General features: G+C 39.9%; 55 protein-coding genes and 1 other RNA gene (2 of these 56 cut by a window edge). 1 reads left to right on the forward strand and 55 read right to left on the reverse strand.

Annotation, left to right across the window (positions count from 1 at the left end):
* The 36 genes from NFR29_RS00285 to NFR29_RS00460 all read right to left on the reverse strand — a co-directional run.
* A protein-coding gene (locus NFR29_RS00285; RefSeq protein WP_251421480.1) for an ABC transporter substrate-binding protein crosses the window boundary here: on the reverse strand, nt 1-289 show its 5' portion. 749 nt of this gene lie to the left of the window's left edge; only the first 289 of its 1038 coding nucleotides appear in the window; its start codon is at nt 287-289; its stop codon lies beyond the left edge, outside the window.
* The gene (locus NFR29_RS00290; protein ID WP_251421483.1) at nt 289-2247 is read right to left on the reverse strand and encodes a YgiQ family radical SAM protein; all 1959 of its coding nucleotides are present in this window, start codon (nt 2245-2247) and stop codon (nt 289-291) included. The genes NFR29_RS00285 and NFR29_RS00290 overlap by 1 nt, the downstream gene beginning before the upstream one ends.
* Before the next feature lie 88 nt (nt 2248-2335).
* Nucleotides 2336-2788: a helix-turn-helix domain-containing protein gene (locus NFR29_RS00295; RefSeq protein ID WP_251421485.1), complete on the reverse strand. Its 453-nt coding sequence runs from the start codon at nt 2786-2788 to the stop codon at nt 2336-2338.
* Nucleotides 2789-2800: 12 nt separating this feature from the next.
* The gene (locus NFR29_RS00300; RefSeq protein WP_251421488.1) at nt 2801-5485 is read right to left on the reverse strand and encodes an FtsK/SpoIIIE family DNA translocase; all 2685 of its coding nucleotides are present in this window, start codon (nt 5483-5485) and stop codon (nt 2801-2803) included.
* A gap of 71 nt (nt 5486-5556) precedes the next feature.
* Nucleotides 5557-6861 (reverse strand): replication-associated recombination protein A, encoded by a 1305-nt coding sequence (locus NFR29_RS00305; RefSeq protein ID WP_251421491.1) that lies wholly within the window; start codon nt 6859-6861, stop codon nt 5557-5559.
* 120 nt (nt 6862-6981) lie between these two features.
* Nucleotides 6982-7153: non-coding RNA, 6S RNA (ssrS, locus tag NFR29_RS00310), on the reverse strand.
* A gap of 100 nt (nt 7154-7253) precedes the next feature.
* Nucleotides 7254-9050, reverse strand: a complete 1797-nt coding sequence (aspS, locus tag NFR29_RS00315; RefSeq protein WP_251421494.1) for an aspartate--tRNA ligase — start codon at nt 9048-9050, stop codon at nt 7254-7256.
* A gap of 8 nt (nt 9051-9058) precedes the next feature.
* Entirely contained in the window at nt 9059-10330 is a 1272-nt protein-coding gene (gene hisS / locus NFR29_RS00320; RefSeq protein ID WP_251421497.1) for a histidine--tRNA ligase, read from the reverse strand.
* Complete coding sequence (gene hemZ, locus NFR29_RS00325; protein ID WP_251421500.1) at nt 10330-11757, reverse strand: coproporphyrinogen dehydrogenase HemZ; 1428 nt, start codon at nt 11755-11757, stop codon at nt 10330-10332. Before hemZ ends, hisS begins: the two co-directional genes overlap by 1 nt.
* Nucleotides 11750-12238, reverse strand: coding sequence for a Fur family transcriptional regulator (locus tag NFR29_RS00330; protein WP_251421503.1), 489 nt, complete (start codon nt 12236-12238; stop codon nt 11750-11752). The genes hemZ and NFR29_RS00330 overlap by 8 nt, the downstream gene beginning before the upstream one ends.
* 24 nt (nt 12239-12262) lie before the next feature.
* On the reverse strand, nt 12263-12898 hold the full coding sequence (locus NFR29_RS00335) for an MBL fold metallo-hydrolase (RefSeq protein WP_251421507.1): 636 nt from the start codon (nt 12896-12898) through the stop codon (nt 12263-12265).
* Entirely contained in the window at nt 12898-15138 is a 2241-nt protein-coding gene (locus NFR29_RS00340; protein WP_251421510.1) for a RelA/SpoT family protein, read from the reverse strand. The genes NFR29_RS00335 and NFR29_RS00340 overlap by 1 nt, the downstream gene beginning before the upstream one ends.
* 11 nt (nt 15139-15149) lie before the next feature.
* Complete coding sequence (gene recJ / locus NFR29_RS00345; RefSeq protein ID WP_251421513.1) at nt 15150-17132, reverse strand: single-stranded-DNA-specific exonuclease RecJ; 1983 nt, start codon at nt 17130-17132, stop codon at nt 15150-15152.
* 219 nt (nt 17133-17351) lie between these two features.
* Entirely contained in the window at nt 17352-18770 is a 1419-nt protein-coding gene (gene hydG, locus NFR29_RS00350; RefSeq protein WP_251421516.1) for a [FeFe] hydrogenase H-cluster radical SAM maturase HydG, read from the reverse strand.
* 204 nt (nt 18771-18974) lie between these two features.
* On the reverse strand, nt 18975-20063 hold the full coding sequence (locus NFR29_RS00355; protein WP_251421519.1) for an ABC transporter substrate-binding protein: 1089 nt from the start codon (nt 20061-20063) through the stop codon (nt 18975-18977).
* Between the two features lies 1 nt (nt 20064).
* Nucleotides 20065-20877, reverse strand: coding sequence for an ABC transporter ATP-binding protein (locus NFR29_RS00360; RefSeq protein WP_251421522.1), 813 nt, complete (start codon nt 20875-20877; stop codon nt 20065-20067).
* Between the two features lie 11 nt (nt 20878-20888).
* Entirely contained in the window at nt 20889-21887 is a 999-nt protein-coding gene (locus NFR29_RS00365; RefSeq protein ID WP_251421524.1) for a FecCD family ABC transporter permease, read from the reverse strand.
* 1 nt (nt 21888) lies between these two features.
* Nucleotides 21889-22899 (reverse strand): FecCD family ABC transporter permease, encoded by a 1011-nt coding sequence (locus NFR29_RS00370; protein WP_251421528.1) that lies wholly within the window; start codon nt 22897-22899, stop codon nt 21889-21891.
* Between the two features lie 181 nt (nt 22900-23080).
* Nucleotides 23081-23365: a 50S ribosomal protein L27 gene (gene rpmA, locus NFR29_RS00375; protein ID WP_004696430.1), complete on the reverse strand. Its 285-nt coding sequence runs from the start codon at nt 23363-23365 to the stop codon at nt 23081-23083.
* Between the two features lie 12 nt (nt 23366-23377).
* Nucleotides 23378-23692 carry a ribosomal-processing cysteine protease Prp gene (locus NFR29_RS00380; RefSeq protein WP_251421533.1) on the reverse strand — a complete coding sequence of 105 codons (315 nt, stop codon included), beginning with the start codon at nt 23690-23692 and terminating at the stop codon, nt 23378-23380.
* Nucleotides 23693-23694: 2 nt separating this feature from the next.
* On the reverse strand, nt 23695-24006 hold the full coding sequence (gene rplU, locus NFR29_RS00385; RefSeq protein ID WP_251421535.1) for a 50S ribosomal protein L21: 312 nt from the start codon (nt 24004-24006) through the stop codon (nt 23695-23697).
* 144 nt (nt 24007-24150) lie between these two features.
* Nucleotides 24151-24729, reverse strand: coding sequence for a manganese efflux pump MntP (locus NFR29_RS00390; RefSeq protein WP_251421537.1), 579 nt, complete (start codon nt 24727-24729; stop codon nt 24151-24153).
* 48 nt (nt 24730-24777) lie between these two features.
* Complete coding sequence (locus NFR29_RS00395; protein WP_251421540.1) at nt 24778-26205, reverse strand: Rne/Rng family ribonuclease; 1428 nt, start codon at nt 26203-26205, stop codon at nt 24778-24780.
* An 18-nt stretch (nt 26206-26223) separates the two neighbouring features.
* On the reverse strand, nt 26224-26916 hold the full coding sequence (locus NFR29_RS00400; protein ID WP_338146887.1) for a TIGR03936 family radical SAM-associated protein: 693 nt from the start codon (nt 26914-26916) through the stop codon (nt 26224-26226).
* Nucleotides 26888-28771 carry a TIGR03960 family B12-binding radical SAM protein gene (locus tag NFR29_RS00405; RefSeq protein WP_251421545.1) on the reverse strand — a complete coding sequence of 628 codons (1884 nt, stop codon included), beginning with the start codon at nt 28769-28771 and terminating at the stop codon, nt 26888-26890. The genes NFR29_RS00400 and NFR29_RS00405 overlap by 29 nt, the downstream gene beginning before the upstream one ends.
* Nucleotides 28772-28804: 33 nt before the next feature.
* A complete protein-coding gene (gene rodA, locus NFR29_RS00410) occupies nt 28805-29908 on the reverse strand; it encodes a rod shape-determining protein RodA (RefSeq protein ID WP_251421548.1) in 1104 nt (367 codons plus the stop codon).
* Nucleotides 29909-29915: 7 nt separating this feature from the next.
* On the reverse strand, nt 29916-30809 hold the full coding sequence (locus tag NFR29_RS00415; RefSeq protein WP_251421551.1) for an AAA family ATPase: 894 nt from the start codon (nt 30807-30809) through the stop codon (nt 29916-29918).
* A 12-nt stretch (nt 30810-30821) separates the two neighbouring features.
* A complete protein-coding gene (gene mrdA, locus NFR29_RS00420; protein ID WP_251421554.1) occupies nt 30822-32732 on the reverse strand; it encodes a penicillin-binding protein 2 in 1911 nt (636 codons plus the stop codon).
* A 17-nt stretch (nt 32733-32749) separates the two neighbouring features.
* On the reverse strand, nt 32750-33241 hold the full coding sequence (gene mreD, locus NFR29_RS00425) for a rod shape-determining protein MreD (protein WP_251421556.1): 492 nt from the start codon (nt 33239-33241) through the stop codon (nt 32750-32752).
* Complete coding sequence (gene mreC / locus NFR29_RS00430; RefSeq protein ID WP_251421559.1) at nt 33238-34155, reverse strand: rod shape-determining protein MreC; 918 nt, start codon at nt 34153-34155, stop codon at nt 33238-33240. The genes mreD and mreC overlap by 4 nt, the downstream gene beginning before the upstream one ends.
* On the reverse strand, nt 34152-35189 hold the full coding sequence (gene mreB / locus NFR29_RS00435; protein ID WP_251421562.1) for a rod shape-determining protein: 1038 nt from the start codon (nt 35187-35189) through the stop codon (nt 34152-34154). The genes mreC and mreB overlap by 4 nt, the downstream gene beginning before the upstream one ends.
* Nucleotides 35190-35232: 43 nt before the next feature.
* Nucleotides 35233-35931, reverse strand: coding sequence for a RadC family protein (radC, locus tag NFR29_RS00440; RefSeq protein WP_251421565.1), 699 nt, complete (start codon nt 35929-35931; stop codon nt 35233-35235).
* A gap of 151 nt (nt 35932-36082) precedes the next feature.
* Nucleotides 36083-36646 carry a Maf family protein gene (locus NFR29_RS00445; protein ID WP_251421568.1) on the reverse strand — a complete coding sequence of 188 codons (564 nt, stop codon included), beginning with the start codon at nt 36644-36646 and terminating at the stop codon, nt 36083-36085.
* Nucleotides 36647-36662: 16 nt separating this feature from the next.
* Nucleotides 36663-37298: a hypothetical protein gene (locus NFR29_RS00450; RefSeq protein ID WP_251421571.1), complete on the reverse strand. Its 636-nt coding sequence runs from the start codon at nt 37296-37298 to the stop codon at nt 36663-36665.
* Between the two features lie 188 nt (nt 37299-37486).
* A complete protein-coding gene (locus tag NFR29_RS00455; RefSeq protein ID WP_251421574.1) occupies nt 37487-38692 on the reverse strand; it encodes an acetate/propionate family kinase in 1206 nt (401 codons plus the stop codon).
* Nucleotides 38693-38695: 3 nt separating this feature from the next.
* Nucleotides 38696-39289 (reverse strand): hypothetical protein, encoded by a 594-nt coding sequence (locus tag NFR29_RS00460; protein ID WP_251421576.1) that lies wholly within the window; start codon nt 39287-39289, stop codon nt 38696-38698.
* A 106-nt stretch (nt 39290-39395) separates the two neighbouring features.
* Here NFR29_RS00460 and NFR29_RS00465 point away from each other — a divergent pair, with 106 nt between their 5' ends.
* On the forward strand, nt 39396-40595 hold the full coding sequence (locus NFR29_RS00465) for a tRNA(Met) cytidine acetate ligase (protein WP_251421581.1): 1200 nt from the start codon (nt 39396-39398) through the stop codon (nt 40593-40595).
* Nucleotides 40596-40730: 135 nt separating this feature from the next.
* Here the strand turns inward: NFR29_RS00465 and pyrR are convergent, their stop codons facing one another.
* The 19 genes from pyrR to NFR29_RS00560 form a co-directional block, all read right to left on the reverse strand.
* Nucleotides 40731-41252: a bifunctional pyr operon transcriptional regulator/uracil phosphoribosyltransferase PyrR gene (gene pyrR / locus NFR29_RS00470; RefSeq protein ID WP_251421584.1), complete on the reverse strand. Its 522-nt coding sequence runs from the start codon at nt 41250-41252 to the stop codon at nt 40731-40733.
* Between the two features lie 11 nt (nt 41253-41263).
* Nucleotides 41264-42181, reverse strand: coding sequence for an RluA family pseudouridine synthase (locus NFR29_RS00475; RefSeq protein ID WP_251421587.1), 918 nt, complete (start codon nt 42179-42181; stop codon nt 41264-41266).
* A 2-nt stretch (nt 42182-42183) separates the two neighbouring features.
* The gene (gene lspA, locus NFR29_RS00480; protein ID WP_251421590.1) at nt 42184-42621 is read right to left on the reverse strand and encodes a signal peptidase II; all 438 of its coding nucleotides are present in this window, start codon (nt 42619-42621) and stop codon (nt 42184-42186) included.
* A 122-nt stretch (nt 42622-42743) separates the two neighbouring features.
* Complete coding sequence (locus NFR29_RS00485; RefSeq protein WP_251421593.1) at nt 42744-42908, reverse strand: DUF362 domain-containing protein; 165 nt, start codon at nt 42906-42908, stop codon at nt 42744-42746.
* Between the two features lie 404 nt (nt 42909-43312).
* On the reverse strand, nt 43313-44611 hold the full coding sequence (locus NFR29_RS00490; protein ID WP_251421596.1) for an SLC13 family permease: 1299 nt from the start codon (nt 44609-44611) through the stop codon (nt 43313-43315).
* 48 nt (nt 44612-44659) lie between these two features.
* A complete protein-coding gene (locus NFR29_RS00495) occupies nt 44660-44917 on the reverse strand; it encodes a hypothetical protein (protein ID WP_338146888.1) in 258 nt (85 codons plus the stop codon).
* A 183-nt stretch (nt 44918-45100) separates the two neighbouring features.
* Nucleotides 45101-46219, reverse strand: coding sequence for a methylmalonyl-CoA decarboxylase subunit beta (gene mmdB / locus NFR29_RS00500; RefSeq protein WP_251421602.1), 1119 nt, complete (start codon nt 46217-46219; stop codon nt 45101-45103).
* Between the two features lie 64 nt (nt 46220-46283).
* Nucleotides 46284-46673, reverse strand: coding sequence for a methylmalonyl-CoA decarboxylase subunit gamma (gene mmdC, locus NFR29_RS00505; RefSeq protein WP_251421605.1), 390 nt, complete (start codon nt 46671-46673; stop codon nt 46284-46286).
* Between the two features lie 68 nt (nt 46674-46741).
* A complete protein-coding gene (gene mmdE, locus NFR29_RS00510) occupies nt 46742-46909 on the reverse strand; it encodes a methylmalonyl-CoA decarboxylase subunit epsilon (protein ID WP_251421608.1) in 168 nt (55 codons plus the stop codon).
* Between the two features lie 24 nt (nt 46910-46933).
* On the reverse strand, nt 46934-47266 hold the full coding sequence (mmdD, locus tag NFR29_RS00515; RefSeq protein ID WP_251421611.1) for a methylmalonyl-CoA decarboxylase subunit delta: 333 nt from the start codon (nt 47264-47266) through the stop codon (nt 46934-46936).
* A 75-nt stretch (nt 47267-47341) separates the two neighbouring features.
* Nucleotides 47342-48871, reverse strand: a complete 1530-nt coding sequence (gene mmdA, locus NFR29_RS00520) for a methylmalonyl-CoA decarboxylase subunit alpha (RefSeq protein ID WP_251421614.1) — start codon at nt 48869-48871, stop codon at nt 47342-47344.
* Nucleotides 48872-48909: 38 nt separating this feature from the next.
* Entirely contained in the window at nt 48910-49332 is a 423-nt protein-coding gene (mce, locus tag NFR29_RS00525; protein ID WP_251421617.1) for a methylmalonyl-CoA epimerase, read from the reverse strand.
* 71 nt (nt 49333-49403) lie between these two features.
* Complete coding sequence (gene meaB / locus NFR29_RS00530) at nt 49404-50342, reverse strand: methylmalonyl Co-A mutase-associated GTPase MeaB (RefSeq protein ID WP_251421618.1); 939 nt, start codon at nt 50340-50342, stop codon at nt 49404-49406.
* An 84-nt stretch (nt 50343-50426) separates the two neighbouring features.
* Complete coding sequence (locus NFR29_RS00535) at nt 50427-50822, reverse strand: cobalamin B12-binding domain-containing protein (RefSeq protein ID WP_251421620.1); 396 nt, start codon at nt 50820-50822, stop codon at nt 50427-50429.
* A gap of 28 nt (nt 50823-50850) precedes the next feature.
* Nucleotides 50851-52497, reverse strand: coding sequence for an acyl-CoA mutase large subunit family protein (locus tag NFR29_RS00540; RefSeq protein WP_251421622.1), 1647 nt, complete (start codon nt 52495-52497; stop codon nt 50851-50853).
* 28 nt (nt 52498-52525) lie between these two features.
* Complete coding sequence (locus tag NFR29_RS00545) at nt 52526-54031, reverse strand: acetyl-CoA hydrolase/transferase family protein (RefSeq protein ID WP_251421624.1); 1506 nt, start codon at nt 54029-54031, stop codon at nt 52526-52528.
* A 531-nt stretch (nt 54032-54562) separates the two neighbouring features.
* Nucleotides 54563-55828: an O-antigen ligase family protein gene (locus tag NFR29_RS00550; RefSeq protein ID WP_251421627.1), complete on the reverse strand. Its 1266-nt coding sequence runs from the start codon at nt 55826-55828 to the stop codon at nt 54563-54565.
* 9 nt (nt 55829-55837) lie between these two features.
* The gene (locus tag NFR29_RS00555) at nt 55838-57145 is read right to left on the reverse strand and encodes a bifunctional folylpolyglutamate synthase/dihydrofolate synthase (RefSeq protein ID WP_251421630.1); all 1308 of its coding nucleotides are present in this window, start codon (nt 57143-57145) and stop codon (nt 55838-55840) included.
* Between the two features lie 9 nt (nt 57146-57154).
* Nucleotides 57155-57671, reverse strand: partial view of a valine--tRNA ligase gene (locus tag NFR29_RS00560; protein WP_251421633.1) — the 3' portion only. 2141 nt of this gene lie beyond the right edge of the window; 517 of the gene's 2658 nt are visible here — the last part of the coding sequence; the start codon falls outside the window, past its right edge; its stop codon occupies nt 57155-57157.

The raw sequence follows: 57671 nt of genomic DNA on the forward strand, positions 1-57671 counted from the left end.
CAGAGGTGATCACAATATCGCCATCTGTCATACTTGTACCATCGCTTACCCATTCTGTCATTTGCTCTTCCGTAAGAGGCATAATTGTTACTCTTATATTTTGATCCGCCAAATATTTATCAGCTAATAAGGTAGTGATATTATTCGGCAAGTCTGTATAGAGTGTCAATTCTCCTCTTACTGGTTCTTTAGATCGCTCTTTTTGGTCTGCATAATAGAAAAACATGCCATATCCCAACATAGCTAAAACAAACAAAGATAATATGCTAAATGCTACCCAACGTTTCATTATTTAGATCTCCTTTGTTTAGTACCTGTAGACTTCCCTTTACTGCGTTGTTTAGTCTTATTCAATGCACTGCTATATGTTTGTTGCTGATTTCGACGGCTCTTATTGCCTTTGCTATTTCTATGCGATGCAGCAAAATCAGATGAACTAGTCCCCTGTTGTTTACGAATCGGTCTTGGCGGGATTAAGCATTGCGGCCCAAAACCAATCAAATCACTCCGATTTGCTTCTAACAAAGCTTCTTTTACGAGATCGTAGTTTTCAATATTTTTATATTGCATTAAAGCCCGTTGTTTTGCTTTATCTCTACCTTTTTTGGCAACGTAAACTGGTTTTCCATCTAATGGATTGATACCCGTATAATACATGCACGTAGATAAGCTACCAGGAGTAGGAATAAAATCTTGTACCTGTTCAGGGTAAATATGTTGATCTCGTAAAAACTCGGCCAATTCAATGGCATCCATCAAGGTACATCCAGGGTGAGAGCTCATAAAATAAGGCACTAAGTATTGTTTTTTTCCTAATTTTCGATTAGCTTCTTCAAACCATGATTTGAACTTTAGGAACTCTTCTTTTCCAGCTTTCCCCATAATTGTAGTAACTCTATTAGACACGTGTTCTGGAGCCACTTTTAATTGACCGCTGACATGATGTTCACACAATTCTTTTATAAATTCTTTATTATTGTCTGCTAATACGTAGTCATAGCGCAAACCAGAACGAACAAATACTTTTTTGACACCTTTTAATTTGCGCAATTTACGAAGTAACGATAAATAATCACTATGATCTGTATCTAATTGCTCACAAGGAATGGGTGCTGCACAGGTCTGCCCCTTGCAGGCACCAAATTTAGCTTGTTTTGCACAAGCCAAATGGCGGAAATTCGCTGTTGGTCCCCCTACGTCATGGATATAACCTTTAAATCCATCCATTTGTATCATCGTTTCTGCTTCGCTAATAAGAGATTGATGACTACGATTTTGAATAATTCGGCCTTGATGATTCGTAATAGCACAAAAAGAGCAACTACCAAAACAGCCTCGTTGACTGACGAGACTAAATTGCACTTCACTTAACGCTGGTACGCCCCCTTTATCATCATACACAGGATGCCACGTACGAGTATAAGGCAAATTATAAACCTCATCCATTTCTTCTTGCGTCAATGGCAAGGCAGGTGCATTTTGTATGACATAACGATCCCCATGTTGTTGAACTACGATTTTACCGTAGTACGGGTCTTGTTCATCATATTGAATTTTAAAGGCCTCCGCAAAGGCTTGTTTGTTTTCTTTAATAGCCTCAAAAGAAGGGCAAATAACATGTGGTGCATCAGGTACATCTTTGGCCATGTAGCAGATGCCGCGAATAGTCGGTAAAGCCGAATCAAATCGGCCTGCATCGAGGGCTACGGCCAATTCAGCAACTTGCAATTCCCCCATACCGTAAACAAGAACATCTGCCTTCGCATCTACAAGGATAGAACGGCGCACTGTGTCGGACCAATAATCATAATGGCCAAAACGGCGTAAGGAAGCTTCAATACCGCCAATAATTAATGGCACATCTCGATACGCTTCTTTCATGCGGTTCGCATACACCAATGTAGCTCGATCAGGGCGTTTTCCAGACTCACCGCCTGGTGAATAATCATCTTCACGGCGAATCTTCTTAGCCGCCGTAAACTTATTCAACATAGAGTCCAGGTTACCTGCTGTCACCAACGATGCTAATCGCGGTTTTCCAAGGATTTTGAATGCCTCTACATCATTCCAGTCCGGTTGCGCAATAATGCCTACGCGATAGCCTTTTGCCTCTAAATATCGACCAATAACGGCTGGTGCAAAGGAAGGATGATCTACATAAGCATCCCCACTGATGAGCACAAAATCTAATTCAGCCCATCCTCGCGCCTCCATATCGGCCCTAGAAGTCACTAAAAACGTATTCATTACTGCAACCTTTCTCTATCTATAACATCATTTGCATGTTAGAATTTGTAATTTAAAATTTGGAGTTCTCATACACCTATTGATGCACTTATAAAAAGAATAACCAAATCAAAAATAGACCCATAAGTATAAGAATAATAGTAAGGATTATTCGTTCTTGTACGATTGAACGCTGTCGTTTCACTTGTCTCGTTTCTAAGGACATACGCTTTTTCGCCATTTGATGTTCTACATATTCACTTTGTACATCCCCTACAGTACTTTCACTTTTTTGACGCATAACAGGGCGAACAGTAAATGTATCGACTTCACCAATACTATGTTGATACTCTTTTACTAATCGGTCCCCATCGAGACCTAAATAATTACCATAATTTCGAATAAATCCTTTCGCATATACGTTTCCGGGAATATGATTGAAATTACCGTCCTCGATGGCTTCTAAATATTTCGTCTTAATATGTAAGACTTGTTCTATATCTTTGAAAGTCAGATTTCTACGAACTCGCTCGCGTCGTAATTCTTCGCCTAGTTCAGCCATAGGAACCTCCTTCTATTCTTCTCCGTCAGAGAAGTAACGAGCTTTTACTTGCTCAGGGCTCATGAGGATTTCACGAGGTTTACTCCCCATATTAGGGCCTACGATTTTTAAATCCTCCATCGTATCTACTAGTCGCGCTGCACGCGTATAACCGATACGGAAACGTCGTTGTAACATAGATACAGAAGCTTGCCCTGATTCCATGACTAAGTTAACAGCTCGCTCTAACAATTCATCACGAGGAGCCTCATCACTACCAGCCTCTTGCGATGCTGCTTCTTTTTCAGCTTCTGCTGTTACACTATCATCGTATTCTGGTTCTCGTTGTTTTTTGACAAACTCTACTAAGTTCTCTACTTCACTATCGGAAATAAAGGCACCTTGTACACGAATTGGTTTATTCGACCCAATTGGAGCAAACAACATATCACCTTTACCAAGGAGTTTTTCCGCCCCTGCCATATCAAGGATAGTACGGGAGTCAATTTGAGACCCTACAGCAAAGGAAATACGACTCGGTACATTCGCTTTAATAGAGCCAGTGATAACATTTACAGATGGTCGTTGTGTAGCCAATACCATATGGATACCAGCGGCACGGGCCATTTGTGCTAAGCGGCTAATGGATTCTTCAATATCATCAGGCGCTGTCATCATAAGGTCTGCTAACTCGTCAATAATAAGAACGATAAGAGGCATAGCCTCTTTAGGATGCGCTTCGTTGTAACCCTTTAAGTCACGTTTGCCCGATGCAGCAAAAGCTTGGTACCGCGCTTCCATTTCACGCACAGCCCAGCGCAATACGGCAGCGGCTTTTTTCATATCTGTTACAACTGGCGCCATCAAATGAGGAATACCACCGTATACAGAAAGTTCTACCATTTTCGGGTCAATGAGAATCAATTTTACCTCTTCTGGTTTACGACTGAATAAGATACTGGAAATCAATGTATTAATACATACAGATTTACCAGAACCAGTGGTCCCAGCTACCAATAAATGTGGCATTTTAGCGAGGTCAGTAATGACAGGCTTACCAGCAATATCTTTACCAAGGCCAACTGGTATACCTCCTCTAGCCTCTTTAAAGTCACTACAATCCAATACATCGCGCAAGTGTACGGCTTCCGTTTTCGTATTTGGCACTTCAATCCCGATAGCCGATTTGCCAGGGATTGGCGCTTCCATACGAATACCTTGGGCTGCCAAACTAAGAGCTAAGTCGTCTGTTAAGTTGACGATACGACTTACCTTTACACCTGGAGCTGGCTCAATTTCATAACGCGTTACTGTCGGACCTTGTGTAGCATTAACAACTTTTGCAGAAATACCAAAGCTCGCCAATACTTCTTCAAGGCGCATCGCATTATATGCTACTTCTTCACTATTATTCGTTTTACCCGAACCTTTAGATAATAAATCTAAACTTGGGAATTGATATGGCTTATCATAGGTTCGGTTAATTTTGCCTTCTTTAGATACAGCCACTTGAGCGCGATCTTCTTCTGTACTAGACAAAGATGGTACGGATAGCCCCATACCAGTCAAACCAGTACCAACACTTTCATTGCTAGCAGCGGCTCCCGTTCCAGGCATATCATTGAGGCGAGCCACATGGTTCACTTCTGTTTCTATGGCTGGCGGTTCAGCATAAGTGTAACTAGGCGTATCATTTGCATCGCCAATCGTATCACTTGTGCCATCAGACCCCTCATCTACACCGTCCAAATCAACCGCATCATGAGTCATACTATTATGATCAGACTCCTCTTCATTATGTTGTAACCAACTTGGTACAGGAACGTCTTGATCAGTAGCCCCCTGTATTTCAGAATTATCTACAATATCTTGTTCAGCCGCACGATTGCGAGCCTCTATTTCAGCTAATTCTTTCCAAGAAGAAGGACGTCGCGTATCTATCGGTTCCACTTCGAAATCATCAAAGTTATCGCTAGTTTTACGCTTTTCTAAAGCCGTCAATGCTTCTTCTGCAGCATCGACAAAACGAGTATCTTTTTCTCGATCATAAGCTTTGCGTTGCGCTGCATCCTTCCTTTGCTCCGTCCAATCATCAAAGACTTCTTTTACGACAGCCACTTTTTCTGCTGCCACTTCTTTGGCCACATCTAAACCGACTTGTGTTTTGTCAGCCGCTTTACGCAAACCATTGCGCAATGATAAACGAGTGACGAGAATACCACAACAAAGAAGCAAGACAAGAACCACTAAAATGGCACCTACCTCACCAAATAAAGAACGGAAGAAAGACGCCAATAATCCCCCGACTACACCGCCTTGATTAGCCAATTGTGTAGTCACCAATTCTTCTCCAGCCGGAACACGCCACAATGGTACTAATGTGATGAGCAAGATATAAAAGAAGGTGCTCACTACGCCACGCTTAGTAATAGAAATAAATGTTCCATTATAGAGTAATCGCCAACCAATCCAAAGAATAAGAAGACACGGAATAAATCCGCCAAAACCAAATCCATAACGGAATATACCTGTTAAAATATCACCAGCTACGCCCAAATCAAAGCCAAAATAGCCTAGTAATGATAAAACGGCAAAACCAATGACTATCAAACCTTTTACTTCATTGCGAAGGGAAAATCCTTCACTTTTATTTGTTCCTTTAGTCTGCTTGCTACGCGGCTTACGACTTCGGGATGAAGTTTTTTTCTCTTCTGCCATATAACAAAACCCCTTATAAACGCTAATTATCTACATTAAATCATCATTATATTATACCATATATGTAGATTTTATTTAATATTTCGGCGTTTTTTCCAATCTTCGAGCAATTCTTTTTCCTTCCCCCGTTCTACGCCTTCATAATAAACGGCCCCTAACAAAGCATCTGGCAAATATTGTTGATCTACATAACCATTTGGATAATTATGTGCATATTGATATGTCACACCGTGACCCAATTTACTAGCGCCACTGTAATGACTATCTCGCAAATGATCTGGTACATTACCATAGTCTTTATGTCGCACATCACTAATAGCGGCATCAATACCTAAATAGGCAGAATTACTTTTCGGTGCTAATGCTACATAACAAGCGGCTTCTGACAAAATGATACGCGCTTCTGGAAATCCAACCAAATGAGCTGCTTGTGCCGCTGCATTAGCCAATATAAGTGCTTGTGGATCTGCTAACCCCACATCTTCAGCAGCACAAATAACAATACGGCGAGCAATAAAATTAGGATCTTCCCCAGCCTCAATCATGCGCGCTAAATAATGCAATGTAGCCTGTACGTCAGAGCCTCGCATACTTTTAATGAAAGCCGAAATCGTATCGTAATGACTATCCCCTTTTTTATCATATGTATAGATCCGTCGTCCTACGACCTTCTCCATTATCTCTAAGGTAATATCCCCTTTGTCATGCACCATAGCAGCAGCTTGTTCAAGGATATTTAAAGCCATACGTCCATCGCCATTAACAAAAACACCTAAGTCTCGAAGCACTTCATCAGATATGGTGAGTTCTCGCGTACCAAGACCTTTTTCTCTATCTGTTAAGGCTCGTTTTACCATGTTACCAATTGCTTCTGGTGTTAGCAAAGCTAATGTAATTAACCGCAAGCGCGATAATAATGGACGATTTACTTCAAAAAAAGGATTCTCTGTAGTAGCACCAATTAAAATAATCGTTCCCTCTTCTACTGATGGCAGTAATACGTCTTGCTGCCCTTTGTTAAAGCGATGAATTTCATCTAAAAATAAGATAGTCCGCTGCTGCAACGATCGCACTCGCTTCCGCGCATCTTCGATGACCTTGCGAAGTTCAGCAATACCTGCATTTGTAGCATTAAGATTGACAAAATGACTATGACTTATTTTGGCTATAATGCCGGCCAATGTGGTCTTACCAGTTCCACAAGGTCCATAAAATAGCATAGAAGGAATCGTATCACGGTCGATCATGGCACGTAAAAAGGTGCCTTTTCCTACAGCTTTTTCTTGTCCATAGAAATGATCTAATTCCGTAGGACGCATGCGCACTGCTAATGGTTCATATTGATTTGTCTCTATAGATTCAAATAAGTTCTCCATACTGTATACTTCCTAACTACTTAAGCATAAATATTTATAGTTAGCAGTTCTAATGTATATATCGAAACTGCTATTAGCAGATCATATTTTATGATGATTTATACACAAAATTATACGCAAAAAAGCCCCACCATGCCGTAATGTACCGCGTTTTGATCCTGCATGGGCAGGTGGGTGCCCTCCTCATCCTTCAGTTGTCCCGTTAGGGCAGAACGTTCAGATGAGAGTCCGGGCTCCCAAAGTAAAAGTGTTGGCTCAAAACTGCGATATCACACGCACATGGCAGGGATATCTTTACTTAAATAGTATCAAAAAGATTCGTTCATTACAAGACTTGACATTTCAAAAAATGCAACATCTTGCCTAGCTTTTGTGCTATGCACAAGAGTCGATTAAACGAGTTTTTCTTCTACTACATCTGGTTTAATATGCAATTCTTTTAATTGTTTTGGTTCTACTTCGGATGGAGCTTGGCTCATTACGTCAGAAGCAGATTGTGTTTTAGGGAATGCAATAACATCGCGAATGGATTGACGTTTAGCCATTAACATAACAAGACGATCTAAACCGAATGCACAACCTGCATGTGGTGGCGCACCGTATTTGAAGGCATCAAGCATAAATCCAAATTTAGCTTTTGCTTCTTCTTCGGACAAGCCAATAGCAGCAAATACTTTTTCTTGTACATCGGATTGATAAATACGCAAGGAACCACCGCCAATTTCTACGCCATTTAATACCATGTCGTAAGCAATAGCTTTTACGCTACCTGGATCAGATTGCAATTTATCTAAATCTTCGTGGCGTGGCATAGTGAACGGATGATGCATTGCTACATAGCGTTTTTCATCTTCGTTATATTCGAACATAGGGAAATCTGTCACCCAAGTGAATGCTAATAAGTCTTCGTCAATCATATTCATGCGACGAGCCATTTCAAGACGCAATTCACCAAGAGCACGAGCTACTACAGAAGGTTTATCTGCAATCATCAATACTAAATCGCCCGGTTTTGCACCCATTTTAGCGCCAATATTTTTGATTGTATCTTCCCCTAAGAATTTCATAATTTGAGATTTAATAGAACCATCTTCATTGAAGCAAGCCCAAGCTAAGCCTTTGGCACCATAACGATTTACATATTCTACTAAATCATCTAATTCACGACGTGGAATGCCCGCATCATCAGGTACAACAATACCTTTTACGACGCCGCCATTATCGATAACAGAACGGAATACTTTGAATTCTGTATCTTTTACAAGATCTGTTACATCAGTAAATTCCATACCGAAACGAAGATCTGGTTTATCAGAACCATATTTATCCATCGCTTCATCCCAAGTAATGCGAGGCATAGGCAATGGAATATCTTTTCCCAACGCAGTTTTGAAGACATGGGCAATCATTTGCTCTAACATAGAGTAAATATCTTCTTCATCGACAAAGCTCATTTCCAAGTCTAATTGAGTGAACTCTGGTTGGCGATCAGCGCGCAAATCTTCATCACGGAAACAACGAGCAATTTGAAAATATCTTTCATAGCCAGCAACCATCAAAATTTGTTTAAAAATTTGAGGGGATTGTGGCAAAGCGTAGAATGTACCAGGATTTACACGAGAAGGTACTAAGTAGTCACGAGCCCCTTCTGGTGTCGATTTAGTCAACATTGGTGTTTCAATTTCTAAGAAATCACGAGTATCAAAGAAATCGCGCATTGCTTTCGTCACTTTATGACGCAAAATCAAATTGCGTTGCATTTCTGGACGGCGCAAATCGAGATAACGATATTTTAAACGAATATTTTCGTCTACATCGATATCATCTTGAATGTAGAATGGCGGCGTTTTAGCTGTATTTAAGACGCGCAATTCTTCACAATACATTTCATAAGCCCCTGTTGGTAAATTAGGGTTTACTGCAGATGCATCACGCTCTGTAATTTTACCGCGTACGCAAAGAACATATTCATTACGCACATCTTCTGCTTTGTGGAAAGAGTCTACATTGTGATCTGGAGACGCTACTACTTGTACTACGCCAGAACGATCGCGTAAATCCAAGAAAATCAACCCGCCGTGGTCACGACGACGTTCTACCCAACCACATAATACGACTTCTTTACCTACTTCTGCTTGAGAAATAGTGCCACAACCGTGCGTACGGTGCAAGCCTTGCATTGTTTCCATTCTACTTGTCATCCTTTCACCAATGAAGATATACGATTAACGAGGGTATCTAAGGATACGGTCTCTTGTTCACTTGATTCCATAAAACGAATGATAGCCTCTTTATTGGCTAATTCATCATCACCCAATATAATAACATATTTCGCATTAATTTTGTTAGCATATTTTAATTGAGCTTTCATGCTCTTTCCTTGCCCGTCCATTTCGGCAGTGATGTATTCATTACGCAAGGCTTGGCAAATTTTGAAAGCCTCCACTTTCGCAGCTTCCCCTAATGCGAGAACAAAGACAGATGATTCCACAATAGGTTCTGGCAACAACCCTTGTTTTTCCAAGGCTAATAAAAGACGCTCCATCCCCATAGCAAAACCGATAGCTGGCGTATGTGGACCATCTAATTCTTCTACAAGACCGTCGTAACGACCGCCCCCTGCAACAGCACTTTGTGCACCTAATGGAGTATATTGCACTTCAAAAGCTGTTTTCGTGTAATAATCTAATCCTCGTACGAGACGTGGGTTCAAATTATATTGAATGCCTGCTGCATGGAGAAAAGCTTTTAACTCTTCGAAGTGAGCATGACACTCTTCACATAAATGTTCATGAATCTCCGGTGCTCCTACGGATAAAGCTTTACAAGTTTCATTTTTGCAATCTAAAATGCGCAATGGATTTTTATATAATCGCTCTTGGCATGTAGGACATAATTGGTCTTTTTTAGGTTCAAAGAACTCAATCAGTTTTTGACGATATGCAGGTCGGCAATTCGGACAGCCTACGGAGTTCACTTCTACGTTTAGATCTTGTAAACCAAAATCCTTTAATAGCTGAACCACCATACAAATTACTTCGCTATCTACTACAGGAGATTGAGAACCTAATACTTCTGCGCCAAACTGGTGGAATTCGCGATAACGGCCAGCTTGCGGTTTATCGTGGCGAAACATCGAGCCCATATAATACCACTTGGTCAACGCTTCTTTACCATACACTTTATTTTCTAAATAAGCGCGCACGGCAGATGCTGTATTTTCTGGACGCAATGTAAAGCTTTGTTCTTTATCATCGCTAGTAGAAAATGTGTACATTTCCTTCGATACTACATCGGTCGTTTCACCAATACCACGCAAAAATAATTTTGTATCTTCAAAGACAGGTGTACGAATTTCACTAAAGCCATAAGCCTTGCAAATCTTGCGCATCCGATCTTCAATAAAATGCCAATTTCCAATTTGTTCTGGCAAGAAATCTTGCGTACCTCTCGGTTTTCTAATAGCCATTATGGCACCTCCCAAAACGAATTACACAATGCATGCCGCTTTTCTAATAAGGATTGTATAGTTTCATTATAGACAGTTACATCTTTTGGCATATGTTGCTTCTTCTGTCTAAATAATGGAGCTTTCATCCATTTCGACGAACTCCCTGGTCCTGCAGAGATAATCGTTTGCCGCTCTTCCATCATGTTTATATTGTATATACAAGCCTTTCCAGGCAAAGTATAGCCGATATTTTCAAGTTGTCCTTTCATATATTGTTGGCGATATAAATAATAGGGTACATAACCAGCTTCTTCTAAGCGCTCTTTTGCATACTGTACCATATCTCGCACTACCGATTCATGGGGAATCTGTTCTTGCATTTGCAAATCATATAAAGGGCTTCCCCGTTTAATAGCTAACGTATGAATTGTAACATTTTCAGGCAAATTCTGACAAATATAATCCATATTGTGTACCATATGATGCATCTCTTGATAAGGTAAGCCCGCAATAAAATCCATATTAATGGCTAAATTAGTATGGTTTCTTACATAGCTATACATATCATGGATATCTTGAACGTTATGGCCACGACCGATAATACGTAATATATCATCATCCATAGTTTGAGGATTGATACTAATACGACTGACACGGCACGCCTGGAGAGACTTAAATTTCTCTTTCGTCATCGAATCCGGTCGTCCGGCTTCTACCGTAAACTCTCGCCCTTCTTCAATTAAGTGAGATAAAGACGTCAATACCTTGTGGAAAGACTGTTCGTCTAAAACCGTAGGTGTGCCGCCTCCCATGTATAAAGTGTCCACATTAAGTACATACCGCTGGCGTAGAGACTGAATGTCCTCTATATCGAGGAGTAAACTTTTGATGAAATCATCTCTATACTCATAACTTTGGTATAAACCATAAGGAAAAGAACAATAGACACAACGCGTATCACAGAAAGGAATGCCGCAGTAAATACTAATATCTTTGTCTGTTATCCCTTCTACATACGGTCGTTGATAAGCCCCTATAGCAGCCAGTGTATCAAGCTTTTCTTTAGACACAGAAAACTCGTCCCTAATGTGACGAGTCGCTTCTTCTATCGAACCATATGTATCAATGTATTTGTGAAGTAATTTTGTAGGCCTTACGCCAACCATAGTGCCCCACTCATTATAAGGATCTAACCCTTGTATCTCTCGAAGAAATACTAATAGATCTTGCCCTATTTTACGGCGCCCCAATGATGTTACAGGGCCTTCAAAACGTCGTTCCTGTCCACAAACGGACACAATTAATATATAGCAATCCCCCTCTTCCACAGCTACTAATAGCACATCGGGATTGAGTGGATCCGAAAACAGACCGGCAGCACCACAATTGTGGGCCACTACCGAACCAAGTGGCAGTGGCCCTGTATAATGATATCCATTAAGCATGATGAGTCATTCGATCTAACTTTTCAAGCTCTGCTGGTGTCATATGTTCTTGGCAATTGCTGCAGTAACCATATACTTTCAATTGATGGTCGATGGTACGGAAATTCAATTTTTTTGCAATAATCGATTCCAATGTTTCCAACATATCATCTTCAAATTCAGATACTTTACCGCATTTTACACAAATCAAATGATGGTGGAAATGAGCAAACTCTTCGTCATTTAATTCGTAACGATTACGGCCATCACCAAAATCAAGGCGTTTTAACAAATCTAATTCTGTAAATAAATCCAATGTACGGTAAATTGTGGCTAAACCGATATCTGGAGCCACTTCTTTTACCAATACATATACGTCTTCTGCACTCAAATGATTTTCTTCAGCATTGATGAAAGCTTGCAAAATCGTTTGACGTTGTGTAGTCAATTTGTATTTTTTATCTTTAATGCGTTCTTTTAATTTTTCTAATGTCGTGTTCATGCTTATCTCCTCAAATCTCTATGACTATGCGCCCACAAAAGGATTATGTGCCTTTTCAAAACCGATTTGCGTCTCTGGTCCATGTCCAGGATACGCAACCGTTTCATTAGGCAATGTATATAATTGGGTGCTAATAGATGCAATCAAAGTATTGTAATCGCCATTGACAAAGTCCGTACGGCCAATAGATTGTTGGAACAATGTATCGCCTACAAATACCACCCCTGGCGTATAATAACAAACGCCTCCCGGTGTGTGACCAGGTGTTTCATATACTATCAATTCAATAGAACCACAAGTAATAGTATCACCTGATTTCACCTCTATAATCTCGCCATTCACCGTAATCGGTGTAGGACTGCTATAAGCACTGAGGTTTAACTCAGGATCGCTTAAATAAGGCACATCATTGTGGTGCATATAAATCGGTATGTTATAAGCATCTACAATATCTTGAACACCACCGATATGGTCCCCATGCCCATGCGTGAGTAATATTGCCTTTGGTTTAAGTTGGCGTTTTTCCATTTCTTCTAAGATTTCTGAAGTAGCCGGATCAATGATCAATGCTTCTCCTACGTTTTTATCGCCTATAACATAGCAATTAGTCCCTAACGCTCCTAAAGGCATGCGCATAAGCGCAATCTTTGATGTGTCCATTATGCACCTCCTTTGCTACGTTGCACAGTATAAACTTCTCGAATGCGACGTAATTTAGTCATTACAAAATCAAGTTGTGATATATCTTTAATTTCTACTATCACATTGATGTTGACATTCTTTGACTCTTCAATGACTTTCGCATTCATATTAGTTATGGTAATTTTCAGTTCAGACAGAACGGCCATGACTTCCATCAAAATACCAGAACGATCGTAAGCTTGAATATCAATACCCACATGGAAGGATTCACTAGATGCGCCATCCCAGGATACTTCAATCATGCGCTCTAAATCTTCTGGGCTATGACCGATACTTCTACAATCGCTGCGATGTACGGAGATACCTCGGCCACGCGTAATATAGCCGATAATATCGTCTCCCGGAACTGGATTACAACATTTTGCCATCCGTACCATAAGGCCTGCTTCGCCTTTCACTAAGACACCTGTACCATTTTTAGATTTCTTTGTCCCTTGGTTCCGAAGTTTCTCAATAATCTGCTCTGTTGTCTGTTTCGATTCTTCCAAATCTTTCGACTTTTTGTAAAGATCCACTAAACGCAACAGCACAGTACTAACAGGAATCCCCCCGTAACCACAGGCTGCATATAGCTCTTCTTCGGTGCCACTTTTTAGCATATTCGTAACTTCCGCTATGCGATTTTCAGCACATAATTCTTTGAAATTATAGTTGAGCCGTTTCGCTTCTTTTTCTAGCGTTTCTAAGCCTTTTTCAATATTTTCAGCTTTATTCTCACGTTTAAACCAATTCCGAATTTTGCTCTTTGATTCCGACGAACCTACAATGTTGAGCCAATCTAAAGAAGGTCTACCAGTTTTAGATGTAATAATATCAACAATATCACCATTTTGCAGCGTGTAATCTAAAGGTACAATTTTTCCGTTTACTTTAGCCCCTACACAACGATGACCTACATCGGTATGTACCCGATAAGCAAAATCCAATGGGACAGAACCAATTGGTAATTTTACAACGTCCCCTTTAGGCGTAAAGACAAATACTTCTCCAGAGAATACATCGAGCTTCAAAGCATTCACAAGCTCTGTAGGGTTACTCGTATCTTGCCATTCTAGAACTTGACGAAGCCATGCTACTTTTTGGTCAAATTCCTTGTCTCCCCCTTTAGGGCCTTCTTTATAACGCCAGTGAGCTGCTACACCGTATTCAGAAATACGGTGCATTTCCCAAGTACGGATTTGAATTTCTACTGGTTGCCCCATCGTACCGATAACAGTAGTATGCAAGGATTGATACATGTTCGATTTCGGCATAGAAATATAGTCTTTAAATCGATATGGTAATGGCTTCCATAAACTGTGAGCAATACCGAGAACGGCATAACAGTCTGGCACAGAATCGACAATAACGCGGACCGCTAACAAATCATAGATTTGGGATAAGTCACGATTGTCTTTTTTCATTTTTTTATAAATGCTATAAAAATGTTTCGGACGCCCTTTAATATCTGCTGTAATATGAGCTTCGCCTAAGGCTTTTTTGAGTTGCTCCATCGTATCATTAATGATATCTTCCCGTGCCTGCCGTTTTTGTCTCATTTGATCTACTAAATCATAGTAGCGATCTGGCTCTAAATAACGGAATGAAAGGTCTTCTAATTCCCATTTCACATTGAAAATACCTAACCGATGAGCAAGGGGTGCAAAGATTTCTAACGTTTCTTTGGCAATGCGCTTTTGTTTATCGCTTCGCATATGTTTTAAAGTTCGCATATTGTGCAAACGGTCCCCTAGTTTGATAACTACAACGCGCACGTCTTTCGCCATAGCTAAGATCATTTTGCGGTAGTTTTCCATTTGCCGATCTTCTTTTGTTTCATATTGGAATTGGTTCAATTTAGTCACACCATCAACTAAGAAGGCTACTTCGGAACCAAACATATCTTCCAAATCTTCTTTTGTATATTCTGTATCTTCCACCACATCGTGGAGGAGTGCTGCAATGAGAGTAATGTGATCGATTTGCAAATGCGCTAAAATCTCAGCCACTGCTAAGGGGTGCATAATGTAAGGCTCCCCAGAGGCTCTAAATTGCCCGTCATGAGCTTTTTCAGCAAGGAGGAAGGCTTTCATAACGAGGTTACATTCATCTTCGCTTAGATAAGTCTTAATGTAATCCATAAATTCCGTTAGCGCCTTATCTCTGTCGAATCCGCTAGATTCTACTATAGCTTGGCCTACTTCATTTACAGTACTCATACAATCACCTCCTACTGGCTATATGTTAAAAACGTAATAGACGTAGTTAAGTCGAGTCGGCCATCCACAACGTTCCAACGCAACATATTTTGTCCATTATCGTTCACTTCTTCGCTAATAATACCTAATTCTCTAAATACATCGATAGCCATTAACGCAGAACTACCATTTTGATCAGCTGGCTTCTTCCGCAATATATCTTGCTCTACATAGTACATAGAACGAGATCCGCTTTTCAATGTATGTCTCATAATGCTATAAATAGCCCGTAAACCTTCTGCTGTTAAGGCGATTTTCTCTTCCACAACAGGTTCAATGTCTTGTATCATCAATTGCGGTGATACAGAACCGTGCCATTCATTTTTTTGCAATGTGAAAGCTACTTTCACCATCATTCCTGGGAATATATGACGGAACAATTCCGGCCGATTCCAAGCAATTCCATCAATAGAACCATGGGCACTTTCAAAAATTACCTTACAATGGTTTTTCATTTGCCCCATGAGCATAATATCTTCCACTTTTGCTTCCATTACGGCAAACACAGGTGTACTATTGCCCATGCCATAGGGTTCCAAAGCAGACACTTCATCAATAATATCTACTGTAATGTCCTCAACTGGCACAGTCGCATCGATAGATACAACAGGAATATATTCATCACTACTAATGCGCTCTTTACAATACTCTGTTAAACGGGAGCGCAAGTCGTCAATGCGATCTGCTTCAATACTAAAACCTGCTGCCGCAGCGTGGCCCCCAAATTGAATCAACAAATCTTCGCAATATTTCAACGCATCATAAATATTAAACCCATCAATACTACGACAAGATCCTTTCCCAATACCATCAGAAATACTAATAACTAATGTAGGTTTATAAAACTCTTCTACTAACCGAGATGCTACGATGCCAATAACCCCCGGATGCCACTGTTCTCCAGATACAACAGTTACATAATCTGCTAAATGGCCTTGTGCGGTCACATTAGCACGGGCTTCTTCGTGAATGGATCGCTCAATTTCTTGGCGTTCCATATTAGTTTCTTGCAACTCCATAGCAATGGCTTCTGCTTCATCGCTGCTATCTGTAATCAACAATTCTACAGCTCTCGTTGCATGAGTAACGCGACCCGCCGCATTGAGACGTGGGGCTAAGGTAAAGCCTATGTGACCAGCTGTAATTTGTTTTCCTTTTAAACCTGCTACTTCCATCAATTTATGAATGCCTAAGTTAGGACATTCATTCATCTTTTGCAAGCCTGCTTGGACGATAATCCGATTCTCTCCTACCAAAGGGACTACATCGGCTACCGTACCTAAAGCGACGATATCTAAATCGTCTAAATACCATTCGTTATGTTGACGAAGATAAATTCCTTGGCACAATTTAAAAGCCACCCCTGCACCTGATAAGTGCTCAGCTTTATAGGTACAGTCTTGTTGCTTGTGATTAACAACAGCCTTCGCTGGTGGAATTAAATGTGGTGCTGTATGATGATCCGTAATAATAATATCGACGCGGTCTTTAACGGTATTGACAATATCATAAGAACTAATACCACAGTCTACCGTAATAACTAAATCAGTTCCATCTTCAATCAATTGCTCTAAGGCTTCTAAATTTAAGCCATACCCTTCACTTTGACGCTCTGGAATATAATAAGAAGCATTGGCCCCAACTTTCACTAAAAAGCGATACACTAAAGACGTAGCCGTAATGCCATCTACATCATAATCGCCATAGACGACAATTTTTTTGCCCTCTTCAATAGCTGCCACAATAATGTCTACGGCAATATCCATATCTTTTAAACTAAAAGGATCTAGCAAATCTTGAAGCGAACCGCCTAGGAAATTACGCCCTTCTGCTACATCAATACGGCGATTAGCCATTAATTTCGCAACAATAGGATTGACACCGAGTTCACGGATCAATGTATTCTCTTGTTCTGTTTGGTGAGGGGCAATACGCCATCTCTTTTTCTTGATCATGAAAACTCAGCTCACTTTACTTTATAATCAATATTGTTTATATTAATCACTTATTATCATTATCATTTTAATTTATTATACACCAAAAAGACCTATAAATAAATAAGACATTATAGAAAAATAGAATTGAGAATATTCTTCTTTCTCAAAAAAAAAGCACTTCCTATTATCATTATCAATAATAGAAAGTGCTTTTCTGATATTCAAATACATGACGCGTTAGAAACGGAAATCTCGTTCCCCTGTTTCCATTTGGTCAATGTAATTACGCGCACGGTCTTTTACAAGATCATTTTTAATTAACTCTAATTGTTCTTTAATAACCTCTTTACCGTGAGCTTTCGTTTTTTCATCACCATAATCTAAAATATATTCGTTTAATGTCATCAGCGCATTTGGTTGACAGCAGTTATGAATTTGCCCTGATTTAGCGAGAGCCATAAAACGGTCACCTGTCCGGCCTGCACGATAACAAGCAGTACAAAAACTAGGTACATAGCCTAAGTCTAAGAGCCAATCTACGATTTCCGCTAAGGTTCTCGTATCACTGCGATCAAATTGAGCTGTATTTTCTTCTTCTGGTTCCTCTTCTTTGTAGCCCCCTACGCTTGTACGAGAGCCACCACTAATTTGAGAAATCCCTAATGCCAACCCGCGCTCACGCATTTCCTGACTTTCACGAGTAGACATAATCATCCCCGCATACGGCGCAGATACGCGAATTAAAGCAACAATTTTTTCAAAAATATCATCTGGCACAGCATTACTGAAATCCTCTACATCGATATCGTCGGCAGGACAAATACGAGGCACACTAATCGTATGAGGACCTACACCATAAACAGCTTCCAAGTGTTCTGCGTGCATCAAGAGGCCTACAAAATCGTATTTATAATGCTCTAAACCGTATAGAACGCCGATCCCTACGTCATCAATACCGCCTTGCATAGCTCGATCCATAGCTTCTGTATGATACGCATAGTCGCTTTTGGGACCAGTTGGATGAAGGGCTTCGTAATTTTCTTTATTGTATGTTTCTTGGAATAATGTGTACGTACCGATGCCAGCTTCGTGAAGTTTTTTATAATCTTCTACAGAAGCGGCTGCAATATTGACATTAACACGACGAATTTCGCCATTTTTATTTTTGATGCTATAAATCGTCTTAATAGATTCCAAAATATATTCTAATGGACTATGTAGTGGATCTTCACCAGATTCGATAACGATTCGTTTATGCCCCATCGCTTCTAAAGCGATAACTTCTTCTCTAATTTCGTCTTGTGATAATTTTTTACGTTTAATATCCCTATTTTTAGAGTGATACGGGCAATATACACAACCATTAATACAATAGTTGGATAAATAGAGAGGCGCAAACAAAACGATACGATCCCCGTAAATAGCTTGTTTAATCTCTTTTGCCAAAGTAAAAAGCTTTTCTTTATATTCTGGCAACGGGCATTCCAATAGAACGGCTGCTTCTCTGTGGTTTAATCCTTTAAATGTAGCTGCTTTTGCCAAAATTTGATCTAACAATTCTCTATTTTCTTTATTTGCCTCTGCATAGGCAAGAGTATCTAAAATCTCGTCATGCGAAATAAACTCCTCAGCTTTGAGAGACTTTACATCATACATAGTACTTACCTCAATTCTTTATCTTCCACAATAGTGCAATGAACTATCATAGAATATATATGTGAAATAGCAATGATATATAATACCGAATATGTGATATATGTACACTCTATTTCGAAAAGTATTAATATATCTACTGTTCCTAAGTATATCACTATTCCTACTAAAAGTCATGGGGATTTAAATACTATTATGTAAACTCATCTATTTTCCCCATGCATTATATAAATCCTGCATGGCTAATTCTTTTGCAATAATACCATGCGCCATCCAGAGAGAGCTATCTACAACTAATACATGATTCTCTTTTACTGCTTTTAAATTATTCCATAATACATCTTGCTCCATATCTTTTAGCCGCTCCATCGCTATATTAGAGTTATTAGAAGAAGTTGAACCATAACCGGCAGACACAACGAGATAGCCTGCATCTAGATCTGGTAATCGTTCCAAAGAAATAGCATTATTACTGGTATTTAATTCTGATTCCAGTGCCATCTGAGCCGGTTTAATATTAAGCAAATCCCCCATAAAGCGGTTCAAATCGTTTTTTAAATAAGAATATAATCTAATTTCCTTATTAAGGACCCGCAAAACGGCTGCTGTTTCGCCCTTCATATGGTCTGCCAAGGCGATACGCGTCGTCTTAGCCTTCTCATAATAGGCTTTCAATCTCGCTTCGCCTTTGTCAGGTACGCCCAACGCATAGGCAATAGCCAACAGTGTCTCTTCGCTTTTATTAACATTAAACGCAACGGTAGGAGCAATGTTACTTAACGCATTATAGGCACCTTGTCCATAAGAATCGCGCATAATAATCAAATCCGGTTGTAACGATTGTACTTGTTCATAATTAATGGTTTTCGTTTCGTCATTAATGCTAATGAGTTGTACATTTCGTGCTACTAATTCATCGTATAAGTAGCTTTTATCATTATAACTAGCTGCTATAAAAGGCTCATCAAGAGCTATTAAAGGATCTTCCGCTCTAATCACAACGATGCGCGTATGTTCTTTTGGCATCACTGTCGTACCTAATCTATGATGGACTGTAATAGTCCCATTGTCTTGGACTACCATTTTTTCTGCTGATTTCTTAACAGATACTAAGCGTTTAGCAAATTCTTTATCAATAGCAGTTGGGTCATTAGAACGCTCCAAATAGGCTTGCGTTGTTTCTGGCAAAGCATGAACAACGGCTTCATAGGATTGATGTTGTTCTTCTATGCCACAGCCAGTAATACTGAGCACGGTGAAAGCCCCTACAATCATAGCTTTCCATATACGATTCATATTAGAACACTCCTCTATCAACATGAGACATAGCTTTCATAGAATAAGGAATACAGAAAGGTCTATTCGTTCTAGGATCATTCATTATAGTCGAATCAATACCAAAGACATCCATCAACATATCGTTGTGAAAAATTTCATACGGCGTCCCTTCATATAGAATTCTCCCTTTTTTCATAGCCACCAAATAATCGGCAAAGCGTGCTGCCTCATTAAGCTCGTGGATAACCATGATAATAGTTTTATTATATTTTTTATTTAGCAAATCTACTAAATGCAATACATCCATTTGGTGAGATACATCAAGAAAACTCGTCGGTTCGTCAAGGAATAGAATATCTGTATTTTGCGCAATGGCCATAGCAATCCAAGCCCGTTGTCGCTGACCGCCAGACATATTGTTAATCCCTCGATCTGCGTAGTCTAACAGATCTGTTTCTTTTAAAGCCCACTCTACCATTTCCCGATCTTCTTTTGTAGATCGAGCAAATAAACTGCCTTGATGTGGCGCGCGACCATACATAACAAGTTCTCGTACTGTTAACTCACCTGGAGCACTTGGATTTTGCGGCAAAATAGCCATCCGTTTAGCCAGTTCTCGACTATCATAGGAATCGACTCGTTTCCCATCTAACAAGACATCTCCATCCATAGCGGGAATAATACGGCAAATCGTTTTTAACAGCGTCGATTTGCCACATCCATTGGCTCCAATGAGGGCCGTTATCTTTCCTTCCGGAATAGTAAGATTTAGATTTTCTATAATCTTTGTCTCTCCATAACCAGTCGTTAAATTTTTTACTTCTAACTTCATCTATCGTACCTCTATACTTTCGTCTTTGCCAATATGTATAGGAAATAAGGTGCCCCAATGAGGGATATAATGATGCCTAACAAAATTTCATCAGGCGCAATAATAGCGCGACCAATCCAATCAGCCCCGACTACGAGGATGGCCCCAATGAGAGCAGTTAATGGTAAAAAGTAGCGATGGTCAGCCCCTATCAAACGCCGTGCAATATGAGGAGCAATCAACCCTACAAAACCAATATTACCACCTATAGCTACGCAAAAAGCAGCCAACAGAACGGCTACAATTAAATAGAGAAAGCGCGCCCTATTGATGTTCACTCCTAAACCAATAGCCGTTTCATCAGCTAAGGCCAATAGATTTAACTCCATATACCGAGCATATAAGAAAAGACCGAGAATGAGTACAACCGGCGCTAATAACCACACATGAGGCCAACTGTTGCCAGAAATAGTACCTATCGTCCACGTATTAACGAGGTAAAACTTATTAGGATCCAGACGAGTAACGAGAAGAATTTGTATAGCGTGAAAGCCAGCACTCATAGAAATCCCAGTAAGAATCAATCGATACGGAGAAATAGTGGCACTCCCTCGATAAGAGAGAAAATAAATCAACAATGCCGCCACCGTAGCACCCAATACAGCTACAAAAGGTAATGTCCAAATTCCTAAAGATGTAGTGGAACCAGTAAAAAATACAAGTAATACCACACCCAATCCGGCACCAGCATTAACACCTAACAAACTAGGACTAGCCAATTCATTGCGGGATATAGTTTGAAAAATAGCCCCTGATAAAGCTAATCCTATGCCGATAAAGAGAGCTAATACGGTTCGAACAAGACGAAAATCAAAGACTGTCAGATTTTCTACGTCACTGCCACCGCCTAATATAATTCGAAGTAAATCAGCCCCACTCATATCGCTAAAACCAGTCTGCAAATGACCATATATAGCACCTAGTAAAAATGCTATTAACACTAGGAGGTATATATAAAAACGACGTTTCATCTTATTTGCCTCCTTTGCGATTTGCTAAATATATAAAGAACGGTACCCCTACAATAGCCGTAATAGCCCCTAGGGGCGTTTCAAAAGGAGGATTGATGACCCGTGCCAATATATCCGCAATCATGACGAGGACAGATCCTAATAAGGCGGAAAAAGGAATGACAAAACGATAGTCAATGCCAATCAATTTCCGTGTAATATGAGGTACTACAAGACCTACAAAGCCTATAGGACCTGCTAAAGCTACAGCTGATCCACTTAAGATTAATACGGCAAGACCTGATAAAAGCCTCGTTTTCTGTAATTTACTGCCTAAACCAATAGCCACTTCTTCACCAAAGCTCAATAAGGTGACGCCCTTAGATACATACATAGCAAGTATCAGGCCTACAATAGTCCAAGGCAAAACCAAGAAAATTTGCTCCATTCGAACGCCACTAATACCGCCTGCGGTCCAGAAACTTAGTTCTTGCGCCACTTGGAAAAAGACTACTAGCATATGTGTAATAGCTACAAAGACAGTACTAATGGCAGTGCCAGCTAAGGCTAAGTAAACAGGAGTAGCCCGTCCCCCTACTTGCTTCGCTAAGAGCAATATAAAAAGCGTCGCTAATGCAGCCCCAGAAAAAGCAAATAAAATACTGCCATTTAAAGATAAATCGGGAAATACAATCATTCCCACTGCCAAACCGAAACTAGCTCCAGAAGTAATCCCTAATACAGAGGGGCTAGCCATAGGGTTATTCGTAACGCCTTGCATAAGTGCGCCCGATACAGCAAAACTGATGCCCACTATGAAAGCCGATAACATACGAGGCATACGTAGAGACTGGACCACTAATTGATCTACATTGGTAGAATCATAACGGACTATAGAATTAAGAATTTCATCAATACCAATGGAACGTATCCCTATATATAAAGAAGCTAACATCGATACTACTAAGAGCAGTACCATCCAGATACCTACAGTCATTTTAGGCATAAAGGATTGTCGCTTATCATTTCCCATAATAACTCCTTACAACTACAAACTATCTTTTATATAAAAATGAGTCTCAATTATTTTAACATGTTATCTCTATAATTTATAGATAATTCTATGAATTCAGCCCTATAAATGACATCTTCATAAGAGATTTATAAAACAAAAAATCCCTAGTGGGGATACCACTAGGGATCTTATTATGCTATTACGCCTCTACAGGGTAAACGCTAACTTTACGGTTATAACGACCAGCACGTTCAAATGCTACTTTACCAGGCACAAGTGCGAATAAAGTATCATCTTTACCGATACCTACGTTAGTACCAGGGTGGAAATGAGTACCACGTTGACGAACGATGATATTACCGCTTTTTACGATAGAACCATCATGACATTTAACGCCAAGGCGTTTAGATTCGCTGTCACGACCGTTACGAGTACTAGACACACCTTTTTTATGTGCGAACAATTGCAAATCAAAAGTAAACATGAAGTTCACCTCCTATACTTCCTGTATTTGGACAAACTGTGGATATTGCTTACTAATTTCTTCTAATCCAAGAATCATAGTTTCCAATATATCCTGCCCACTCTGGGTAATCTCCCCAGAAAGGACCATATCACATTGGCCTTCCCCATTGGAGAAGTCACCAACTTGCTCAGCAATATTGGTGAGACCTAATATAGCCGTAGCAGACAATGCAGACACTGCCGCACAGACTATATCGTAACCAAATTCATCATATCCTGCATGACCAGACATGTGACAACCAATAACTTGATCATCATCATTCCGTTTGATTTCAATAGAAACCATAATTAAGCTTGGATAGATTCAATACGAACTTTTGTGAACGGTTGACGATGACCTTGACGACGACGGTAGTTGGATTTAGCTTTGTATTTGAATACTAAAACTTTTTTACCTTTACCATGTTCAAGAACTGTACCTGTAACTTTTGCACCGTTTACAAGAGGAGCACCAACTTTAACGTCGCCGTTGTTCACTACAGTTAATACTTCGTCGAAAGAAACGGATTCGTTAGCAGCTGCTTCCAATTTTTCGATAGTAATTACATCGCCTTCGGAAACGCGATATTGTTTACCACCAGTTTTAATAATTGCGTACATGAGAACACCTCCTTGTTATCGAACTCGCTGAATACGGTATCCCCAACCCCAAAAGGTGGGGCCTTTAAACCTGATTCATGCGGATTGCAAAGTTCAGTAAACCGAACTAATACTGATATATTATATCTTGTATTATACCTATTGTCAAATTAAACCTGCATGTTCTAATAGATGTTCTATTAAAATTTTAAGGCCAATTAAGATTAATATGACGCCGCCTATCAGTTCTGCATAGCGACCGACGAAGCCCCCCATAAAACGCCCCAAATAAATACCAATTAAGGAAATAATAAAAGTAATAACACCAATCATAGTCGATGCCTGCCATACATCGATATCCATAAAGGCAAAAGTAAGACCCACCGCCATGGCATCAAGGCTAGTCGCTACAGCGAGGACAATCATTTCCCAGAAGCTTAATCGCTCCCCTTCACTATCATCGTCTGTTTCGTCATTATAGCTTTCACGAATCATAGATATCCCTAAATAGGCGAGCAATATAAATATAATCCAATGATCAAATTCAGCGATAATATGGATAAATTGTTTACCTACAGCCCAACCAATGACGGGCATCATGAACTGAAATAAGCCAAATAAGGCGGCCAAGAGAATTTTGTGACCGTGACAGCCCTTCGGCATAGTTAGCCCTTTCCCAATAGACACGCCAAAGGCGTCCATGGCTAAGCCTAAACTAATAAATATAATTCCAACAATTGACACTGTATCCACCTATATAAGAGAAAAATAGATATTATATAACACTCGTTACTATTCCGATACAGCCATCAATGAATATCCTTCACGGCTCATCTGTTCATTAATAACGACAGAAATAGTGCGACCTATAGATTGTCCCAAATCTTCCACAATGGCTTTAGTTAAATATTGTCCCACTTCTGGATGCACTTCCACTTCTAGATTCGATTTAATACGGCCTGCTTTAAATAATTCGCGAATGCGTCGCACGATTTGCATATACACTGTACGGCCTGACAACATATAGCCCGTACCACCACATTGTGGACATGTATCAAACATCAAACTCTGTAAGCCTTGTCGTGCTCGCTTCCTCGTCATTTCTACTAAACCAAGGGCGCTAATACCACAAACGACAGTCTTCATTTTATCTTGCTTCGCCAATTGCGTTAAAAGCGCCACCAATTGTTGTTGATGTTCTTTCATTTTCATATCGATAAAATCGATAACGATAATACCTCCAATATCGCGAAGTCGCAGTTGCCTGCAAATTTCATAGGCCGCCTCTTTATTTACTGTGAAAGCAAGGTCTTCCGCTTTATTTGAATGGCCTGTGTAATGAGCAGAATTGACATCGAATACGGTTAAAGCCTCAGTATGATCAATGCGAATAGATCCACCAGAAGGAAGGTTAACTTCCCGAGAAATCAATTCTTCCAGTTGAGATTCAATATGGTTTGCTTTGAATATAGGCGTACTCTTATGGTGAAGTGTCACAGCAATCTGAGAAGCTGCTGGGCCCACACCAAGCAAATCGTTTAACCGTTCTACACCTTGTTTCGAATCTATAATAATTTCGCTCACATTGCGGTGCGCGTAGTCTCGCACAAGGCGAAACCAAAAGTCCGCATCACTATATAGATCGGTTCCACTTTTAGCGACTTTAAAACGTTTTGTCACATGTTGCCAAGTGCGCCATAAATACTCCATATCTCGCTTGATTTCTTCTTCTGTAGCTTTCTCGGCAGCGGTACGAATAATGAAACCCGCTCCTTCTCGCACATACGGTTCTGCTAAAGTTTGTAAATGATTGCGAAGAGCTTCATCAGTAATTTTCTTAGAAATATGCATGCCTTCCGAATACGGCAATAGAACCATAAACCGCCCTGCTAAACTGACATCAGCAGTCACACGAGCCCCTTTACCAAGCATTTCTTCTTTAATAACTTGTACGAGCACTTGTTGGCCTACAGACACATTGCGAAGAATTTTTAATTGCTTTCCTTGTTGTAAGTTCAAGTATGCATTTTGCGTGCCTCCAATATCGACAAAGACAGCTTGCATGCCAGGTACTACATTTTTTACAGTACCTTTAAACATGTGGTTTACTATATGGGTATCGTCGGTTCGTTCTAATACAAAGTCCACTAGCTGACCTTGTTCATCAACAACAGCCATACGAATTTCTTCCCGCATCACATTAACTAAGATTTTATTCATGAGCCCTCCTTTCTTTCATTAATAATTGATCTCTAACGGCGTAAATCGGCCTTCTTCATTTTCTACCATAATAGCGCGGCGATGCACTTCGTAATGACTTGTAATAGGCCAATGATACGCATCTTTTCCTAAATTCCAAACTTCGCTTGGTTTAATAGTCCCTTGCGGGTAAATGCCGATGCCCATTACTAATGTAACAGTGCCATCATTGACAGTAGCCGTAATAGGTTCTTTTACAAATTCTTTTACATCGATAGTACGCGTCTTTTTAGGCGTTACTTTTTCATAAGAAATTTCGCTGGCCTCATTGAAAGCTTTCAGTAATTCATTCCAGTCCACATCCTCTGTAGTAGGCCCTGTCACTTCATAGATGGCGTAATTACAAATAGCCATCATCTTCTTCACTTTCTCAGGCAACTCTTTTCCTTGTAACACTTCTAATCCTGGAGGAGCTACTCGATTCAATCGCTCAATAATAGATGCTACAGAATCGTCTTCCACTATATCCATATCGACATACTCGGCAGCTGCCGTAACACCTAATGCTAGAGCAGAAGAAAAACTAATTTTCATATGAGGATTAAAACCTTCTGAATAAGCCATACGAATACCGGCTCGACGAATCATGCGCTCCACCGCTTGCGCATAATCTAAGTGTGACAAGAATCGTAATTCTTCGCCTTTATGCAAGGCCAAACGTAACTTTTTCAACTCTGCCACCCTCCTCATAATCAACAATAGCCGTATCTAATTCGGGACATACATTACAACCTCTACATGGGCCTCGACGGCAATCAGCTGTTAAGCTAGCATCTACCGCTTGTTCCCATTCTCGTTTTAAGAAAGCCTTGCTTACAGCAGAATCTAAATGATCCCATGGCAATGGTTCGTCAAAAGAACGAGTACGACGTGCAAAATAAGCTGGATCCAAGCCACAATTTGCAAAGGCTTGTAACCATTTTTCATAATCGAAATATTCTGTCCAACCATCAAATTTACAACCTAATTTCCACGCTTCTACAAGAACTTCCGACAACCGACGATCCCCTCGAGCAAACGCGGCTTCCATATACCCTGTATATCCATCGTGATAGTGGTAAGAAATATTGCGGTTATTGATTAGAGACTTTAAGTATCGTTGTTTACGATGAATCTCTTCTACATCTTGCTGTCCATACCATTGGTATGGAGAATGCGTTTTAGGCACAAAGAAGGACACACTTACCGTTACGGAACCATTTCGTTTCCCCGTAATATCTCGATGTAAATCCAATACTTTGTAAGCTAAATCAGCAATACCCGCTAAATCTTCATCTGTCTCAGTAGGTAAACCCATCATAAAATAAAGCTTAACTGTATTCCAACCGGATTTAAAAGCATTCGTACAAGCAGCCAATAAATCTTCTTCGCTAACCCCTTTATTTATAACATCTCGCATCCGTTGAGAACCTGCTTCTGGTGCAAAGGTTAAACCGCTTTTACGGACTTGTTGTACCTTTTTAGCAATATCAATAGAGAAGCTATCAATACGAAGAGATGGCAAGCTAACGCTCACTTGTTTATCTTTAAATTCTTCCATCAATAAGTCTACTAATTCCGGCAATTTAGAATAGTCTGCTGAGCTTAAACTCATTAAAGAAATTTCATTGTACCCTGTATTGGCAATCGTTTCTTTAGCGATTTCCAATAATTTTTCTGGGGTTCGTTCTCGTACAGGACGATATAACATGCCTGCCTGACAGAAACGACAGCCTCTCGTACAACCACGGAATAATTCCAATACAGCTCGGTCATGAACGATATCGAGGAATGGTACTACTGGTTTTGTCGGATAATATACATTCTCTACATCTTCTACGATGCGTTTTTCAATAGCTTTTGGCACATCATCTCCGCGAGGATGGATAGCCTTAAAATCGCCACTTTCTGTATACTCTACATCATATAAAGCAGGGCAGTATGTACCTGGAATTTGAGCTACTTTACGAAGGAACGCTTCTTTGCCACCTGGGAAGCCTTTTGCTTTTTCAGCTTTAAAAAGGTCTACAAATTCATCGCCCCATTCTTCAGATTCGCCAAGAGAAACAATATCAAAGAAATCAGCTAATGGTTCTACGTTGAAAGCACATGGGCCACCAGCTACGAGGAGAGGAAACTCCATATCTCGATCTTTAGCATACATAGGAATACCTGCTAAATCAAGCATATTTAAAATATTGGTAAAGCTCATTTCATACTGCAAAGTAAAGCCTAAAATATCAAAGTCCTTTATGGGTGTTTTTGTTTCTAATGAAAACAATGGGATTTGACGATTGCGCATTTCTTCTTCCATATCGTGCCATGGAGCAAATACCCGTTCCGCCACTACATCATCGCGACGATTCATCAAACCATATAAAATCTTAATCCCTAAATGGCTCATAGCCACTTCGTATACATCAGGAAAAGCGAGGGCCATAGTTACATCTACCGTACTGTGGTCTTTGATGATACTATTCCATTCCCCACCTGTATAACGAGCTGGTTTCTGCACATGTTGTAACCAAGCCGTGTCTAAGTGAATCATAATTCCTCCGTCTAAAGAGACTTCTTTCAAAGGTTAAAAAATATATTTTGTTCGTTGCATGGAAATATTGAGCAGTATACCTATACTGATCATATTTGTCGTCAAGGCACTAACACCGTAACTAATAAAAGGCAATGGAATCCCTGTAACGGGCATAATCCCCATTGTCATACCGATATTGATGAGCACTTCAAAGGCTAGCATAGCACCAATGCCGACCGCTAATAACATGCCGAAACGGTCATTACATGTATAGGCCACATGAATGCTACGGTAAATGAGCAAAAATAATAGGAGCAATACAATGGCACATCCAATAAAGCCCATTTCTTCGCCAATAACGGAAAAAATAAAATCTGTATGATTTTCTGGCAAGAAATTCAACTGACTTTGCGTACCGTTAAATAAGCCTTTCCCTACTATCGTACCAGAACCTATAGCAATTTTAGACTGAATAATGTGGTATCCAGAACCAAAGGGATCGATATCGGGATTTAAAAAGACTAAAATACGTTGTTTTTGGTAGTCTTTCAAAATAAACCAAGCCAATGGTAGCAATAGTACGCCAGTAGTGGCAATAATACGGACTAGCCGCAAGTGAATGCCTGACACAAATAGCATAGCTATAAAAATAGCAATATATACCAATGATGTACCTAAATCAGGCTGCATGAAGACTAGTAAAATAGGGAATCCTACATAGAGAACAGGGAACACAAGAGATTTGAAAGTATGTAACTGTTCATATCTAGGCTCTAACATGTTAGCCATACAGATAATCATCAATAATTTAGAAAATTCTGACGGCTGTATCGTAATAGGACCAATTTCAATCCACCGTTGCGCACCCAGTGCAGATGTACCTACAAAGATAACGGCTAATAGCATAAGTAAAGTAATCACATAAATACTATTAGCCCAGTCTTTCAATTTGCGGTAATCAAAAAATTGTAAGCCTATAACGATTACTACATTGACGAGAAAAAACATAAGTTGCTTCGCCACCAATGTAGAAGCGTCTAATCCAGTTTGGTTCACATGAGTCGCACTACCTATGGCTATGATACCAATAGATACTAACAGTAATGTACTAATAATGATGGTCCAATCACATCGTTGCCAAATTCGTAACCACATAGTACACCTACTTCAATCCTTTACGACGCCATAAACTTTGTTTACCTTCTACTAGTCGGCTCTGTGTAGACCAATGGCTCGTATAGATAACATCACCCTCACCTACTTGTGGCGAAGCCAATGTAGGTTGTGGTTCAACTTCTTTTACAGCAGTGATTGTATCATATTGATTAACTACGTCTTGTTCGTCCCAAGCATCGCCAGTTACGATGTAGTCCACTAAAGGCTTCAGTAATGCCTCATACTTTTGAGGCAATACCTCCGCTAAACGCCCTTCTTGCGTAAACTCTACTATACCTTCTTCATAAGGCAAGATAGCCCCTACATATTCAGCCCCTACCGCATCTAACATATCATATAGATTGGGGTCTGACGGTGCAGGGTGCAAGGAGTTAAATACGACTACATAGTCTCGATGACCATAATCACGGCAAAACTGAATCATCCTCGCCGCATTTCGCAAGGACACCCACAAAGGTTGGGTAATCACTAAAAAGCGATTGGCTAATTTCATAATCGACTCTAAACCGCGACCGATACCAGCTGGTGCATCTACTAGGATATAGTCGTATTGTTCAGATAATCGTTGTACAAATTTTCTATATTTTTTTCGTCCCATATCTTCCCAACGCATTTGTTGGCTCGCAGGAAGAAAGAATAAATTATCTTTGATTTCAATAATAACGTCTTCTGTTAATTCAGCATCATTTATAGCATCGTAAGCATCAAAACAAACTTCATCATTTTTGCCCAATACTAAATCTAAGTCGCGCAAACCAAAGTCACCATCGCAAAGCAATACGCGATAACCTTGTTTGCTAAGAGCTGCCCCTAGGCAAGCAGTAATCGTCGTTTTGCCTACGCCTCCTTTACCGGAGACGAGGCCTATTATGTCTCCCATAGTCGATCCTTTCTAGTTTTGAGTGACAGGTTTCACTGGAGCATCGTCATTATTATCTCTTCCATTCGCTGTGCCCCTTCTTTCCGAGGAAGGCACGGCGCTATCTGTTTTGTTCTTTTTAGTAGGTACATTGAAATAAGCCGCTAGAATGTCATGTACAATAGGTACCGCCGAACTAGAACCAAAGCCGCCTTGTTCTACAATAACAGCAATAACGAGGCGCGGATTGTCGTATGGTGCGTAGGCTGTAAACCAACCGTGATCACGGCCATGTGCATTTTCCGACGTCCCCGTCTTACCCGCTACGTTAACAGGGAAATTTTGGAATAAATTACCTGCCGTACCCCCTTCTGTAGTTACGTCACGCAATCCTTCTCGTACTAAATTCATAACATGATTAGAAATTGGTAAAGAACCTAACTTTTTAGGTCCAAAGATTTCAGCTGGCGTACCATCTGGATTATCGATACGACTCACTACATATGGTTGGTAGCGAATACCCCCATTCGCTACTTGACTCATCATAACAGCCATTTGCAAAGGCGTAGCCAAATGGAAAGACTGACCGATGGCCGCATCAAAGGTTTCCCCTAAATACCATTCGTCATCAAATATTTTTCTCTTATATGCAGCACTGGCCACATTACCTTCTGCTTCGCCTGCTAAATTAATGCCTGTTTTTTCACCGAAGCCAAAATATCGAGCATACGTTTCAATATTATCGATGCCTAAGCGATTACCCATTTCATAGAAATAGACATTGTCAGATTTAGCTAGGGCCGTATTAAAATTGATCCACCCCAGCGCTTCTCCTGCAGCATTTCGCTTATCGACTAACCAGTGGCGACCGCTGTCGAAAATCATTTCATCAGGCGTTACTTTTTTCAAATCTAACGCCGCTGCACCAGTGACAATTTTGAAAGGTGATCCTGGTGGGTATTCACCAGCAATGGCTTTATTTTCGAAAGGATGATTTTCATCTGTATTGAGTTGATTCCATTGAGCGGTGGTAATCCCTCGAGCAAACCAGTTGGGATTAAATTCTGGCGCACTAACCATAGCTAATACGGCTCCTGTATTAGGATCTAACACTACAACAGCAGCACCTGTAGCAGGGGCACCTTCTGCTCGAAGTTGATCTAACTGCTTTGCCACAGCTTCTTCCGCCGCTTTTTGAATATTAACGTCAATGGTTAAGTAAATATTAGAACCGGGAATCGTATGTTTCCGCTCCCCTTCTGCCACAGTTCGTCCCGATGCATCTACTTCTAGTTGCTTCCCCCCATCGACACCGCGCAACACATTATCATAGAGCTTTTCTAAACCTGCTCGTCCCAAAATAGTACCGCCACTAACTGGTGTATTAGGGTCTTTTGCTTTAAACTCTTCCAGCTCTTCTTCGCTGACTTCCCCTACATAACCAAATAATTGGGCTGCCATCGTTTCATAAGGATAAAACCGGAGAGGTTCTACATCAATAGTAACACCTGGTAATTCATGGCGATGCTCTTCAATATTCGTCACTACATCCATAGAAATGTCGGTAGCAATACGGATTGGTTCATAGCCTTCTTTATGATTATCTACTTTTTTGCGAATCTCTTCAGGGTCTTTCTTTAGCACCACTGCTAATTTCTGAAGTTCCTCTTCTGCTAACGGCTTTCCTGTAGGCATAATGGATACTGTATAGGCAGGTCGAGAGCCTACTAAGATTTGTCCATTTCGGTCATACATCACGCCTCTAGCTGCCGTCATAGGAACCATGCGAAGATGATTGCCATCTGCTTTAGCTTGGTAGTAACCACCTTCTAAGACTTGCATAGTAAACAAGCGGAAACCAAGGATAATAAATATGCCCGTTACGATATAGAAGAGCACATCAAAGCGGCTCGTTTTTTTACGTTTATATAAACTTTCAAGCACAGTACACTCCTATAAATTCACCAAAAATAGTTTTCTTCTTCTTGCTTACTTTGCAATAGCCAATGACCTACAGCGCCGAGCAAAACATTCCAAAATAAGGTAGGCAAAATCATATGCCACATATAGGCCAAAAATTCTATCTCTCCCCCACTAGCAGCAATAATAGCAATGCGCATTATTCCATCTAATAGCGTGCTAATAGCTACAATGATACAAGTCCAATACCATCGTTCTTCATACACTCGCTGTTGAACAATAGACAAGATGTACACTAACGCGCTGTACGGAAAGAGATGTAGACCAAAGAAATTAGATATCAATATATCTTGCAAACCTCCACCAATGACAGCTACAGTCAAGCCTGCCAATTGTCCTTTAAATACAGTAACCACAATCACAGCCGTTAAGATTACATTAGGAACCCAATTTGTATGAAATAAAGCTGGCAACAATTGAGCTTGCAAGAACAATAAGAAAAAGCCTGTTAACACAATTGCTAATCGTCTCATGGCGTTACTACTCCTCTAGCCCCTTGGATTTGATCTCGTTGCGTTTGAGGTACTAATTTAGGTTCTAATTCTACTGTATCTGGACTAGCTACCGTAGATGACGTAATAATAAACACTTCTTCTAACCGATGAAAGTCCACCGTTGGTTTAACGACGGCATTTTTTACGAATCCTTCACTATCGTTTTCAATAGATGACACATTGCCTAACAGCAAGCCTTTCGGATAAATACCACCATAACCAGACGTCACTAATTTATCGCCTACAAGGACATCGCCTTCACGAGCAATATTGACCATGGACGGCGTATAAGGACGATTGCCATCGCCTTTCACAACGCCTGCCAATCTCGATTCAGGTCGTTGTACAATAACACCGATAGCACTACGTGGATCCAAATACGTCTGCACCCTTGCAGAATGCGGATACACATCTGTAATGACGCCTACAACGCCACTAGGTACAACGACAGCCATATTCGTTTCGATGCCATCAGCGGCCCCTCTATCAATAGTTAATGTATTGGTCCAGGTGCCGAAATCTTTCATAATAACACCAGCCAAAGTCATAGTAAATTCAGGGTGAGCCCGTTCGTAATCTAACAATTGGCGAAGGCGAATATTCTCAGCCACCACTTCATCGTGATTAACTAATTTCTGTTCCAATTCAGCAATAGTATTGTCTTTTTCACTATCTGTTAAAGCCCTCCCAATAGCTGTATCCAACACATCAATACCAGTAGTAACAGAATTGAGTACTCGTGCAGATCCATAAGTAAAAGGCGTCGTAATCTCCTCCAAAGGAACTGTAACAAAAGGAATGATTGTTCTTTGTTTCCAAGCAAAGCCAAGGAGAGCTAATATAATACAACTCACAGTGACAAAGATGATTAACTTTCGTTCTGACTGTATCATGCTCTACCTTTTCTCCCTTTAGAATTCACAATAAAACGAGTGAGGCTAACGATATTGTTAGCTGCTTTTTGTAAGCCCTCTACGACTTTAGTGTCTGGATTAACTGCTACTTGTACAGGCACGCCTAATTCAGCGCTAATACGCTCTGGTAATCCTTGTAGTTGAGCGGCTCCACCAGTGAGGACAATGCCATATTCCATCATATCTGCTACAATTTCTGGTTCTGTATTACGAATCATTTGTTTGATAGCATCTAACAAACCTTGCAAGACATTATTAATCACTTCATAGATTTCCGATTGGTGTATGACAGATCTACGAACAATGCCATTTGTCATATCACGACCTTGGAAAGAAAACTCTTGTTCCTCTAGTGGCGGTGTAGCAATGGCTATGCTATGTTTTATAGCAGTTATCGTTTGATCCGATACGAGTAATCCAAAACATTGGTTTACGTATTTCATCAAGGCTTTGTCTATGTCGCCGCCGCCAAATCGAATCGTTTGACTTTGTACGGTTCCACCTAAAGACAAAATAGCCATATCTGTGGTCCCTTCACCAATATCGATGACCATAGACCCACGCGGTTGAAAAATAGGCAAATCACAACCAATAGCTGCTGCAATAGGCGCTTCTATGAGAAATACTTCCTTTGCCCCCGCCTGAATAACAGCATCCATCATAGCTCGTTGTTCTACGTCAGTCATGCCACAAGGTACACTAACTAATACACGGGAACGACGCAACGAGTTTGACACTTTATTTAAAAAATAATGCAACATCGTATGCATCACGCGATAATCTACAATAAATCCGTCTTGCAAAAGCGATAGCGAACGCCACATATCTGGCATACGCCGGACGATACGATCCGCTTCGTCTCCAACGGCAACGATTTTCTCTAATTTTGTATCCGTCGCCACAATGGAAGGCTCACTCATCATGGACTCTCTATTGCCACCCATAACGCGCGTAATAGAGGTACCTATATCAATACTTACGTCTTTTCCAAAAGACGGTAAAATGGATTTCATAATGCTATTCTCCTTCATTACTCATCCTTTCATTTTACCATATCTAACTTAATTTACCAATTTCGCTTAAGCTAGTAAATTCCCCATCTCCAATGACTATATGATCTAATACGGGGATGCCCATAAATTGTCCGGCACTGACAAATAGCTTCGTCAATCGAATATCATCGTCACTAGGTCGGCTATCCCCAGAAGGGTGATTGTGAATTAAAATCATGGCCGCCGCATTACAAGCAATGGCCTTTCTAAACACTGTCCGTTGTTCTACCAAACTAGCTGCTATACCGCCTTTTGAAATGGGCTCCATTTGGATTAATGTATTGCGCGACGTAAGCATAGCTACCCATACATGTTCTTCTCGCTCATGGCGGAGCCGCTCCATAACGTATTGCGCTACTACATAAGGCTGCGAAAAATCGGCATAAGTGGACTTCACTTTCAACTCGCCTAAACGTCGGCCCAATTCGATAGCCGCACAAATCGTAACGGCCTTGTCGCGACCAATACCTTTAATCTGCACTAACTCATCTACCGTTATGCAATTCAGACCATACGCCCCATCGGGCAAAGAATCAATAATATCTTTACCTAAATCGATAGCCGATTGACCTTTTAAACCAGTTCTCAGCAAAATAGCTAGTAATTCTTCCATAGCCATTCTCTCTGGTCCTAATGCTAAAAATTTTTCTCTAGGCCTTTGAAAGGGCAACATATCTTTAACACTTACTGTTTTGACTTGCATACAATCCCTCCATTACATATGAATCGTTAGGTTATCTGTATGTCAGTCAATTATGCAATGTTCATTAGCTATAAAACGAACTATAAGATTAGTTCTAAGCATTAACGATAGATTAGCGCTACGATTAATATAAAACTAATCACATCATGTCTTATGAGTTCAGTGCTTTCACTAATTCGTCGTACACCTGTTCCACTGGTAACCCCACTACATTAGTGTAAGACCCTTCGATTCGATCTACCCATAAAGCACCTTTCCCTTGAATACCATAGGCACCAGCTTTATCCAAAGGTTCTTTAGAAGCTATATAGGAAGCAATTTCAAAATCTGCTAAGTCTTTAAAATAAACCTTCGTTTCACTGTGAAAAACGATTTCTTCACCCTTGATGAGAAGGGCTACACCGGTAATGACAGAATGCGCTTTTCCAGATAATTGGCGAAGCATCGAGTCTGCTTCTTTCTCGTCTTTTGGCTTACCTAAGACTACGCCATCTAAAACGACGATAGTATCCGCGCCTAGCACGATGGCTCCATCTGGTACACCCAATGCGTGACGAGCCTTACCTAAGGCCTGTTCTTTCACCATCTCTATAGGATTTGTAGTGGCCACATTAGACTCTTCGTAAGCACTATCTACAACAATATGAGCTATACCGACTTGATTCAATAATTCTCTTCGTCGCGGCGACTGGCTCGCTAAATACAATGCACTCATGCTAGTTTGACTCCTTCTACTCCATTTCGCCCATCTCACTGGTGACATCCTCATTTTCACCAGAGATTAAACGATGGTAATAGGATTTCACATCTTCACCATGTTTCACCGCATCGGCGCGAACAGTGGCATGGAATACAACATCTGCTTCTGGCACACGAATGCGATTTGGCACAAAGCGTTCTAGTATTTCGTAGAACTCATCATCTGCTTTCAAAACAACACGGCCAAATTGGACTTTTTTCCCTTTTACAATAGAATAGACCAAGAACCACATAGGTCGGTCATCGGAGGTCGAACATTTTCGATATTTATAACGATACCGCAAATTCGTGAGAAAATCTCGATTATAGGGATATATGCCATCTATATCATCATAAGCTACAGAAAATCTGCGAGTTCTAAAAAATGACATTTCATCAATAATCAATTCTCTATCCGTCAATATATAGGTATATCGACTGAAAGCTTGCTTTACAATCACTATAATAGCAGCGATTTCGATAAAATATTCTGCTAACAATAGATGGCCTTGTTCATAACTTCTCATCGTTGTATAGGCAACAGCAGCGAGTAATAAAAGTACAAAACAGGCTACTAGCCATTGGGAACTATTGGTTCTCCGTGATTGCTCAGTATATAAGACATTCATAAACGACTCCTTGTATAAAACTCTGCTATATTCATTATATAAAATCCAAGGGCCCACGACTACCTAAAATATGCCATATACCATAAAAGATATAATAAAAATAACTCCCTTATATATCATAAGGGAGTTATTGTATGTATTGCTCTTATACCATCATTATAATGGTTCCAAACAGTCATATAAAGTTATTATTTTTTCAAAGATTGAGTGATACGAGCTGTGTCTCGAGCAATCATGATTTCTTCATTCGTAGGGATTACGAAAATTTTAACTTTAGAGCCTTCTACACTGATTTCTTGCTCTTTGCCACGAACGTTGTTGCGTTCTGCATCGATACGAGTACCAAGGTATTCTAAACCATTACAGATCTCATCACGGTTAGCGATACCGTTTTCACCAATACCTGCCGTAAATACGATAGCATCAACACCACCCATTACTGCTGCAAATGCACCAATTACACGGCGAACTTTATAGTGGAACATATTTAATGCCAATTGAGCACGTTTGTTACCTTTAGCAGCTTCCTCCTCAATAACACGGAAGTCATTAGATACACCAGAAATACCGAGTACACCAGACTCTTTATTCATAATAGCATCTACTTCTTCGTAAGACATACCCGTTTTATCCATCAAGAATGGTACGATAGCAGGGTCAATATCACCAGTACGAGTACCCATGATCAAACCAGATAATGGAGTGAAGCCCATTGTAGTATCGATGGAACGACCGCCTTTAATCGCTGCCAAGGAAGAACCATTACCTAAGTGGCAAGTAATGATGCGAAGATCCGTCATATGTTTACCCATCAATTCTGCGCAACGTTGTGCTACGTATTTATGGGAAGTACCGTGGAAGCCGTAACGACGAATGCCATAATCTTCATAGTAAGAGTATGGAAGAGCGTACATATATGCTTCTTTAGGCATTGTTTGGTGGAATGCAGTATCGAATACACCTACTTGTGGTACGTTAGGCATAATTGCTTCACAAGCTTCGATACCTTGAATATTTGGTGGGTTATGTAAAGGCGCTAATGTAGCACATTCGTTCAATGCTTCCATTACTGCTGGAGTAATCAATACGGAATCAGCAAATTTTTCGCCGCCGTGTACTACACGGTGACCTACTGCATCGATTTCAGACATAGAAGAAATTACGCCAAATTCAGGATCTACTAAGATGTCAAGCAAAATGCGTAATGCTTCTTTGTGGTTCAAAATTGGTTCAACCCGTTCTAACTTATCAGCATTAGGACGTTTGTGAGTGAAGATAGCATCTTCGTCACCAATTTTTTCAAATAAACCTTTTGCTAATTCAGTTTCGTTTGTCATATCAAGTAATTGATATTTCAAGGAAGAACTACCGCAGTTAACTACTAATACGTTCATCGATTAACCCTCTTTCTTTTCTGTAACGTAAATTTTTTGTTCAATTTCTTTGCTGATATCAGCGCCTACTTGATCATCCGATGGATATGTGTAGGTTATATTCCACAATACACCTTCATTCATGAAAATATATTGAGAAATGCGTATCTGTCTGTTTTGCACTACAAATGTGCCATCCATATGTGTAGCTGGCGTGCCGTTTAGGTTTACAGAATTCATAGTCATAGTCGCACCTAGACTATTAAATTCCCCTTCTTTGCCTTTCACATAGTCTTCTACTGTAGGCAACGGTTTTCCAGGACCAGCTTGAATCGCTTTAACTTCGATCATAATATGCTCTGAATTAGCTCCATAAAGATCCATAGGATAGCCATCATTGCTAGTAGATTGTAGGGATTTACCCATTTCATAAGGCAGTGCAATTGTAATTTCAGATTGGCCAGAGCGAATGACTTGATTACCAAAACTGTAGTTGTCCATAACGTTTTGAGAACCGCATCCTGCCACTACTAACAAAGATGCACTCAATAAGCCTGTTACTAGACGTCGTTTCCATTGTACATTCATCAACTCACCTCTCGTCAAATCAGAATCCACAGATAATTATATCATTACAATGCGCCCTATTCTAGTACTTTCAAAAGAAATTATATAAAACGTGAAAATTAGTATATAATCGATAGTATAAAAGAAAGGACAGGCTATGAAAACTATCGGCATTATTTCTGAATACAATCCGTTCCATAAGGGCCATCAATACCAACTAGAACAAGTGCATATGAAAGTTCCCGCGGCAACGCGCATCGCCATTATGAGTGGATCCTTTGTGCAACGTGGCGAACCGGCTTATTTTAGTAAATTCGACCGCGCTCGTTGGGCCATACTCAGCGGCGCCGACGTAGTCATTGAACTGCCAACCATTTACGCCTTAGGAAGTGCTGAAATTTTTAGTACTGGCGCCGTTCGGTTACTAAAAGCGCTCCACATCGATACCATTTCATTTGGCACAGAATTAGATGACCTACATCTATTACAAGAGGCAGCCCAACTACTCAACTCCCCGGAAGGACAACTGCTCATTAGAAATCGCATCCAAACAGGCATCTCTTATGGTACCGCCCTCCGTCAAGTACTGGAAAGAGAATTAGAGAAAGGCCATTTACTGGCTACGGCGCCTAATGCTATTTTAGGATTGGAATATGTGCGTAGCGCCCTTCACTATTATCCAAAGCTAACAGTCCTCCCCATTCAACGTCAATCCGATCATCACAGCAACGAATTAACGGCTACTTTCCCTTCTGGATCAGCCTTGCGACAAGCATTACAAGCCAACCAAGAGGTCACTGATTTTGTTCCCCCTGTTATAGCCGACCATATGAAACAGTGTATTACCACTGGGGCTTATACAAACTACCATCGTTACGAAGACTTTTTATTAGCCTTCTATCGCCTCTTAGAGCCTTCACAATTACATCAATTTGCCGACTTTACTGAAGGTATTGAACACAGATGGCATGAATCGACACAGCATACATCGTGGTCACTCGTATTAGACGCTATCAAAACTAAACGCTACACCTTCGCCCGGTTACAACGAATGGCCGCCTATGGCGCACTAGGTATTACCAAAAAGTTAATGCTGAAAGCCCACCAAGAAGGACCACAATACGCAAGACTTTTGGCCTTTAACAATAAAGGTCGACAATGGCTCAAAGAAAAAGCTTACGATGTGCCTCTCATTCAAAAATGGGCCCCAGCGCGCACGCAAATATCAGCCTTTGGGCAAGCATTGATGAAAATTGACGAAAAAAGTACAGACTTACAAGCCTATACCTTTACCAATGAACAATTACGAGCAGGAAACAAAGATTACACCTATTCTCCACAATATATAATAGACTAGTAAATATCGACTAGCACACCAAAAGACTAGCCCCTGAAACGCTTAACACTGCCATACGGCAATCCTACAACGCTTCAGGGGGCTAGTCTTTTATGTGTTGGTATGTAAGCATATTTAGCATACTATCATATATCATTACTGTTCGATACTTACTTCTTCGCAACCATCCATGTCTTCTACACGCACACGCACTTTTTCTACATGAGATGTAGGAATATTTTTTCCTACATAGTCAGCCCGAATCGGTAGTTCTCGATGACCTCGGTCTACAAGAACAGCTAATTGAATCGATTTAGGGCGGCCAGACGTCATCAGTGCATTGAGGGCGGCTCGTATAGTGCGGCCTGTATACAATACGTCATCTACAAGAATGATTGTTTTTTCTGTAGTTTCAATTTCACAAGTAGGACCATCTTCATCGCGCATATTACGATCATCACGATACATAGCCACATTTAAAGACTCACAAGGAATATGGAGCCCTTCGATACGCTCCATTTCAGCTTGTAAGCGTTTTGCCAATACTACACCACGCCGTTCAATACCGACGATAATGGCATTTGACAGGCCTTTATTGCGTTCTAATATTTCATGACTAATGCGTCGAATGGCGCGAGTAATAGCATCTTTGTCCATCAAAATACGCTTTGTTTCCATAGTAAGTATCCTTATCTCTGTTCTCTATACTCTTTAGCAAAGGTAATACAATGTTGAAAGTCTTCTGGTACTGGCGCTTCGAAATGCATCGCCTCTTTCGTAATAGGATGTACAATATCCAATGTACGAGAATGTAGCGCTTGTCCTTCAATAGGGAAGTCCATACGACGGTATCCATAAAATGGATCATTCACAACAGGGTGACCAATATGAGCAAAATGAACCCGAATTTGATGGGTCCGCCCCGTTTCCAACGAACATTCTACCAATGTATGGCACCCGTAACGCTCTAGCACTTTAAAATGAGTCACAGCGTCTTTACTGTTTTCAAAAACTACAGCCATTTTCATGCGATCTTTCGGATGACGACCAATAGGAGCTTTAATAATTCCCTTCTCTTCTACGATATTCCCTTGCACTAAGGCTAAGTACGTACGCTTAGCAGAATGATCTTTTACTTGCTCTGCCAAACCAATATGAGCAGCATCATTTTTAGCCGCCATCATAACGCCTGATGTATCTTTATCTAAGCGATGTACAATGCCCGGTCTAATTTCACCATTAATGCCAGATAAATCTTTACAATGATAAAGCAAAGCATTTACCAATGTACCTGAATAATTTCCAGCCCCTGGATGTACTACGAGACCTCTCGGTTTATTGATGATAATAATATATTCATCTTCATAGAGATAATCGATGGGAATATCTTCAGGCAACACTTCAATAGACTCTGGCTCTGGTACTTCTACAGCAATCACTAGCCCTTCTGAAAGCCTCATATTAGCTTTACCAGATTTATCATTGACTGTAACGTGCCCAGATTTAATGAGGTTTTGAATATAACTGCGAGAGCCTTCCATTTGTTCTGTTAAAAATACGTCTAAACGCATCCCTTCCTGTTCAGCTTTTACAATATATTCATTCATACTTATTCCTCACTATCTGATCGAAGCAAATAATATACAACACCTATAACGCCTACACAAATACCGATGTCGGCAATATTAAAAATAGGCCATACTCTAAGATCTAAAAAATCTACTACACCACGCAAGGTAAAGCGATCAATACCATTACCAATGGCCCCGGAAATGAGCAATGCCGTCCCTACATGTAGCGATACAGGTCCGTTGTTAATAGTCTTTCTATAAAGGAAAGCAAGAACAACTAATATAACCGCTACGAGCAAAAATATCCATTGCTGATTCTCCAAAATACCAAAAGCCGCCCCTCGGTTAATAATATAAGTAATATGGAGCACATTAGGAATAACTGGTACCGACTCACCTAAATAAAAATGCTCCATTATATAATATTTAGACAATTGATCCAATACTAGCCATACAATGGCGATAAGATAAAACACAAGCAAACTCCAATACATAAATGATATATAACATGTAAGAATCTTATTATAGTTTACATTGTTTTTGGAAAAATAAAAAGAGCTAGCAAGCATATTGCTTACTAGCTCTTTGATTCCAGTGATTATTCAGCGGAAATTACAGATACTGGGCAAACGGATTCGCAAGAACCGCAGTCGATGCAAGTATCGTTGATTTCGTATTTAGTTTCACCTTCAGTAATAGCAGCTACTGGGCAAACAGACGCGCAAGAACCACATTTAATGCAACCATCAGCAATAACTCTCATGATAAACCTCCATAAAATATTAAAAAGAAAACTTGTATTATCATTTACATTGGCTTTCGCCTCAACTTATGTTCTCATTATCACATAAGAAAAGTGTAAAGTCAATTGAAAATGACAAAAAAGTTAATGTGATTTTTGCATAGATTATTTTATTTTATCTCATAAAAGCCTTATTTTACAGACTTTTTGATAGTCCATTTCATTTAGAATCTCACATTTATCTAATTTATAATGATAATCCGCGGTTTATCATTCACTTTCAATTCTCATTATTTTAATAAGAATTTTATTATCAATATCTATTATCACATGAAATATATCCCGTATTAGCAAAATAAAACGGCCAAATCTTTCGATTTGACCGTTTTTGTACTTATTAAGTTAGAGAATTCTCCCCTACCCTATTAGTTACCTGGGAAAAATGGCCATACAATTGGAATTATAATCAGGCTTACTATGAAACATACCACAATTAATGGTACGCCAGCTTTCACATAATCCATAAACTTATATCCACCAGGGCCTAATACTAAGGTATTTGGAGGCGTCCCAACTGGTGTACCAAATGCACAAGATGCAGCAACACCGATAGCCATCAACACGGCATGTGGATCAGCACCCATACCTTTTGCAATAGCCAAACCAATTGGCGCTAATAGTGCCGTAGATGCAGTATTAGACATAAATTGAGTCATTGTACAAGACAAGATAAATAATACAGCAGTAGCAAAGTAAGGACTTGGATCAGAACCCATAACACCTAACACAGCATTAGCAATCATTTGTCCTGCCCCAGATTTATCCAACGCTTCTGCTACTGGCATCATACCAGCAAATAAGAAAATAGTTACCCAATCAATGGAAGAGTACGCTTGTTTTTCTTTTAAACAACCGGTTAATACACATAAAATGGCACCAATAACTGCTACCATACTAAGTGGTAAATTAATACCAAATTTTTTCAAGAAATCCCCTGCTACCATGGCAATAATAACGCCAAGAAGAATTAAACCAGAGTATAATTGCTTTTTAGGATCATTAGATACTTCATCAGCTGATACTTCTTGTTCCACTTCACCAACGTCAGTAATTTCATGTTTTGGTAATAAATGTTTACCTATAAGCATCATAAAAATAATAGTAGCAATTGTCAAAGGAATACCAATCCAAGCGAATTCAAAGAATCCAAATGGCGTAATACCAGATTTAGCTAATGTACCATTAACAATAATATTTGGTGGTGTCCCAACCATAGTAATGATACCACCAATACCAGCAGCAAAGGCTAACGGCATTAATTGACGAGATGCTGGAATTTTAGCAACTGCCGCAATCCCTACTACTACTGGTAATAAAGCAGCTGTAGTACCAGTATTGGACAAGAATGCCGACATAATTGCAGTAACAAGCATAATAGCGAGCATTAGCCGATTTTCGCTTGTTCCCGCCCGAGATACTACGGTCTCCCCTATTTTTTGGGCTAAACCAGTATAAAATAATGCGCCACCAACAACGAACATGCCAGCAAACAGAACTACTGTACTATCAGATAGACCAGAGAATACAGTTTTAGGCGTAATAACCCCTAATAAGCCTAGCGTAATAGCACCACCTAGGGATGTAATAGCTAATGGAATAATTTCTGTTACGAATAAAACAGCCATAACTGCAAGGACGATCAACGTTTGTTCTGCAGCACCCATACATCATCATCTCCTTTCAGAGAAACACACTTATCTAACCTAACATCATTAGAGCTGACATATAGCATAACTTACAATGCCAATAGCAAGAGCCATAACGCCTGTTATTCCATAGCCTTCCTTTGTCTTTGGATAACCAAAGTGTAAGACTTCACTAATAATCCCTCGACGATTAAACCAAGAATATTTTCTTCTCTTTTGAAACCATTGCGATTTACGTTCAGCCCCTATGATAAGTGCAGTAATAAAAAAAACAATAAATGCCCATACAAAACAAATCAGTATTTTCATTTCTATAGATAACAAGATGACCACCTCTACTTACAAAGTACGTTGATAGGTTATTTTGTGAAATTCTTGCCCTCACTTAATGACCGATTCGCTGTATTCCATTTATTGCCATATAACTACTTATAAATTTATAAAATTAGAGTTTTAATAGTCACCAATAGGTGTACCCTCTAGGGTACACCTTGGTGAAATCATATTTTATCGGGACATCATAGCAAGCATTGTACCTGCTGCTACAGCTGTGCCGATTACACCAGCCACGTTCGGACCCATAGCATGCATGAGCAAGAAGTTGGATGGATTTGCTTTCGCACCTACAACCTGAGATACACGAGCCGCCATTGGTACTGCAGATACACCAGCAGAGCCAATAAGTGGATTTGTTTTGCCACCATCAAGTATGCTCATCAATTTACCAAATAATACACCACCTGCAGTACCTGCAATGAATGCTACTAAACCTAACAAGATAATTTTAATAGTTTCCATTGTTAAGAAATGTTCTGCATTCATAGTTAAACCAGTACCTGTTGCTAAGAAAATAGTAACGATATTGATTAACGCATTTTGAGATGTATCAGATAAACGCTCCGTTACACCAGACTCACGGAATAAGTTACCAAGCATCAACATACCTAATAAAGATGTAATGGAAGGTAATAATAGAGAAATGAAGATTGTGGAAACAATTGGGAAAGCAATTTTTTCAAATTTGCTGACCTCACGTAATTGTTCCATTACAATTTCACGCTCTTTTTGCGTCGTTAACAACTTCATTACTGGTGGTTGGATTAACGGTACCAAAGACATATAAGAATATGCGGCAACCGCTATAGCACCAAGTAATTCAGGAGCTAATTTTGCAGCTAAATAAATAGATGTAGGGCCGTCAGCACCACCGATAATACCGATAGCTGCTGCTTGCGGTTGAGTAAAACCTACTAACATAGCACCGGCCAAGGCTATAAATACACCAATTTGAGCAGCTGCGCCTAAAAGCAATGTTTTAGGATTTGCAAGGAGCGGACCAAAGTCAGTCATCGCACCAACGCCAAGGAAGATCAAAGGTGGGAAAATCTCATGAGATACACCAGCACTGATCAATGCCATTACACCTTCTTCAAAGCCGTTGCGAGGAATATTGGCCAAAATACACCCGAAGGCGATTGGACCTAACAACAATGGTTCAAACTCTTTAGCAAACGCCATATACAATAAGATTATACCGACTAGAATCATAATAGCATTACCAATAGTAAAAGCTTGGAATGCGCTATCCATCCAGACGGAATTAATCGCTACGCTAAAAGCATCCATGTGCGATCCCCTTTCAAAAAATATAGAGTTGTAAGGGAGGTGTTACGCCTCCCTATAGTTTGTATTAACCAAGAACTACCATGTCTTCGCCAGTAGATACTGTTTGGTTAGCAGCAACGCGAACATCTGCAATAACGCCATCACGAGGAGCTGCGATTTCATTTTGCATTTTCATGGCTTCAAGAATCAACAATGTTTCACCTTTTTTAACTTGTTGACCAGCAGATACTGCTACAGATAGGATTTTACCTGGCATTGGAGCTTTTACAGTTTCTGCACCAGCTGGAACTGCTGCAGGTGCTGCTGCTGGAGCTGGAGCTGCTGCTGGAGCCGGAGCTGCTTTAGGGGCTGAAGCCGCCGCTGGAGCTGGTGCTGCTGCTGGCGCACCTGCTTTTACTTCATTTACTTCTACTTCATATGCTGTGCCATTTACTGTAACGTTGAATTTTTTCATCTTAAATTCCTCCAAATGTGTGTTCACACAAAAATTTCAAATAATTTACACATATAAATAGGATAATCCTATCGTTTACCGCGCAAGCGACCTTCCATTTTCCAATTGTAGCTTACAATTGGACGAATGTGTGCAATTTGATTACTAGAGTAACCCATTGCTTCTAAAGCACCTACGATAGCAGCCACTACTTCTTTACTAGGTGCTGTACCATTAGGTTTTGTAGCATTGCTCATGACTACTGCCTCCTCAATAATGAATTAATTTCTACCGCTCAAACGGCCTTCTAAACGCCATTTAGTGCTTGTTGATGTTGGGCGAATCGAAGCAATTTGCTCAGATGTATACCCCATAGCTACAATAGCACCTACGATAGCAGCTACAATTTCTTCTTCATTATTTGCTGGTACAGTTGTATCAGCCACTACAGGAGCTGCTGTAGCAACAGGAGCTGCGACAGGGGCTGGCTCTGGCTTCTTCTTAGTTGGATCAATCCAATAAATGATCTTCATAAGGATGCCTAATGCAATAAGAACGGCAAAAACAACCGTCATATTAATTAGCATAATAAGCCAAGGGCTAGGTCCTTCCATAAGTATGTCTCCTTTCTATAAATTTAAAATAAGAAAGGTATCTCCCTAATCCGATATTAAATATACTACATCGAATTATAGTGGAATATTACCGTGTTTCTTAGGCGCACGATTTTCTCGTTTGCTTGCTAACATTGCTAAAGCATTGATAATTGCAGGACGAGTGTGTTTAGGCTCAATAACAACATCTACGAAACCACGTTCAGCAGCTTTGTAAGGTGTTGCGAACTCTTCTACATATTTAGCTGTTTTTTCTTCTTTATCTTCGTCTTTTTTGAAGATAATATTAGCTGCACCAGCAGGTCCCATTACAGCAATTTCAGATGTAGGCCATGCATATACTTGATCTGCTCCCAAATCTTGAGAACACATAGCCAAATAAGATCCGCCGTACGCTTTACGAGTGATAACAGTAATTTTAGGTACTGTAGCTTCAGAATAAGCATATAACATTTTAGCACCGTGACGAATGATACCGCCCCATTCTTGATTTGTGCCAGGCAAGAAACCAGGAACGTCAACAAAGTTAACGATTGGAATATTGAAAGCATCACAGAAACGAATGAAACGAGACGATTTATCAGATGCATTAATATCTAAGCAACCAGCCATAACTTTAGGTTGGTTTGCAATAATACCTACTGATTGACCATCGAAACGAGCAAAGCAAGTAATGATGTTTGTAGCATAGAATGGTTGTACTTCATAGAATTCACCATTATCTACTGTCGCAGCGATAACATCTTTCATGTCATATGGCATATTTGGGTTATCTGGCAACAATGTATTCAATTCATCATTTTCACGAGTTGGAGAATCCCCAGTATCCACAATTGGTGCATCTTCCATATTATTGCTTGGCAAGAAGCTTAACAAGTAACGAATTTGTTCAATGCAGTCATCTTCATTTTCAGCTGCAAAATGAGCACAACCAGAAACAGAGTTATGTGCCATTGCACCGCCAAGATCTTCTGCAGATACTTCTTCACCTGTTACGGATTTAATAACCGCAGGACCAGTAATAAACATTTGAGATGTGTTTTTTACCATATAGATGAAGTCAGTCAATGCTGGAGAATATACAGCACCGCCCGCACAAGGTCCCATAATTACGGAAATTTGTGGAATTACGCCAGATGCATTCGTATTTTCAAAGAAAATTTTGCCGTAACCAGCAAGTGCATCTACAGCTTCTTGAATACGAGCCCCACCAGAATCATTAATACCAATAATAGGTGCCCCCATTTTCATAGCTAAACGTTGTACTTTTACGATTTTAGCAGCATGCATTTCACCAAGAGAACCACCTTCTACAGTGAAATCTTGCGCAAAAGCATATACTAAACGCCCATTAATTGTACCGTAACCAGTAACAACACCTTCGCCTGGCAATTCTTTCTTCTCTTGACCAAAGTTAACACAACGATGTTTAACAAATTGATCGAGTTCAACAAAAGAATTGTCGTCAAACAATTTGGCTATACGTTCACGCGCGGTCATTTTGCCTTGAGCATGTTGTTTCTCAATGCGTTTTTCTCCGCCACCAGCTTTTACCTTAGCTAGTTTCTCATGCAATAACGCAATTTTTTCCTGCACTGTTTGCATATCAGTACCTCCATAAAAAACTTGTTACATGTATTATTTTATTTTATTCGTTGGCAAAGTTCAAGTAAAACGCCACCTGTCGCTTTTGGATGTAAGAATGCAATAGCAGAGCCACCAGCACCATAACGAGGTTTTTCATCAATCATTTGAACGCCTTTTGCCATAAGGTCAGCAATAGCAGTTTCAATGTTGTCAACGCGCAATGCTACGTGTTGAATACCATCACGGCCACCATTTTTTTCAATAAATTTACCGATAGGACCATCTGGAGTAGTAGTTTCTAAGAACTCTAATTCAGCATCACCACAAGGGAAGAAAGATACTTTTACTTTTTGCTCTTCTACTACTTCATCTTCAGGAAGATGCTCCATACCTAACACATTTTTATAAAATTCTTTAGTAGATTCTAAGTCTTTTACACCAATACCAATATGGTCGACTTGTAAAATTTTGAAAGCCATTGTAATTAGCTCCTTTCAATGAAAATTATGACTACTATAATTGTGTAGTTATATACAGTATGTATATACTTCTATTTTAACACACTAGTCATTACATTACTTACAACTGTATATGGATCATTTATCCGTTCATTAACAGCTGCTACTTGTTGATTAAATTCATCGCTATTAACAACTTTTTCAGCTACATAGCGGCCAATTTGTTCATTGATCATAGCGATCATTTCATCTCGAGTGCGTTCTGCTCTACGAGCTACGAGCTCACCAGAGTCTTCCAGATACTCGAAATGTTCATCTAAGGCTTCAATTAATTCATCTACACCTTGATCTTTACTAGCAATAGTTCGCTTAATCGGTGGACGCCATTGCACTTCACGAGAATCGAGATCTAGCATCATTTCGATTTCTACATTTAATCGATCTACACCGTCTCGGTCCGCTTTATTAATAGCAAAGACATCACCAATTTCGAGGATACCTGCTTTGATAGCTTGAATATCATCCCCTAAACCAGGCACGAGAACAACTAATGTAGTATCCGCATTTTTAACGATATCTACTTCAGACTGTCCTACCCCAACAGTTTCGACAATAACTAAATCCATGCCAAAAGCATCCATAAGTTTTACTACATCTGCAGTCTTTTTAGACAAGCCACCAAGACTACCGCGAGTGCCCATGCTTCGAATAAAAACATTTTCATTCAATGTTAAATCATTCATTCGAATACGGTCCCCCAAAATAGCACCACCAGAAAATGGACTAGTTGGGTCGATGGCAACGATGCCAATTTTTTTACCTTGATCTAAGTAATGTTTAACTACTTTGTCAGTCAAGGTACTTTTACCAGCACCAGGGGCCCCGGTAATACCAAGAATACGAGCATTTCCTGTTTTAGGATAAATGGCTTTCATAATGTCAATAGCATTATCATACTCGTTTTCTACAGCCGTAATGGACCGTGCTAAGGCGAGCCTGGAACCTTCAAATAGTTCTTTTACTAAATCCATGCGCCTCACCACCTATCTTAAAATATGGGAATAGAGGGATCCAGCTATGTTCAGTTGAGTCCCTCTCCCCCTAGGTTACAATTATTATTTTACGTTTTCGTTAATGAATTTAACGATATCTCCTGTTGGTGTGCCAGGTGTAAATACAGCTGCTACACCAGCTTCTTTCAATCCAGGAATATCCGCATCAGGAATTACACCACCACCAATAACGAGTACATCACCCATGCCTTTAGCTTTTAAAAGCTCAACAATTTTAGGGAACAATGTATTATGTGCACCAGAAAGAAGAGATAATGCAACTACATTAACGTCTTCAGAAAGTGCTGCTTCTACGATTTGTTCTGGTGTTTGACGAAGACCTGTGTAGATTACTTCAAAACCAGCATCGCGAAGTGCGCGTGCTACTACTTTTGCACCACGGTCATGACCATCAAGACCTGGTTTTGCAACGATTACTCTAATACGTTTTTCTGCCATGATATATTACCTCCGAAATTAGCCGTTATTATAATGTAGCGTGAGCTTCGTATTCACCGAATACTTCGCGCAATACATTACAAATTTCACCCAAAGTAGCGTATGTTTTTACTGCTGCAAGAATTAATGGCATTAAGTTAACATTTTCGTCTTCTGCACCTTTTTTCAATTCTGCAAGAGCTGCATCAACTGCTGCTTGATCACGTTCTGCACGAACGGCTTGTGTTTTCTTAGATTGGTTAACACCTACGGAAGCGTCTACACGAAGTAAGTCTTTTGGAGCTTCTTCTTCAACTTGGAATTTATTAACACCTACAATTGTACGTAAGCCAGATTCAACTTCCATTTGCCATTTATAAGCAGATTCTTGGATTTCTTTTTGGATGTAGCCTTTTTCGATTGCTACTACAGCGCCGCCCATTTCATCGATTTTTTTAATGTATTCCATAGCTTCGTCATAGATAGCATTAGTCATAGCTTCTACATAGTAAGAGCCACCCAATGGGTCAACTACATCAGCTAAACCAGATTCGTAAGCTACGATTTGTTGTGTACGAAGAGCTACTTGTACAGATGCTTCTGTAGGAAGCGCCAACGCTTCGTCGCGAGAGTTAGTATGTAAGGATTGAGTACCACCCATTACAGCGGCAGCAGTTTGTAACGCCACACGAACGATGTTGTTATCAACTTGTTGTGCAGTCAACATGGAACCAGCTGTTTGAGTATGTACACGAAGCATCATAGATTTTGGTTTTTTAGCACCAAAACGTTCTTTCATGATAGTCGCCCATAAACGACGGGATGCACGGAATTTCGCTACTTCTTCAAGTACGTTGTTGTGTGCATTCCAGAAGAAGGACAAACGACCTGCGAAGGAGTCAACATCAAGACCTGCTTTCAATGCTGCTTCTACGTACGCAATACCATCAGCAATTGTAAATGCAATTTCTTGCGCTGCTGTGGAGCCTGCTTCGCGGATATGGTAACCAGAAATGGAGATTGTATTCCATTTTGGCACGTGTTGAGAGCAATATTCAAAAATATTTGTAATCAAACGCATAGATGGTTTTGGTGGGAAAATATATGTACCACGAGCTGCGTATTCTTTCAAAATATCATTTTGAATTGTACCCATTAATTCTGTGGAAGGTACACCTTGTTTTTCAGCAACTGCAATGTACATCGCCAACAAAACGGAAGCTGGTGCGTTGATTGTCATAGACGTGGAAACTTTACCAAGATCAATACCATCGAACAAGATTTCCATATCTTTCAAGGAGTCAATCGCAACGCCTACTTTACCAACTTCACCTTCTGCCATTACGTCGTCGGAATCATAGCCGATTTGTGTAGGCAAGTCAAATGCACAAGAAAGGCCTGTTGCACCAGACTCGATAAGGTAACGGTAACGTTTGTTAGATTCTTCGGCAGTTGCGAAACCTGCGTACATACGCATTGTCCAGAAACGGCCACGGTACATAGTAGGTTGCACACCACGAGTATATGGGAATTCACCAGGAAGCCCCAAGTCGCGTTCGTAATCAAAACCTTCAATGTCTACTGGAGTGTAAACACGATTATATTTTAAATTTTGACGCTCTGGCGTTTTCGCAGATCTTTCGTCACAAAGTTTGTTGTACTCAGCAATTTGGGCTTTAAGGTTTTCGTAAGCCATGTTTTCATCATCCTCCTAAAACAACAGGTTATTTTTTCATGCTTCCTGTATCAATGAAGCGTTTATGCCAAGAAAGAGCTTCGTCTAGCAACATCGGAGTATGGGCATTCTTAGTTGCTGCTAATGCTTTTTCTAGGTATTCAGTTAACATTGGTTTGTAATCTGGATGAGCGCATTTTTCAATAATCAAACGAGCTCGTTCTACAGGACACAAACCTCGACAGTCTGCAACACCTTGTTCTGTACAGAAAATCATAGTGTCATGTTCAGTATGATCTACATGAGATACAAATGGAACAATAGAGCTAATATCACCATTTTTTGCTACAGAACTAGTACAGAAAATAGTAAGGTATGCACTGCGTGCAAAGTCACCAGAACCACCTACACCATTCATCATTTTTGTCCCCATAACATGAGTGGAGTTTACATTGCCTAGAATATCGAATTCAATAGCTGTATTCATAGCAATAACACCTAAACGACGAGCGATGCCAGGGTTGTTTGACAATTCTTGAGGTCGAAGAATAATTTTTTTACGATATTCATCGATATTATCATAGAATCGTTTCAATCCATCTGGAGAAGGACTTAAGGCTGTACCAGAGCACACTGTAACTTTACCAGCGTCGATCAAATCAAACATACCATCTTGAATTACTTCAGTATAAATAGATAAGTTTGTAAATGGACCTTGTGCTAAACCACTAATTACAGCATTTGCTACAGAACCTACACCAGATTGTAAAGGAAGCAAATTCTCAGGTAAGCGGCCCGCTTTGATTTCATTTTGGAAAAATTCAATCAAATTTTGACTCATTGCTTTTGCATCATCATCAATTGGTGCTAGCGGTCTAGTTGTATCAGGAATATCACAAGCTACAATCGCTACAATCTTATCTGGATCGCAAGGAATAGCCTCTGTACCAATTCGATCACCTGGCGTATCTAATGGAATCAGTTTACGATGTGGTGGATCCAATGGTTCATAAATATCATGCATCCCCACCAAAGATAATGGTTGAGATACATTTACCTCTACAATTACTTTTTTGGCTTGACTTACAAATGTTGGTGAATTACCTACAGATGTAGTCGGCACAATAGAGCCATCTTCATTAACTTGTACAGCTTCAATGATAGCTACATCTAAATCACCAAAAAAACCATAGCGGATATTTTGAGCCATTGCACTTAAGTGCATATCAATGTACTTCATATGTCCACTATTCAATGCTTTTCGTGTATCCGTATTTGTTTGGTACGGGAATCGACGATTGATACCGTCTACACGAGTTAATGCTCCGTCTGCTTCATCGCCTACGGAAGCGCCTGTCCACAAATCAATCTTGAATGGTTCTGTTTCCATTCGTTTAGCCAATGCTAATGGTACAGCTTTTGCATACCCAGATGGAGTAAAGCCAGAAATACCAACTTTATCATTTGGATTAATCAGTTTTGCTGCTTCATCAGCAGAGACAATTTTACCTTGGAGGGCCGCGCCTTTAACGCGGTCTTTGATGTCTATCATCATTACCATCTCCTTAATTAAGTAAACCTTGTTAAACGACAGTTGATCTCTTGGTTTTAGATTTATTCCTTAAACCGCTTTCATCGTATTCTCTTTACAGTCTATTGTCAACTTATATGCATAAAACGTATTTTTCACCGCACAAATTACCCCTTTCATTCCTAAAACTCATTAATAATGCTCTTTAGGAATAAGTTTTATTCACAACGGTATAACCGTCAGGAATTATTGATATGCTATCACATCTTGTAACTTCCCAACAAAATCGATACCTTTCTATACAGTATATTGAGTTTATTTGATAAACTCGTTCTACATATAGATAATATAAAAACTAAAATCTTTTCATAGTCATGTAACATTTTTAAATATCACTAAAAAGGTTATTTTTAAACATACAAAAAACCAGTCTTCTATAGTTCCATTATAAAACATAATAGACATCTATAAAAGACTGGTTATGATTAACTTCATACAAGTTACACTGAACAGCTAGTTACTTCAATATATAGTTACGCTTAATAATTGCAGTATCTATCGGTTTAAATGAACTTTCATAAAGGCTCCAATAAGCCCCATAAGTTGCCAAAAAATCATTGTCACTTGATGACTATAAAGTTCAAAATCTGATAAACCACTGACGAGAACACCTACAACGAGTGCACCTACACCAATTTGAGCGGCTTGTCTAAATATATCTCCTTTTAAGCTGATAGAAGCATAGACATGACAGACTAACACAGCTAAAAAGGAAATCAATCCGGGTATCCCCGCTTCGGCAAGGACGTTCAAATATAAATTATGGGCATGGTACATAAGAACCTGTGGTCCTTGAATATAATAGTTATAGTCGGGATACACCAAGAAGAATGTATTCCACCCAATCCCAAACAACGGATGTTCTCTGACGATATAACTTGTGCTATCCCATAAGGCCCATCGTAAATCTGCCGATGTATCAGTACCTTGGAATATAGACCATAAACGGGAAGCAATTTCCCCTTCGTAACAATATAATACTAATGGAATGAGTAATATAGACCAAAAAAGCTTTCGTTCTACGAAGATAGCCCAATATAGAATCATGGCTGCAAAGCTAATCCAAATCCCTCTCGAATAGGTTAAGACCAACGTTAAAAATAAAACGATACCAATAGGAATCATCATAAGTGCGTCTTGTTTATGACGACCTTTACTGATCAACTCATTTTCACCATCTTCTTTCGGTCCTTTGACATAGACCAAAATATAACTAATGACAACACTTAGGATCATCAATAAGTAAGCTCCCAATAGATTTGGGTTTTGCAATGTAGACGCCATGCGCCGCATCAATTTAGGGAACTGCGTGGCATCTACCCATTCTTTAATATGAATGTTAGGGAGAAAAATATATTCATAAATACCAATACAACAGACTAATAATGCGGTCCCCACCAAACATTGTAAGAAATAGCGCCACTGTTTAGGCTTCGATATATAGGTTCGAACTAAATAGTACATACCGCCGCCAGCGACGATTTGATAGACCCAACTGCCTAGAGACCACTGCCAATGATCCGATAACAGTGCAGATAACCCCGTCCAAGCTACAAAAATCGCAACAGTCCATGACAAATAACCGGTAGGTAAAGTCAAATTGCCTCGTCGCACTAAATCAACAAAAGCAATGGCCAAGGTTATCCATAACAACACGTCCCCTACGAGGGGTTGCAACGGCATAGCAATAACAATGCCATATATAAGCCGCTCCACGTAGAAACGCAGTTTAGTTTCTGTAGGAAATAAAGAATGATTCATAATAGCACCTTAATGACTCAACCGTTGCTGTAGCCATTGACGAGCCATTCCTAAAATATAGAGTGAGCCACAAACAACGATAATATCGCCATCCTGACTATGTTTGAAAGCTAACTCTAAGCCTTTCTCCACATCAGCCGCCGTTTGAGCCACTACATGAGGCACTTGTTGTCTCACAATAGTGACGAGTTGCTCTGGTGTCTCCGTCCGATCTGTCGGAGCCGGTACAGCAATGACTATATCTTTTGGTTTTACAACATTGCCAATAATACCTACTTCGTCTTTATCCTTCAAAATAGCCATCACTATTGTTTTTGGCTTATCTTTATATAATTCTCCATAGGTCATAGCAAATGCTTCTGCACCAGCTGTATTATGAGCGCCGTCAAAAATAAAAATACGATTTAACCCGCACTTTACTTCAAATCGACCTGGCCATATAGCTCGGGCAAAGCCTTCACGTATCGTTTCTTCGCTAATCGCCTCATCCTGTTCCATTAATAATCGTACAGTTTGTAATGCACACGCTAAGTTAACAGCTTGATGAATACCAGGCATAGTAGTAAACAGCATGGCTGGTGCATCTTTATCGGTACTAATAGTAATCATTTGGCCCCCTGTAACTGCACTGCGGCTATCTACCCCAAACTGTTGATTAAAGATGTAAATAGGAGCTTTTTTCTTTTTGGCTACACCTTCAATAATGCGAAGTGGTCCTTGTTGAGCGGCCGTAATAAGAGGAACTCCCTCTTTAATAATACCAGCTTTATGTTCTGCAATCTCTTCTACTGTATCCCCACAATAGGCTTGATGGTCAAGTGTCACATTTGTAATGACTGTAGCAATAGGTTCTACTACATTAGTGGAATCTAATAAGCCCCCTAAGCCTGCTTCAATAACGGCATAATCAACACCTTGTTCTTTGAAAAAAAGAAAAGCTGCGGCCGTTAACATTTCAAACTGCGTCGGTGCTTCCATACCATGAGCTACCATTTTTGTAACCCCATCTTGTATAGAAAGTATGAGATTCCCAAAAGCCTCTTTCGTAATTTCTGCATCATTAATTTGAATACGCTCTGTATATGATTCAAGGTGAGGCGATGTAAATCGCCCCACCCTCAATCCACTGGTAAACAGAGCATACGAAATATAGGTCGTTACTGAACCTTTGCCATTAGTACCAGCTACATGGATAATCTTATAGTCTTTTTCTGGATGATCCAGATAATCCAATAAAGTTTGAATCCGTTCCACTCCTGGCTTAATTCCAAAAGATGCGGCCGATTCAAGGTAGGCTAAGGCTTCTTCGTATGTCATATAAACCTCCTATAAGGTTTGTAAGAACGCTTCCCGTTCTAACAACGCTTGTTGTTTTTGTTTATATTCTTCTAGTTTTTCTTTTTCTTTTGCCACTACAGCTTCTGGCGCTTTAGCAAGGAACCCTTCATTGCCAAGCTTACCTTCTAATCGAGCAATTTCTTTTTTCAATTGCTCTTTTTCTTTAGCAATACGTTCTTTTTCTTTATCTGTATCAATAAGATCCTTTAATAGAAGGTATACTTCCATACCATTCACAACAGTTACAGTGGCATTTTCTGGTTTACTATCATTAGCATCTAAGATGGTTACTCTTTCAGCCCATGCGAGAGTGACAAAGTAATCGCTATGATCTGCTACAGCTTTAGCAATAGATGCATCTGTAGGAGCTACGATAACTTCTGCTTTTTTCCCTAACGGTACATTCATTTCTGCCCGCATATTGCGAATGCCTTTAATAGCATCCATCATAATCTCCATTTGGCGTGCTGCTTCATCAAGGTTTGTGAAAGCTAACGCTTCTGGC

This window comes from Veillonella agrestimuris (assembly GCF_943193065.1).
In the GTDB taxonomy this organism is placed as follows: domain Bacteria; phylum Bacillota; class Negativicutes; order Veillonellales; family Veillonellaceae; genus Veillonella; species Veillonella agrestimuris.

Coding starts and splice junctions, on each gene's coding strand:
- mmdD (WP_251421611.1), bottom strand. CDS start 47,266: ATGGAAGGACCTAGCCCTTGGCTTATTATGCTAATTAATATGACGGTT.
- NFR29_RS00295 (WP_251421485.1), bottom strand. CDS start 2,788: ATGGCTGAACTAGGCGAAGAATTACGACGCGAGCGAGTTCGTAGAAAT.
- mmdB (WP_251421602.1), bottom strand. CDS start 46,219: ATGGATGCTTTTAGCGTAGCGATTAATTCCGTCTGGATGGATAGCGCA.
- NFR29_RS00340 (WP_251421510.1), bottom strand. CDS start 15,138: ATGAGTACTGTAAATGAAGTAGGCCAAGCTATAGTAGAATCTAGCGGA.
- NFR29_RS00540 (WP_251421622.1), bottom strand. CDS start 52,497: ATGGCTTACGAAAACCTTAAAGCCCAAATTGCTGAGTACAACAAACTT.
- NFR29_RS00355 (WP_251421519.1), bottom strand. CDS start 20,063: ATGAATCGTATATGGAAAGCTATGATTGTAGGGGCTTTCACCGTGCTC.
- NFR29_RS00475 (WP_251421587.1), bottom strand. CDS start 42,181: ATGAATGAATATATTGTAAAAGCTGAACAGGAAGGGATGCGTTTAGAC.
- mmdA (WP_251421614.1), bottom strand. CDS start 48,871: ATGCAAACAGTGCAGGAAAAAATTGCGTTATTGCATGAGAAACTAGCT.
- mmdE (WP_251421608.1), bottom strand. CDS start 46,909: ATGAGCAATGCTACAAAACCTAATGGTACAGCACCTAGTAAAGAAGTA.
- radC (WP_251421565.1), bottom strand. CDS start 35,931: ATGCAAGTCAAAACAGTAAGTGTTAAAGATATGTTGCCCTTTCAAAGG.
- hisS (WP_251421497.1), bottom strand. CDS start 10,330: ATGGCTATTAGAAAACCGAGAGGTACGCAAGATTTCTTGCCAGAACAA.
- mce (WP_251421617.1), bottom strand. CDS start 49,332: ATGGCTTTCAAAATTTTACAAGTCGACCATATTGGTATTGGTGTAAAA.
- NFR29_RS00370 (WP_251421528.1), bottom strand. CDS start 22,899: ATGGGAAATGATAAGCGACAATCCTTTATGCCTAAAATGACTGTAGGT.
- NFR29_RS00405 (WP_251421545.1), bottom strand. CDS start 28,771: ATGATTCACTTAGACACGGCTTGGTTACAACATGTGCAGAAACCAGCT.
- meaB (WP_251421618.1), bottom strand. CDS start 50,342: ATGGATTTAGTAAAAGAACTATTTGAAGGTTCCAGGCTCGCCTTAGCA.
- NFR29_RS00545 (WP_251421624.1), bottom strand. CDS start 54,031: ATGATGATAGACATCAAAGACCGCGTTAAAGGCGCGGCCCTCCAAGGT.
- NFR29_RS00485 (WP_251421593.1), bottom strand. CDS start 42,908: ATGAGAGTTATTGCTGATGGTTGCATTAAATGTGGTTCTTGCGCGTCT.
- rplU (WP_251421535.1), bottom strand. CDS start 24,006: ATGTACGCAATTATTAAAACTGGTGGTAAACAATATCGCGTTTCCGAA.
- NFR29_RS00290 (WP_251421483.1), bottom strand. CDS start 2,247: ATGAATACGTTTTTAGTGACTTCTAGGGCCGATATGGAGGCGCGAGGA.
- NFR29_RS00550 (WP_251421627.1), bottom strand. CDS start 55,828: ATGAATCATTCTTTATTTCCTACAGAAACTAAACTGCGTTTCTACGTG.
- NFR29_RS00415 (WP_251421551.1), bottom strand. CDS start 30,809: ATGGGAGACATAATAGGCCTCGTCTCCGGTAAAGGAGGCGTAGGCAAA.
- aspS (WP_251421494.1), bottom strand. CDS start 9,050: ATGGAAACAATGCAAGGCTTGCACCGTACGCACGGTTGTGGCACTATT.
- NFR29_RS00305 (WP_251421491.1), bottom strand. CDS start 6,861: ATGGAGAACTTATTTGAATCTATAGAGACAAATCAATATGAACCATTA.
- NFR29_RS00490 (WP_251421596.1), bottom strand. CDS start 44,611: ATGGGTGCTGCAGAACAAACGTTGATCGTCCTTGCAGTTATGGCTGTT.
- NFR29_RS00455 (WP_251421574.1), bottom strand. CDS start 38,692: ATGAACGTATTAGTAGTTAACTGCGGTAGTTCTTCCTTGAAATATCAA.
- recJ (WP_251421513.1), bottom strand. CDS start 17,132: ATGATCAAGAAAAAGAGATGGCGTATTGCCCCTCACCAAACAGAACAA.
- NFR29_RS00395 (WP_251421540.1), bottom strand. CDS start 26,205: ATGAATAAAATCTTAGTTAATGTGATGCGGGAAGAAATTCGTATGGCT.
- NFR29_RS00535 (WP_251421620.1), bottom strand. CDS start 50,822: ATGGCAGAAAAACGTATTAGAGTAATCGTTGCAAAACCAGGTCTTGAT.
- NFR29_RS00300 (WP_251421488.1), bottom strand. CDS start 5,485: ATGGCAGAAGAGAAAAAAACTTCATCCCGAAGTCGTAAGCCGCGTAGC.
- rodA (WP_251421548.1), bottom strand. CDS start 29,908: ATGTGGTTACGAATTTGGCAACGATGTGATTGGACCATCATTATTAGT.
- NFR29_RS00445 (WP_251421568.1), bottom strand. CDS start 36,646: ATGAGTGCATTGTATTTAGCGAGCCAGTCGCCGCGACGAAGAGAATTA.
- rpmA (WP_004696430.1), bottom strand. CDS start 23,365: ATGTTTACTTTTGATTTGCAATTGTTCGCACATAAAAAAGGTGTGTCT.
- NFR29_RS00555 (WP_251421630.1), bottom strand. CDS start 57,145: ATGACATACGAAGAAGCCTTAGCCTACCTTGAATCGGCCGCATCTTTT.
- hydG (WP_251421516.1), bottom strand. CDS start 18,770: ATGTATGATGTAAAGTCTCTCAAAGCTGAGGAGTTTATTTCGCATGAC.
- NFR29_RS00360 (WP_251421522.1), bottom strand. CDS start 20,877: ATGAAGTTAGAAGTAAAAAATTTAACGACTGGTTATGGAGAGACAAAG.
- mreC (WP_251421559.1), bottom strand. CDS start 34,155: ATGATACAGTCAGAACGAAAGTTAATCATCTTTGTCACTGTGAGTTGT.
- NFR29_RS00335 (WP_251421507.1), bottom strand. CDS start 12,898: ATGGACACATCAAAGATTGCGCTTATGCGCATGCCTTTAGGAGCGTTA.
- NFR29_RS00450 (WP_251421571.1), bottom strand. CDS start 37,298: ATGAATGTCTTATATACTGAGCAATCACGGAGAACCAATAGTTCCCAA.
- NFR29_RS00330 (WP_251421503.1), bottom strand. CDS start 12,238: ATGAACACGACATTAGAAAAATTAAAAGAACGCATTAAAGATAAAAAA.
- hemZ (WP_251421500.1), bottom strand. CDS start 11,757: ATGCTTAATGGATATCATTATACAGGGCCACTGCCACTTGGTTCGGTA.
- pyrR (WP_251421584.1), bottom strand. CDS start 41,252: ATGGAAACAAAGCGTATTTTGATGGACAAAGATGCTATTACTCGCGCC.
- mreD (WP_251421556.1), bottom strand. CDS start 33,241: ATGAGACGATTAGCAATTGTGTTAACAGGCTTTTTCTTATTGTTCTTG.
- NFR29_RS00365 (WP_251421524.1), bottom strand. CDS start 21,887: ATGAAACGTCGTTTTTATATATACCTCCTAGTGTTAATAGCATTTTTA.
- NFR29_RS00465 (WP_251421581.1), top strand. CDS start 39,396: ATGAAAACTATCGGCATTATTTCTGAATACAATCCGTTCCATAAGGGC.
- mreB (WP_251421562.1), bottom strand. CDS start 35,189: ATGAAATCCATTTTACCGTCTTTTGGAAAAGACGTAAGTATTGATATA.
- mmdC (WP_251421605.1), bottom strand. CDS start 46,673: ATGAAAAAATTCAACGTTACAGTAAATGGCACAGCATATGAAGTAGAA.
- NFR29_RS00380 (WP_251421533.1), bottom strand. CDS start 23,692: ATGGTTTCTATTGAAATCAAACGGAATGATGATGATCAAGTTATTGGT.